The sequence below is a fragment of the Gemmatimonas sp. genome (assembly GCF_027531815.1).
Taxonomy (GTDB): Bacteria; Gemmatimonadota; Gemmatimonadetes; order Gemmatimonadales; family Gemmatimonadaceae; genus Gemmatimonas.
Map to the genome: position 1 here is coordinate 1 of NZ_JAPZSK010000004.1, position 57671 is coordinate 57671.

Below are 57671 nucleotides of genomic sequence, written 5' to 3' on the forward strand. Positions count from 1 at the left end.
TCCCCTCCTTCGCGCCTCCCTCGCCGCCCGTGACGGCGAGCCCACCCTCCCATCCCGCGGTCCGCCGCCTGCCATCCCATCTTTCGCCGCGGTCGTCACCGGCCCGCTGAACGCCTGCGGCCATTGCGCCGATCATGCGGCATCCCAACCGGACCGCATGAACCGCCGAATTCTTCCAAGCCTCATTCTGACGTTGCTGATGGCCTCCCCCCTTCGCGGGCAGGCCACGGCCGCAGCCGATTCGCTCTCGCTCACCCTCGCCGACGCGCTCGCTCGGGTGTCACAGCAGGAACCGCGGCTCGCGACCGCACGCGCGCTGCGTGAGGTGGCGCGCGCTGCCCGTGGTGAGGCGCTGAGCGAGCAGCGCAATCGCTTCCTGCCAGTCGTGTCGGCGTCGTTCGGTACGCAACGGCTGGTGCAGAACCAGTTCGTCGAGATCGCCCGCCGCGCGGGGCTTCCGCCCACGCCCGTCGATCAGCTGGATCCATTCTCGCGGGTCTTCGCGGCTCCCAATACCCGCACCGCGGCCATCACGGCGGGCGTGCGTCCGTATGACGGCGGCGTGGCGTCGGCGCGCGTGGCGGCCGCGCAAGCCGGTGCCCAGGCGAGCGCCTACGCTGAGTCGCAGGTGCGTACGGCGCTCGAGGCCGACGTCATTACCCGCTATGCCGACGTGCAGCTGAGCCGCCGCCTGCGCGAGGTGGCCGATTCGGCGTTGGCGCTGGCCGAACGCACTTTGGCCGTGACTCGGCAGGCGGTGGCACAGGGGCGCACGGCGGAGTACGAGATCTGGCGCGTGGACGCCGACGTGCAGGCAGTGCGCCCCGCGCAACTCGACGCGGATCGCCAATTGCAGGTGGCCGAGCTCGCCTTGCGTCAGCTGCTCGCGCTGCCCGCGCACCTCCCCCTGCGTCTCGACTCGCCTGCCGAGCCGTGGTCGGCCGACCGCGATGCGGTCACCACCGACCCCACGAGCCCTACGTCGGTCCCAGGTGCATCCAGCGCCCGACTCGCCCTGCGCGAATTCGACGCGCGCGAACAGCAGGCGGCTGCGCAACACCGCGCCGCGTGGCGCGCCCTGTTGCCGACGCTCGACGTGACCCTGAGCCATCAGCGACTGGCTTATCCGCTGCGCAACAGCGAATGGGGCGGACCCTTCTATCAGAACACCGTGCTGGGGGTGTCGTTCACCTTGCCGCTCGATCTCACCGGCGGCTCCGTCGCCCGTATCGAAGCGGCGGCGGCCAATCACCGCCTCGCACAGGCCCAGCGGCGGGACGCCGAGCGTGTGCACGCACTCGAGCAGACCGAGCTGCAGGCACAGCTCGCGGCGAGTCGCGTGGCGTGGCAGGCGGCTGTCGCCGGTAGCGTGAGTGCGGAAAAGGCGCTGCGCGTGGCGCAGCTCCGGCACGAAGTGGGCCGCGCCTCGTTGCTCGAACTGCAGGATGCGCGCGTCGCGTGGCAGCGCGCCATGGCCACCCGGGCGCAAGCCGCACGCGATCGCACGGTCATCGAAGCGCGCGTCGCGCGTCTCGATCGCCTGCCGCTCGCTCCGATTCAACCCTGAGAGGATCATCCATGATCACGAGAAATGGTGCCACTCGCGCCACATGCCGTCTCGCGCTTCCGTTGCTCCTCGTGCCGTTGAGCGGGTGCCGCAATGCGCCACCGACCACCGCGCAGGGAGCGCGTACCGCCGTGGTGATCGACAGCGCCGTCAGCGCCGTCGCACCCTCCGATACCACGCCCATACCGGATACACAGTCTGGCGTCGCCGAACGCGCTGGCGATCCCGCCTCGGCGGCAACGATCAGCGGCACGCTCGAACCGCAGGCGCGCGCACTGCTGCGTGCCGAATTGCCGGGCGTGATTCGTACCCTGGCGGTGAAGGTCGGCGAACGCGTGGGGATGGGGCAGGTGCTGGCCACCCTCGATGTGCCGGCGGTGCGTTCGGCCATGGCCGCCGCTGAGGCGCAGGCGGTCGCGCAGGAGGCCGCGCTCCGTCAGGTCCAGCGCGAGCGTGATCGCGTGGCGCAGCTGCTGGCGGTAGGTGGGGTGAGTCTGGCCGAGATGGAAGACTGGGACAGCCGTGTGCAAGCGGCGGATGCGTCGTTGCAGGCCGCGCGGGCGCAACGCGCGACGGCGGCGGCCGACGTGGCGCGCCTTACGGTGCGCGCACCGTTCGACGGGATCGTGGAGCGACGCACGGCCACGGCAGGGTCCATGGTGCAGGTGGGGGACGAACTCGTGAGCATCATCGACCCGCGCACGCTCGAACTCGACGCCGGCGTAGCGATCGCTCAGGCGCATTGGGCCCGTCCGGGGCATCGGGTGTCGCTGCGCGTTGCCGGTTACCCCGAGGCGACGGTCGTAGCGCGCATCGTTCGGGTGGCCCCATCGCTCGATCCGGTGACGCGACAGCTGCGCATCACCATTCACGTGCCCAACGACAGCCGCCGCTTTCCGGCAGGTGCGTGGGCCGAGGGGACGCTGTGGACCGACGAGGCTGCTGTGCCGCCGCCGTCACGCATCGCGACCGGGGGGCGCTGATCCATGTGGATTTCCGACCTCGCCATTCGTCGTCCCATTGTCGCCATCGTGTCGATGCTGGTGCTGGCACTGGCGGGCCTCGTGGCGCTGCGCAGCCTCGAGACCGACGAGTGGCCCGACGTGCAGGCGCCCATGGTGACCGTCACGGTGCCGTATCCCGGCGCTACACCGTCGCAGGTGGAGCGGGAGCTGCTGCGGCCGCTAGAGGACAAGGTGCGCAGTGTGGGTGGGCTCAAGACGCTGAAGGGCACGGCGGGTGACGGGTTCGCGCTGCTCTTCGCCGAGTTCGTGTTCAGCAAGCCTACCAGCGAAGCGGTGCAGGAGGTTCGCGACGCCGTGAGCGCCGCGCGCGGCGACTTGCCGCGCGAGGTGGAAGAGCCGGTGGTGGAGCGGTTCAGCGAAACCGACCTGCCGGTCATGAGTCTCGCCGTGGGTGGCAGCGGTGACGCGCTTACCTTGGGCGCCGATGCGCGTCGCCTGGCGCGCGAACTGCGCGCGGTGCCCGGTGTGGCGCAGGTGCGCGTGATCGGCGACGCGGTGCCCGAACTGTCGGTACAGGTGTACCCGGAGGCGTTGCGCGGTACCGGCATTTCGCTGGCGCAGCTCACGCGCACGCTCGAGGCGCAGAATGTCTCGGTGCCCATCGGCCGCGTGGAGAACGCCACACGTGAGGCCACGCTGCGCTTTCAGGGGCGTCCCGACGACGCGGCGGCCTTCGCCGATTTGCCGCTGCTGTCGAGTGGCGGGCGCGTCGTGCGGGTACGTGACGTGGCCGATGTGCGCATCGCACCGGCCGAGGCCCGCTCGATCGCCCGCGTGGACGGGCAGGCGGCCGTGACGCTCGACGTGCGCAAGCGACGTGGCGTGAGTGCCACGACCGTGGCCGAAGGGCTGCGCACGCGTCTCGCCGCTGTCGAGCGGACGCTGCCGACCGGACGCACCGTGCGTATCGTGCAGGACGCGGGGAAGCGCACCGCGCTGGCCGTGTGGGACGTGCAAAAGACGTTGCTGGAGGGCGCGGCGCTTACCGTGCTCGTCGTGTTCGTCTTCCTCAACAGCTGGCGCTCCACGGTCATCACCGGACTCGCGCTGCCGGTCTCCGTGCTGGCGAGCTTCATGGCGGTCTGGGCGTTCGGCTTCAAGCTCGAAACCATGTCGCTGCTGGGGCTGTCGCTCGCCATCGGCATTCTCATCGACGACGCCATCGTGGTGCGCGAAAACATCGTGCGGCACGTGGAGATGGGGAAGGATCACGTGACGGCGTCTCGCGAAGGCACGAAGGAGATCGGCCTCGCCGTGCTCGCGACCACGGCGGCAATCGTGGTGGTGTTCCTGCCCGTGGGTTTTATGAACGGGTTGGCGGGGCAGTACTTCAAACCGTTCGCGCTCACCATTGCGTGCGCCGTGCTCGTCTCGCTGTTCGTGAGCTTCTCGCTCGATCCCATGCTGTCGGCGTATTGGCCCGATCCGCATCGGCCCATCGCGCAGCGTTCGTGGCTCAGTCGCATGCTCCATCGCTTCAACGTGTGGTTCGACAGCCTCGCCACCCGCTATCGCGACGTGATCGCGTGGGCGCTCTCGCACCGGACACTCACGCTGGGCGTGGCGGCGGCATCGCTCGTGGGGGCCGTCCTGCTGCCGGCCACGGGGGCGGTGGGCGCCGAGTTTCTCCCCGAAGATGACCGGGGTGAAATCGGCATTCTCGTGGAGGCACCGCCGGGGGCGGCGCTGCCGTACACCACCGCGCGTGCCGAAGCGGCGGCGGCGATGGCACGCCGACTCCCTGAAGTCCGCACCGTGTACACCACCGTGGGTGCTGGCGACGGTGATGTATCGCAGGCGCAGGTGATGGTGCTGCTGGTGCCGCGTGCGGCGCGCACCCGTACTGCGCGCGAAGTGGCCACGGCGCTGCGCGGTGAGGTGGCAGCGCTTGGCGGGGGCACCTACGCCGTGATGGATCTGGGGCTCAATGGCTTCCTCAAGCCCATCCAGCTGCAGGTGCGCGGCCCCGATGCGAGGTCACTGCCACAGATCGCCGCGGAGGTAGCCGCGCGGGTGCGTCGCGTGCCGGGCGCCGTGGACGTGACGCTCTCCAGTCGACCGGGTGCGCCCGCACTGGACATCCGTCTCGATCGCGCCTTCTCGGCCACCGTGGGCACCACGCCGGCCGAGGTGGCCGGGGCGATGCAGGTCGCGTTCGCCGGCGTGGAGGCCGGGCGGTGGATCGACGGCGAGGGGGACCTGCGCAAGGTGCGCGTGCGTCTCCCCGAGTCGCAGCGCCGGCAGTCGTCCGACCTGGCCGGACTGCCGCTGCAGGTGCCCGGTCCCGATGGGGCGCTGCAGGCGGTGGCGTTCGCGCAGGTCGCGACGGCTACCGCGACGACGGCGCCCACGCGCATCGAGCATGACAACGGTGCGGCGTCGGTCACCGTGACGGCGAACGTGCTGGGCCGTCCGTTGGGCGACGTGTCGGCCGGCATCGACCGTGAGCTGGCGGGCATGACGATGCCGGCGGGTGTCACGGTGGCCTACGCCGGCGATGTGGAAGACCAGCAGGAAGTCTTCGGCAACATCCTCCTGGCGCTGCTGGTGGCGGTGGTGGGGATGTACTTCGTGCTGGTGCTGCAGTTCAATTCGTGGATCGAGCCGCTCGCGATTCTCGTGTCGCTCCCGCTGTCGGCGGTGGGGGTGGTGGGGGCGTTGTGGATGGCCGGCATGACCATCAACATCATGTCGCTGATCGGGGTGATCCTGCTGTCGGGCGTCGTGGCCAAGAACGCCATTCTGCTGCTGGACTATGCCAAGCAACTGCGAGAGGGAGGCCAAACGATGCGGGATGCGCTGGTGGAGTCGGGGGCAACGCGCCTGCGGCCCATCGTGATGACCACGGTGGCGCTGGTGGCGGGCATGGTGCCGGTGGCCATCGGCAGTGGCGAGGGGGCCATGTTCCGCGCGCCATTGGGCATGGCGGTCATCGGTGGCACCATCACCAGCACGTTCCTCACGCTGCTCGTCATTCCGGTGGTGTACGCCCTGCTCGACGGCGCGCGCGCGCGGGTCCGTGGGTGGCACCGGGTGCCAACGTCGCCCGCCGACACGCGCGGGCGGACCGTGTCTCCCGCGCACGAACGGCTCGCGTGAACGGCGTGACCAGGCGGTCGTCGTCGGCGGCGGTGAGCGGCGCGAACACGCGCGCGCCCGGGCAGAGCGTGCTCGCGCGCATCTCCCGCGGCGAACTGCTGTCGCTGCTGGGGGTGGGCGTATTTGGAGAACTGCTCACCGTGGCATGGATTGCCACCGTCCTTGGCGTGGAGTCGGGGCGGGCCACCTGGGTGCACGCGATCGGGCTGGCGGCGGTGGATCTCGTGGCGCTGCTGTGGGTACCCGTGCCGCTCTTCGCATGGTACGATCGCTTTCCGCTGGAGGGCGGTCGGCGGCCTTGGAACCTGCTCGTGCGCGTCGTTGGGGCGTTGGTGATCCTGCCGGTCAGCTCGTGGACGTCGGCCGTGGCGGCCCGCTGGGCCGGTGACGCCTTCGGCATGGCGCCGACCGCGATCGAGGCCATGCTGCCCGGCTATCCCGAGCAGCTCTTCTGGGCCTCGTGCACGATCATCGGCGCCTCATTGGCGTACCTGGTGCTGCGTCGGTTGCACAACGCGCGCGACGTGGAGCAGCGCAACGCCGAGCTGCAGCGGCTGGCGCTCGAGGCGCAGCTGTCGGCGCTGGCGGCCGAGTTGCGGCCGCACTTCCTGTTCAATGCGCTGAACAATCTGGCCGAGCTGGTGCATCAGGATCCGACGCGCGCCGAGACCATGCTGCTGCACCTGTCGTCGTTGCTGCAGGCCACACTGGCCGCTGGTCGGCAGCGCACGGTATCGCTGGCGGAGGAGCTGCAGCACATGGACGACTACCTCGCCCTGCAGCAGATGCGTTTCGATGATCGGCTGCAGGTGATGCGGTCGGTGGATGCGTCGGCGCTCGCCGCGCGTGTGCCGCCCATGCTGCTGCAGCCGCTGGTGGAGAACGCGGTGGTGCATGGCATCGAAGGGCGGGTGGGGGCGTCGCTGCTGCAGGTCACGGTGCGCGCGCACCCCGGCGCATTGGAAGTGCAGGTGGATGACGACGGCCCGGGCCCTGCCGGATCTCCGCATCGCGGCACCGGCACGGGGCTGCGGAACGTGCGTGAGCGGCTGGCGGCGCTGTACGGTGAGGCGGCGGAGGCGGTCCTCAGTGAGCGGCCGGGTGGCGGCGCCCGCGTGCTGCTGCGGCTGCCGCTGGAGGTGGCATGACAACTTCCGCATTGGCACCGTTACGCACGATGGTGGTGGACGACGAATCGCTCGCGCGGCAGCGGCTCAAGCGCCTGTTGTTGCAGGACGCACGGGTCCACGTGGTGGGGGAAGCGGCCGACGTGCCCACGGCGCGCGCGCTGGTGCCGCAGCTCACACCGTCGCTGCTCTTCCTCGACGTGAGTATGCCGGGGGAAGACGGGTTTGCGCTGCTGCAGGATCTGCCACCGGAGCAGCGTCCCTTCGTGGTGTTCGTCACGGCCCATGCCGACGCGGCGGTGCGCGCCTTCGATGCGCGCGCCACCGACTTTCTGGTCAAGCCCGTGCGGGCCGAGCGGCTGGCGGAGTCGGTGACACGGGCGCTCGAAGCCGTGGCGGCGCGCACGCCGGCACAATCGGTATTCGACGAGGAGGTTCGCGCGGAGCTGGCGCGTCTCGTGCGCGGGCTGGCCGGCGGCAGCATAGGGGGCGGCCTCGAGGCGACCGCCCCGCTGGCGCACTTCGCCGTGACCGTGGGGCGTCGCACGCGCTTCGTGAAGCTGGAGGAGATCGACTGGTTCGAAGCGGATGGCAACTACGTGCGGCTGCACGTGGGGCGCGAGCAGCATCTCGTGCGCATGACCATGCAGAAGCTCGAAAAGAGCCTGGACGCGCGGCGCTTCGTGCGTGTGCACCGGTCGTTCGTGGTACCGCTGGACCGCGTGCGCGAACTGGTGCAGCTGGGGTCGGGGGAGTACGAGCTGCGCCTGACCACCGAGGCCACCTTGCCGGTCATGCGCACGTACCGGGACCGGCTGCCGCTAGGGTAGGCGGGGGGGGAGGGGAGACGCGGTGGAGGGGAGGCGCGGGGAAAACAGTTGAGCAGTTGAGCAGTTGGGGTCAGAGCTGTGCTCTGACCCCAGCTCTGACCCCAGCTCTGACCCCAGCTCTGACCCCAGCTCTGACCCCAGCTCTGACCCCAGCTCTGACCCCAGCTCTGACCCCAGCTCTGACCCCAGGTCACAGGTCAGTTGCGACGCGCCACCCCGGGCTTGCTCGCCGGCTCCGACGCGGCCACGGTGAACAGATCCTTCTGCGTTGTGCCCTTGCGCATGATCTCCATGGCGCGGCGCAGCTGGTTGTCGTCCTTTAAGTTGCGGCGGCGCACGAGCGTGTCACCGAAGGCAATCTTCGCCACGCGATCCTCGAGGAACCGGTCGATGTCGTTGGCGCCGGCGTCCCACACGGCCTTGTCGATCTTCACCGTGTCGGCCTGCAGGCGACGGTACACCTCCTCACGCCACGCCGGGTCCACCGCGAAGTCGGGCTTCACCTTCCCCTTCTGCAGCTCCGCCACCGCCGCCGCGTGCGCCTGGTACTTGGCGTAGTGCGGCAGCAGCGCGCGCCGCAGCGCCTGCTCGGCGGTGCTCAGCGTGTCCGGCTGCACGATGATGTCCGGCGTGATGGCGCCACCGCCGTACACCGTGCGTCCCGCCGCGCTCTTGAACACCGGGCGCGCCTTGCGCACCGAGTCGGTCTCCATGCTGTCGGGGAGCACCTCAAGGAACTGGCCGTCGGCGTTGAGCTTGCGCTCCTTCTGAATGCTGCGGCCACTCGGCGTGTACCACTTGCCCGTGGTGATCTTGAGCGCGTAGCCGCCGTCGAGGTTGTAGACGCTCTGCACGAGCCCCTTGCCGAAGCTGGTCGTGCCCAGCACGAGGGCGCGGTCGTAGTCCTGCAGCGCGCCGGCGACGATCTCCGAGGCCGACGCCGAGCCGCCGTCGACCAGCACCGTGAGCGGCACGTCGGGAGCGAGCGGGTCCTGCTGCGACACGAACTTCTGGAACTCGCCGCGGCCGCGCACCGAGAGCAGCTCCTTGCCACGCGGCAGGAAGAGGTTGGACATGCTGAACGCTTCCTCGAGGATACCCCCGGGGTTGCCGCGCAGGTCGATGATGAACCCCTTCGCGCCGCGCTTGCTGAGCGCCATGACCGCGTTGGCGATGTCCTCGGTGGTCTGCTCGGAGAAGCGCTCCAGCGGGATGTAGCCGGTGCGCTCGTCGATCATCATGCTGTAGCGCACCGCGGGCACGTGGATCTCGGCACGCTTGAAGCTCAGCTTGACCGGCTGCGCCACGCCCACGCGCAGGAACTGCACGGTGACCGGCGTGCCGATGGGCCCCAGCAGCTTGTTCTGCACCTGCTGCGTGTTGAAGCCGCGCGCGCTGGTGGTGTCCACCACGGCAATCTTGTCCCCTTCCAGCACGCCGCCCTGCTCGGCCGGCGAGCCCGGGAAGACTTTGTTCACCGTGACGTAGTCGCCCACCTTCACGATCTCCATGCCGATGCCGGCATAGCGACCGTTGGTGTTGCGCGAGAACTCCTCGAGCTGCTTGGGGGTGAAGAGCTCGGTATAGGGATCCTTGAGCTCGTTCACGAGACCCCGGGCAGCCTTCTCATACAGCTGCTGGGCGTCGAGCGTGTCCACGTAGCGCAGGGCCACGAAGGTCAGCACCTGGTCGAGGAGCTGGGCACCGCCTCGCGTGGAGCGCGCCTGCAGGGCGAAGCCCGAGGCGAGCAGGGGAACGAGCACGATGCTGGCCAGTGCGGCCTTGCGGGTACGGGTCATGCGGGTCTCGCGAAAAGGGGACCAGAAAAGGTACTGCAAGACATACGCGCCAGGACCCCGGGCGTTCCGCGGGAGATCGGGGATCGGACGGTCGGACCCTCCGGACCGTCCGATAGTCCGACCGTCCGATGTCGGATTGGATGCCGGAGGTCGGAATCCGGATCCGGGTCGGAAATCGGAGGTCGGAGGTGCGGGGGCTACCCTACACCAGCGGGGCCCCGCGCGCCCGGGAAAGCCACTTCCGACCTCGGACCTCCGACAACAGTCGGGACTCCGACCTCCCGCATGTAATCCGACCTCCGACATCCGGACCGTCCGATAGTCCGACCGTCCGATGTCCCGATGTCGGATTGGATGCCGGAGGTCGGAATCCGGATCCGGGTCGGAAATCGGAAGTCGGAGGTGCGGGGGCCAGTGCACCGCGGTCGGGGTTGGGGCCGGCGGCTGCCCTCCACGGTCTGTCGCCCCCACCGTCGGCGGGGGCCTCACGCACCCGGGAAAACCACCTCCGACCTCGGACCTCCGACAGCAGTCCCGACTCCGATATCGGGCATTCAATCCGACCTCGGACCTCCGACATCCGGACAGTCCGACCGTCCGACCATCCGACCAACCGGACACGACGCCCCAGCCTATCCCTCTTCCCGCGGCCGCGATCCCAACACGTAGTCCACGTGCCACTGCCGGTCGTACTGCCGAATGGCGATGTCGCGCACCAGCCCGGCCGACAGCAGCATCTCGTGCGCCGGCTGCAGCACCCGCTGGAGGTGGCTGGGGTAGCGCTGGGTCAGGGGCATCTGCTCGGCCAGCCGCTCCAGCGAGACGCGCCACGAGAGGCGGCCGTCGGCGCGGGCCACCTCGAGAATGCGGTACAGCCGGCGCGCCACCGGGCTCGACAGCGCATGGTACCGGCTGGCCGACAGGGTCACCACGTGCCGGGCGGCGAGGTTGGCGCGCAGGGTGGCCGAGAGCGTGACGCGGGCGTCGCCGGGCTCGCCGGCGGCCAGGTTGCCGAACAGGTGCAGCTGCTCGCGGTCGGCCACCCGCCGCCGCTGCACGCTCACGGTGCTGAGCACGGTGAAGCTGAGGTCGGCCGTGCCCGACGGCGCCGACCAGTAGGCGCCCTCGGTGCTCTCGAGGGTGGTACGCTCGAGGCGGGTGAGCGCGGCGCGCAGCTGTTCGTAGGTCCGCCCGTCGGCGCGGCGCCCCATGCTGCGCAGGAAGGCGTGCAGCGTGAAGGTGATGGCGCCATCAGCTGGCGATCCCCCCTCGTGGTAGCGGTGCAGCAGCTCCACGTACACGTCCTGATCGAAGGTGCCGGGGAGCCGGTCGCCGGGGGCGGGGATGACACGCCACCGCCCGCCATTCTCGGTGGTGAACGAGACGGGCGCATCGTCGGCACTGTCGCTGAGCCGGAAGAGGGGGAGTTCCTCGAGCGACCGATCGAGAACCACCCCCCGCACGGCCGGACGCCTGCGGGCGGCGAGAGTCATCGCGCACAACTTGGCGGACCAGAGGGCGTTTGCGCCAGCCACCCCCCGGGCCGCGCCTCCACACGGTCGCGCCGGGGCGCCCTTCCCGGGATTCGGCTCCGCTCGCACATTCGGCGCCATGAAAAAGGAGCTCTGGCTGCGCCTTCGCGCCTACCACTTCACGAATCTCGTCCCCCCCGACCTCTGGAACCATGTCGCGAAGGTGTTCGGCGGCGGGGACGCGTCCACGCGCGCCTTTGCCAGCAAGATCGCGCGCAAGCATGCGTGGTCCACGCGCTTCGCCATGCGCGCCATCGAGGAGTACCGCAAGTTCGTGTTTCTTGGCGTGACGGGCGACACGGTCGTGACCCCCTCGAAGGTGATCGACACCGTGTGGCACGAGCACGTGCTGTTCACCAAGGCGTATCGCGAATTCTGCCGCGATGTCCTGCAGCGCGAGTTCGATCATCACCCCGAACTCGTGCCCTCCGACGCGCAGACGGCGGTGTACGCCCAGCAGTACGACGCCACGCTGGCGCGCTACGAGGTGGAGTTTCGTGTGCCCCCGCCGGCGGAGTTTTGGGGGACGCCGAAGTTCCCGCGTGAGAAGGACGCCGCGCGTGAGCCCCACCCCACCCACGTTGCCGACGGCGGGGACGTGCCCCTCTATCTCCATTTCGACGGACACGGGGACACCCCAGGCTACCACGACATGCCCGAGTTCTCTGGCGGCGGATTCAGCGGCGGCGGTGGCGGCGACAGCTGGGGGAGCGACGGCAGCGGTGGCGACGGCGGCGGATCGGGGTGCTCGTCAGGGTGCGGCGGGGACTGACGACAGCGCGTGCTCGCGTGGAGTGAGCGGCGCGGGATGCGCGGTCAGAGCCGGAGTTCATTTGGAGATGGTGACAGTTGAGCTGGCTCGGAGCGTCGTCCTCAACTCTCACGGCGAGAACCCTCATGCTCACCGCCATCCAGGCTCAACTCTCATCCGCTCCGCCTCAACTCTCCCATCTCAAATCTGTTCCGGCTCGAGCACCTTTTCCGTCGCGCGCCCGTTCACGCGGTCCACGTAGTAGCACTTCGCGCCCGCGCGCGCCGACACGACGCGCTTGAGTGTCGTCTCCTCGAAGTACAGCCCCGCGTCGTTGTCGCAGGCGTAGCCCGGCTTCATCTCGCCGTTGCCGATGAGCTTCTGGTAGAGCGGCCGGCGCCCGGGTTCGGCGTCGTAGTGCGGCGAGTGGCTGCCGGGGAGAAAGCCCAGGCACTTCACGATGGAGAGCACCTTGGGGCGCGAGTCGGTGGTGCCCTCGTCGAACCAGCAGAGCGAGCCCGCGCTGGCGCCGCCCAGTACGATGCCGCGGTCCCACGCCTGACGCAGGATCACGTCGATCCCTTGCGCCTTCCAGATGGCCTGCTGATTGAGCGTGTTGCCGCCGCTCACCACGATGCCGTCGGCGCTCAGCAGGACTTCATCCCAGTCCTGCAGCTGTGAGGTGCTGGCAATGAAGCTGCGCTGCACGAACGGTTCCACGTTGAGCGGCGCGCAGCTCTGGTAGAAGCTGATGATCCCCTGCTCGCTGTCGGCGCTGGCAGTGGGCAGATACAGGATGCGCGGCCGCGCCTTGCCGCTGAGCTGCGCCATGAGGCCGATGAACTTCGTGCGGAAGCCGCCGCCGGCGATGAGGATTTTGCGCGTGGCGCGTGCGGAGCTGTCGGTCATGGCGCCGGTCGAGTCGGACATGGGGGCCGTGGAGGGGAGGGCGTGGAGCGTGTGCGGCAGGGCCGCCGCGGCGGCGAGGGTGGAGCCGGTGGCAACGAAATCGCGTCGATTCATCACGGGTCCTCGGGAGGGGAGTCGGGGTCCATCTCGTCACCATCGGCGGCTTGATCGGCGTACAGCGACTCGGCCAGCAGGTGCCACTGCCGAACCGTGCGCGCCTGCCAGACCGGGTCGTGCCGCTGCGCCTCGAGTCCGGCGTCACCGCCGGCGTTGGCGCGCAACTGCTCCACGAACGGCTTGGCATCGCTGGGGATGAGCGTGTCCTCGTGCAGGCCGCTGAACACGTGCACACCGCCGTCTTCCAGCACGTAGGCGCAAATGTACTCCGCGGGCGCGATGGCGTGCGTGAGATCGGGCTCATGCACGAACAGGGTGCGTCCCGTCAACTGGTCGGTGAGGGTGGCGCCCACCCCCGCCTCGACCGTCTCCACCTCCCAGATGCCCAGCGTCATGGCCAACCCGGCCGTCACGAGGGAACGCTCATCGTCGGGGCGGCGGGCGCCGGCGTCGTCGAGCCAGGCGGCGGCGATCGGACGGCCGAGCGTGGGGGGCACGTACGAGAACATCGCCCACCCGGTGTAGATGTCGGCCTCGAGGTCACTCGGCTCTTCCTCGGGGCTCAGCCCCCAGGCGTCGAGCGCGGCGTCGGTCCATTCGGGGCCCAGCTTCTTGGTGGCCCAGTCGAGCACATCCTGCCCCACCCGCTTCTGCCGCTGCAGCAGCAGCTCGGCACGCTGCCACTCCGCGCGCGACGCGGTGGGGAGCGCGGCCACCTCCGGGGGCATGGCGGCGCCGTGGCACTTCTTGAACTTCTTGCCGGAGCCGCAGGGGCAGGGGTCGTTACGCATGGGGGGAGGCGCGGAGTAAAGGGAGGCGCGGGGGAAAAGCCTGTCGGGGAGCACGGAGTCACGGGGGGCACGGAGAACTGCCACGAACCATACACGGGCAAGCCCCGGGCAACGTGCTGAATTAGCACCTCGACGGTTGCCAGTGCTCCGTGTCTCCGCGCCTCCGTGCCTCCCCCGAGCGGTTCGACCCGCCTCGACGCTCCCAACGATCAGTCGGCGAGGTACCCGCAGAAGCTCGCCGCGTCCACATTGCCGCCGCACACCACCACGCCCACCTGCTTGCCCGCGAGTCGGTCGCGCAGCGGCCCCAGCACGGCAGCGAGTGATGCCGCACCGGCGGGTTCGGTGACCAGCTTGGCGCTGCGGTAGAGCAGCCGCATGGCATCGCGGATCTGCTCGTCGCTCACCAGCACCACGTCGTCCACATACGCCTGGTTGAGCGCAAACGAGTACGGTTCACAGCGCGGGGCGCCGAGTGAGTCGGCGATGGTGCGCACCTTGTCGATGGATTGCGGGGCGCCGGCGGCGAAGCTGCGGTGCATGGTGTCGGCCCCCTCCGGTTCCACCACGTACACCTTGGTATCCGGCGCGAGGAGTTTCACCGCACACGCCACGCCACCCGTGAGGCCACCACCGCCAGCGGCCACCACTACGGCATCGAGCTCTATGCCGTTGGCGCGGGTTTGCTCGATGAATTCCATCCCCACCGTGGCCGTACCGAGCGCGGTGAGCGGCCCTTCGTAGGGGTGCACGAAGGTGCGCCCTTCGTCGCGTTCGATCGCGCGCGCGGTTTCGAACGCCTCGTGCACGTTGTCCACCAGCACCACCTCGGCGCCCAGCTCCTCGCACAACATGATGCGGTACGGGTTGGCCGTGCGCGGCATCACCACCTTGGCGGTGCTGTGCAGTTGGCGCGCGCTGTAGGCCAGCGAGATGGCGTGATTGCCCGCCGACACCCCCGTGACGCCACGCGCGAGCTGCTCGGGGGTGAGGCTCATCATGACGGTGAGTGCGCCGCGCGGCTTGAAGCTCCCCGTGCGCTGGAACAGCTCCTCCTTGAGCCACACGTCGGTGCCCGGCGCCAGGCGGGCCTGCAGCGGGTCGTCGCGCCACCGACGCACGCAGGTGGTTTCGACGCGGTCACCCAACCGGTGACGGGCGGCGCGGATGGCGGGGAGGGTGGGGAATGCGTGCATGGAGGGGAGAGTGGAGGTGCCTGCTCCGCAAGCTACAACGGCGTCGTGCCTTCGCTGAGGATGCGGACATACTCGACGTAACTGAACAGGCGATCGCGCTTCCGGCCGGTGAGTTCGGTGACGATGCCGAGCCCGCGCAACTGCTCGAGCATGCGGTTCACGGTTGGCATGCTCACCCCGCTCCGCGCTGCCAGGGTGGGGGCGCTCGCGATGGGGCGTTCGCGGAGCGCATCGAACACGCGCAGCAGGGAGTTGGCCGTGCGTCCGCCCGAGGCGACACGCTCTCGGTCCTGGGCAAACAGACACACGAGTCGTTGTGCGGTGTCGACGGCGGCGCCGGCTGTTTCGCGTACGCCGTCGGCAAAGAACCCGATCCATGCTTCCCAGTCCCCCGTTTCCCGCACGGCGGTGAGATGCGCGTAGTACTCCGCCCGGTGCTCCTTGAAGTACAAGGAGAGGTACAGCATGGGATCCTTCAGCACCCCCTCGGCACAGAGCATGAGCGTGATGAGCAGACGCCCCACACGCCCGTTGCCGTCGAGGAACGGGTGGATGGTTTCGAACTGCACGTGCACCAGTGCCGCCTTGAGTACCGGCGACGTGCGCACCGGGTCGTCGTGGATGAACCGTTCCAGCGCGGTCATGCACGGCGCGATCTCGTGCGGAGGCGGCGGAACGAAGGCCGCATTTCCTGGCCGTGTGCCGCCTATCCAGTTCTGCGATCGCCGGAATTCCCCGGGCAGCTTGTCGGCACCGCGCCCGCTGTTGAGCAGATGACCGTGGATCCCCCGGAGCAGGCGGCCAGAAATCGGAAATCCGCGGCGAACCTCCTCCATGCCCCACTCCAGCGCCGCGACGTAGTTCGACACCTCGGTGACGTCATCGAGCGGCACCCCCGGGGACTCATCCGCTTCGAAGGTCAGCAGGTCCGAAAGCGATGACTGCGTCCCCTCGATCTGCGAGGAGAGGACCGCCTCTTTGCGGACATACGTATAGAGGAAGAGCTTGGTATCTGGAAGCAGAATCGTGACACTATCAAGCCTTCCTAAGGCCAATAGCGCGTCATCAAGCCTATTTCTGAGCTCATCATCGATGTGCAGCGGTGGCTCCGGTGGGAGCGGCGCCGGGACAAAGGCCCGAACCGGTTCTCCGGACGCCGTTTCCGTCCGCCAGCTGCCAGTTGCTCCCCGCCGCATCCGAGTCCTCCGCTAATTAAACTTTCGACGATTGCTTAATTAACGGAGAACGGTAATTGCGAACTGTAATCAGCGCAATCCGCTAATTAAGAAAACGACAGATATTTAATTAGCAGCTCTCCGTGCCCTCCGCCATTCCCCGCGCCTCCTCTCCTCCGCGCCTCCTGCTCGCCGCTAGGCGAGCACCAGCACCTGCCCCGACACGTTCCGCGCCAACGGGCTCGCCAGAAACGCCACCACATCCGCCACGCTCTCCCGCTCCACGTAGTCGGCCTTCTCTCCCATGTCGGCCACGTTGGTGGCGGTACGTATGGCCGTGGGCGCCACGGCATTCGCGCGCACCCCATGCGCCTTTTCGTCCAGCGCCACGGTGCGCATGAGACTCAGCACCCCGCTCTTGGCCGCGGCGTAGGCCGCCATCCCCTTGGGGCTGCCGCCCGGCGTGGCGGCCACACTGCCGAAGTACACGAAGCTCCCCTTGGCCGCGCGTACACTGGGCAGAAAAGCGCGCGTGGTGGCGAACGCCGTCTCGAGGTTGATGGTGAACTGCTTCGCCCACCCCTCGGGGTCGCTTTCGTCGAGTGCGCCCGTCATGCCGAAGCCGCCGGCCACGCACACCACGGCGTGCACGCGGCCCACGTGCGTGTCCTTGTGCGCCCACGACACCTCGGCCGCCACGCGCTGTGCGTCACCCGCATCGGCCAGGTTGGCGGTATGCGAGCTCACGTGCGCCGCGCCGAGTGACGTGAGCGTGGCGGTGCGCTGCGGGTCCTGCTCGTTGAGGTCGATGAGTGCCAGCGAGGCGCCGCGCTGCGCGAAGCCGCGCGCGACGGCTTCGCCGACCTGCCCCTCACGGCCCACTCCGGTGATGACGATGAGCTGATCGCGGAAGCTGAGGTCGGTGGACATGAGGCGTGAGACGTGAGAGGGGAGGGAAACGCGTGAACACGGAGCGCACCGAGGGGGGTGAGGGCACAGAGAACTGCACATGCCACAATGGAAACTACGCTGTTCTCCAGGCCCTCACCCTCCTCGGCGATCTCCGTATGAGCGCGTTCCGCCCCCGCTCCGGGCCGCCTCAGTGCGGATGATAGAAGCGCGGATCCTCCTCGCCGTGCGCGCTTGCCGCGCCGATACTCCCCAGCTGCATCACGATGCGCTTGAGCTTCGCGGCGTCGTACAGGCGGCCACCGCGCATCACGGTCTCGAGCTTCGACAGGTCGCTCAGTCGCTCCAGCGGATTGCCGTTCACCAGCAGCACGTCGGCCACCTTCCCCTCGGCCACACTACCGTAATCGCGCGCGTCGTTCATCACCCGCGCCGATTCGATGGTGGCCATCTGCAGAATCTTCGCGCGCGGAATGCCCGCCGCCTCGAACATCTGCAGTTCACGCGGATAGGTGGCGCTGCGGGCTTCGTCGGTGCCGGGCACCATCTGAATGCCCAGGTCGTGCATGCGCCGAATGAGCGTCACGTACGCGGAATCACTCTTGAGTCGCGCGGCGTTGTCGGTGATGCCCATGTTGCCGATCCAGATGCTGAAGGTACCGTCTACCACGGTGTTCTTCGCCTTGAGCATTTCCAGCAGCTTCGTCATGGGCGCGCCGTTCACGTCGAAGGTGGGCGACACCGCGAACGCCACGCTGCTGTAGGCGCGCATCTGCGGCACGTACAGCGAATCCTGGAAGAAGTTGGAGAAGAAGAACGCGCCGTGCTGGATCTCGTCGTAGCCGAGGGCGATGGCGGCTTCCATGCTCATGCCGCGTGGGATGTGCCCGCTGAGTCGCATGCCGCGCTTCTTCGCTTCGCTGGCGATGGTGGGGAGCAAGTCGGGGTGCACCACGTTGTACACCTTGATCTGCTTGTAGCCCAGCGAGTCGTAACGGGCCACCCATTCGCGCGCCTGCGCTTCGGTGCTCACGAGTGACCCCGACGGGCCACGCCACTTGAGCGGCCCCTCCATGAAACCGGCGAGAATGTAGCGCGGCGCGGCGAGTGCGCCCTTCTTTTCGCTGTCACGCAGCATGACCGCGAGATCGGGGTCGCTGGCCAGGTCGCGCGCGGTGGTGAGCCCCTGACTCAGCTGCGCCACGCCGAACGGGGCGGCGAAGAGATGCGCGTGCATCTCCCACATGCCCGGCATGATGGTCTTACCGGTGGCATCGATGACGGTGGCGCCATCGGGCGTGGCCACGCTTGCCGCGGGCCCCACGCTGATAATGCGATCGTTGCGCGTGACCACGGTGGTGTTGGGGACCATCACGCCCTTGTCGGCGTCGAACAGATTGCCGTTGCGGAACACCACCGTGCCCTTGTGCGGTGTGGTGACCTTGTCGGCCAGTCTCCTTGCCTCGGCCATGCGCCACCGCAGTTCGATGGTGCGCATGGCGGGCATGAACGGCACGGCGCGCGGCTGCACCGTCATGAACCACTGCACTTCGGTGGCGAACAGCTGGCCGCGTTCGTCGAGCCAGGTGCCGGTGGGGAGGGCGCTGCTGTCGGTGGTGACCATCACCAGGCGCACGCGTTGGGTGGCGCCGTTGGCGCGCAGCAGCGTATCGGCCACGATGTTCGCGCGCATGGTGCTATTGCCGTTCACCCTGGCCGAGCGGGTGGGGCGGGCGATGAGCGCGCGTGCCAGCGCCGCCTGCTCCCACGGCGTGCCACCGCGCAGGCGCACGAATTCGGTGGCGGTGCGCGCGATGGTGCGCGTCATGCCGAGCGATGTGAAGCGCAGCGAGTCACCGGTGAGCGCGATGGACTCGTTCACCGGCCCCGTGCTGCCATCGGCGAGGACGGGGCGCGCCTCGGCACTCACCGGGAGCCCGTTGGTGCCCATGGCGTAGCGCGCTTCGGTGCGGGTGCCGCGCTGGCGGTCGGTGTACACCCAGCGGGCGGTGGCCGAGTCCCCGCGGCTGGTGACCACGAGCTCCCCGGCATCGGTGCCGTGGTTGAGGACGAGCCAGCGTTGCGTGGCGGGTTGGGCGTGAGCAGACGCGGCGAAGATGGCCAGCGCGGCTAAAGTGTTCGAAGAGTGCGCGGCAGAGCGGAGGGGACGATTCATTGGGTAATCGGGCGCGGGGGAGGGAAGGCGCGGGTACCCGGAGATTCTACCGCTCAGCCCGTGGGCCCGTAGGTATGCGCCGGATATCCGTCAGTTCATGGAAACAGGGAGCACGCAACGATGATGGGTGTACCCCCACATCACTCCGTGCCTCTCACCACCCTCGGTGATCTCTGTGCGCACGCGTTCCCTCACGTCCCCAACAAACCCATGTCCGCTCGTCGCGCAGCCTTATCCCTCGCCCTCGCTGCCGCCGCGCTCAGCAGCAGCGGCTGTTTCCTCGTAGCGGCTGGTGCCGGCGCCGGGGCTGCCGCGGCCTACGACAAGCGCGGCGCCAACGCGCAGCTGGCTGGCACGGTGAACGCCAACTTCGACAAGGCCGTGGCCGCGTTCGGGGCGAACAGCGTGAGCGAGACCGGTCGAGGCACCGAGAAGCGCGGCGACGTGCGCATTCTGAACGGCATGAAGGGGGAGCTCGAGGTCACCGTGCGACTCGAGCGGGTGAGCGAGAGCGTGACGTCTGTGGAAGTGATCGCCAAGAAGAACGTGGTAGAGTACGACCGCTCGTTCGCGAAGCAGGTGTTGGACGCGGTCGCGAAGTAATCGCTATCTTCAATGTGTCGCCCACCAGCAGCCTTGGTTGCTGGCCCGAAGGCCACCCAGAGAAACTCTGCGGTGGCTTTCGCTTTTCGGTGCGTGCACTACGCGTCGAACCCCGGTATCTCGAAGGCCGGACGCACCGCCTCGCAGTCGGCCGAATTGCCGCCGTGCGAGAGAATGGCACTCTCCCACGTCGCGGCCACGACAGCCCGCATGTCATCGATAACGTATTCGGCTTCCTCGGCACTCAACCCGAATCGCACAGAGCCCGAGATCAAGTTCGCCTTCGTTGCGCGTCGCCCCGCCGACAGGCCGCACGTCATCGCAAGATCCCGCTCGTGGGCATGGAGCGGCGTGGGCGTGATGTCGTACGCCGGCGACAAGCGCCACTCGGCAGCATGGGCAATTAGCGCGTGGTTGCGCGGATGATCGTCGTTGTTGGTCACGAGAGCGTTGAGTACCATGCGCCGGAACAGCTCGGCGCGATCAAGCACGGCGCGACTGGACCATCGTTGCAGCTCATCGCTGAAGAGCAGATACGACCATCGTTGCTTGTCGAGTGACTCTTCGGCATCGAGTACCGTGAGGGCACTGACCATTCGCGCACGGCTGTATGTCGACGCGCCGCTTTCCAGCGGCTCGCGGTCGAAACGCTTGAGCAGCAGTACCGGCGCAGAACCGACCTTCTCCACGCGGTACGGCGGAACGCGAATGTTGCATCGCTGCGCCAGTGAAAGCATGGCCGCTTCGACCGCGGCATTGTTCCAACGATCTCTACGGGAGGGAAACTTGGCCAGCCAGATCCCTTCGCGGTCCGACACCACATTCTTGGGTCGCGCACCGCCCATGGACGTACCCGCTTCCATCAATTCCCGGAGGCGCTGTACGGAGTCGGGAATAGGTGTACCGGGTGCCAGATCCTCCAATTCCTTCGCCGCGTTGAGGAGTGCCTCGAGCTGCAGGGTCGTATTGAACGGCCGCTTTGGTGGTGGCGGTACCGTTCCCAAGCCAAAGGACAGCGCCCCGGCGCGATCTTCCGGGGAATTCAGCAGATACTCGATTTCGCCGACATCGAGCTTCCCCAGCGCGTGTTCGATCACTCGTCGGCCCCACGCATCGGGACCGGCATCGCGAATGGCCCCGAACACACCCGCCATCTTCACGGTTTCGTACGTGTTCGCCGAAAGCGGCAGATTGATGGGGTCGATGGGTACGGCTCTCGGATCCTCCCGATAGCGCTGGCCATATACGAAACGTCCCACGACATCACCGAATCCGTTCTGCTCGCGCACGAAGCGACCGCAAGTCACCACCTCTGCCGACTGCGGCCGGTGGAGGTATACGTAGCACTCTTCGGTGTCGGCCATACGCGATTAGAAATCGTCGTCGAGTGGTTTGCGGCTGATGCGCGGCTGCGCGACCCCGCGGCGAAGGGCGGCGCGTTCACGGATCTGTCCTTCGTGGTCGAACTCCAGTGCTGCGACGGGCAGTAGCCCATCCTCTAGGCCGAGCGCCCACAGGACCGCGATATAGGCACCCATGCTCGTCCCCACGTTGCCGGCCTCAACTGCACGAAGCGTAGGGATAGTGATTCCCGCCTTCTGTGCTACGTCGGCCAGCCGAAGGCGCCGACGCTTGCGGGCGAGTGCGATGTTGCGTCCCAGCGTTGTGGCGACGTCAACAACCCGCGCTGGTGCCCGATTGGCGCTTCTGATGGTGGTAACGGCCATGGATTCACCTCAACTATCGGAGAAAGAATACTTTCAGTAAATACGACAAAAAGCAAGAATAGTTTCTTTATGGAAGTCAATCTCGCTACACAAAACGACTAGACGAAAGTGCCGATACAGCCATAAAGCGTTGAAAAACAGAAGCTTACACGCGAAAGTCTGTAACGCCACGCGCGGCCGCTGGTAATAATATTATTACCAGCGGCCGCGCGTGGCGTCGAACAACGACATGAATAGCCAATTCGAGAACATCCAGGCACGTATCTGGAAGCTGCTTCAGCGAACTCCGGCGATGCCATTGCTAGGAATTCAATACCGGCTCTGCGAAGTCGGTACGAATCGAATTGGGCACCTACATATGTCTCTGGCGATCGAGCGCCTTCTCGCCGATGGGGCAATGGTAGAGCCTCTGGCAGGCGTTTTCGTGAATTCGCTAGAAATTGCTCAGCGGCTGGGTGGTGACATCGCGGAAGTGAGCCGTGTGTGGATTAATCGTCAGCCAAGAGAGCACGAGAGCGCCGTCACCATCGTCGCGAAGCAAATTTGTGAGCAGCTCGACGGATTCGGCATCACCAATGGTGGTGAGCGCCAAATCGGACAGGTTGGCTCGAATGAACGACTCTTGGCCGTGCGTTCGCGCTATGTCGACGTGAACGCACCTCGACTTTCAGCCACGCTCTGGATCAGTTGGACGGAACAGGCAATCTGTCCCTCGCAGTCATCGTTCTGGGCGTTCCTCGAGGAATGCAGCAACCGCGGTCGCGTACCAATGATTGTCGCTCGAGCAGTTTCGAAGCTTGCCTTTCCGGTATTGAAGGCAATGAGCGCCAGAGCGGTGCAATACTACTTCGTGCCCACTCCACTGGAAGGCGAAGATCTCCTGGACCTGCAGGAGGCAGCTGGTCGTTTCGGCCTCCCAGCGGTTCGTCCAGCATACGAGTGGGGTGAATTGCCAGTCGTCGATGCATTGCGCACGCAGCTCGACGCCCTGTCCATTGCGGAGCCACCAGTAGAGCGGGTGCGGCAAGCGCTGCATGCCGCGGTGACGCGAGGGTTCTCCAAACACCAAGTGAGGCCGACCATGCTCCGGAGATGGGCCAACGACATCGACCGACAACTGGGGATCAAGCTGCCGCGCCAGTGGAGGTACGCACTGCGCGCGTAGTATTGATCTTCACGGGTGCGAAGGCGTTGCCGCCGCCGCGCACTGCGAAATTGTGCGACTGGGGCAAGACGTTTGAAGGCGTCGGACCTCGGCTGTGAACATAGCGGCGACATGAAAAAAGGACGCCGAATACTCTAAACGGGGGTTACGAGGCCAGAGTACCGGCATGATGCTTTGAAGTATCCGGCACTCAACCGTATACTGTGCCGAGCACTCTACACTGGCAAATTCTGCGAAAATGTTCGTGCCCTGAACTCCTAAATCATGGCCAAGCTTTCTGAGCGCGACGTCTGCACGAAGCTCATCACCCCGGCGCTCGCCGCAGCGGGCTGGGACATCCAGACGCAGGTTCGGGAGGAGGTCTCGTTCACCAAGGGGCGCATCATCGTGCGCGGGAAGCTGGTGACCCGCGGCAAGGCCAAGCGCGCCGACTACCTCCTGTATCACAAGCATCTGCCCATTGCGCTGATCGAAGCCAAGGACGAGACGCACTCGGTTGGCGATGGAATGCAGCAGGCGCTCGAGTACGCGGCCGCCCTGGACGTGCCGTACGTGTTCAGCTCGAACGGGTCAGGGTTCCAGTTCCACGATCGCACGGGGCAGGCCACTCCCATTGAGCAGACGCTCGCCCTGAATGCGTTCCCGGCGCCCGCTGACCTTTGGGTGAGATATCAGTCGTGGAAGGGGCTCGCTCCGGCGCAGGTCGACGTGGTGCTTCAGGACTACTTCGATGACGGCGCCGGCAAGGAGCCCCGGTACTACCAGCGCAACGCCATCAATGCCGCCACCGAAGCCATCGCACGGGGGCAGAACCGCATCCTGCTGGTCATGGCCACCGGCACGGGGAAGACGTACACCGCCTTCCAGATAATCTGGCGATTGTGGAAGTCGGAGCAGAAGAAACGCATCCTGTTCCTGGCCGATCGCAATGTGCTGATTGACCAGACCATGGTGAACGACTTCCGCCCCTTCGGACCCGCCATGGCCAAGCTCAGCACGTCGAGCAAGACGATCGAGCGTGCAGACGGGTCGTTGGTGGACCTTCCATTGGCGATCGATAAGAAGCGGCGCATCGACCCAGCATATGAGATCTATCTGGGTCTGTATCAGGCAATTACTGGCCCCGAGGATCGTCAGAAGCTGTTCCGGGAGTTCTCGCCGGACTTCTTCGATCTCATCGTCATCGACGAGTGTCACCGCGGCAGCGCTGCCGAGGACTCGGCGTGGCGCGAAATCCTCGAGTACTTCGGGAATGCCACGCAGATCGGCCTCACCGCCACACCCAAGGAGACATCGTATGTCTCCAACATCCACTACTTCGGCGCCCCGGTATACACCTACTCCTTGAAGCAGGGGATCAGCGACGGCTTCCTCGCACCGTATAAGGTGATCAAGGTCCATTTCGATGTGGACGTGGAAGGCTACCGCCCGAAGCCGGGGGAGACGGATAAGCACGGCTACGAGATCGACGATCGGCTGTACAACGAGAAGGACTTCGACCGCACCCTCGTCATTGATGACCGGACGCAGCGGGTGGCGCGCTGGATCTCAGAGTACCTAAAGCAGAGCGGGGATCGCTTCCAGAAGACCATCGTGTTCTGCGTGGACAGGGAGCACGCCGCCCGCATGCGGCAGGCGCTGGTGAACGAGAACGCCGATCTGGTGCAGCAGAACCCGCGCTACGTCATGCGCATCACCGGTGATGATCCCGAAGGGACGGCCCAGCTGGGCAACTTCATCGACCCGGAGAGTCGCTACCCTGTGATCGTGACTACGTCGCGGCTCCTCTCCACCGGGGTGGATGCCCAGACGTGCCGCCTGATAGTGCTCGACCGCGAAGTGGGCTCCATGACGGAGTTCAAGCAGATCGTGGGGCGCGGCACCCGCGTGCACGAGGACACGCAGAAATACTACTTCACGCTCGTGGATTTCCGGAAGGCGACCAATCACTTCGCTGACCCGGATTTCGATGGGGAACCGGTACAGATCTACAAGCCCGAGCCGGATGATCCCCCGGTACCTCCCGATGACGGCGATTCTCCGGGCGTCGACGACGACGGGAATCAGCTCCCGATCGAGCCTGGGGAAGACGAAATCACGCTGATCGATAACAATCCCGTATATCCCCCTCCGCCCGGGGGCGGCAGCGGCCCGAAAAAGTTCTACGTGAAAGAGCGGCCAGTCACGGTGCTGCTGGAGCGCGTTGAGTACCTCGACGATGCCGGCAAGCTGGTCACGGAGTCTCTGCGCGACTACAGCCGAAAGGCAATCCGCCGGCACTTCGCGAGCTTGGACGACTTCCTGCGCCGGTGGCGCAGCGCCGAGCGAAAGGACAGCGTGATCGCGGAACTTGCGGAGGAGGGGCTGCTTCTGGCCCCCCTCCAAGAAGAGGTGGGGAAGGATCTCGACCCCTTCGACCTCATCTGCCACATCGCCTACGACCAGCCGCCGCTCAGCCGCCGCGACCGGGCGAACAATGTGCGGAAGCGCAACGTGTTCGCGAAGTACGGGGCGCAGGCGCGGGTGGTGCTCGAGGCGCTGCTCGAGAAGTATCGCGACGAAGGGGTGGTGTCGGACTTGGACAACGTGAGGGTGCTGGAGATCCCGCCGTTCAACGCCATGGGGACCCCACTACAGCTGATCAAGCAGTTCGGTGGTAAGGCCGGCTTCGAGCAAGCCGTGCGTGAAGTTCAGAACGCGCTCTACGCGCCCCTCGATGAGTCAGCCTGAGCAATGAGAGCCATTGGCACATCACAGCTCTTCAGCTACTTCGATGCTTCGGCAGAACCACGTGAGGCGAAGTACACCGAGATTCGCAAAGGTGTCGGCCATCCAGTTAAGTCGTTCATGGATCTCGCGAAGAAGGTGGCGGAGCTTCAGTACCGGAATCCTGAACTCGAATTGCTCTTTCGTGGCCAGAACAGCGACCATCAGAATCTTCAGAAGAACTCAACGCTCAAGCCGACCATTCTCCGTAGCGCAAAGGGAAGCCGCCAGCCTCCCGCGCGGGCGCTGCTTCACGAACGCTTCGAAAGGTTAGCTCAGGCGGAACAACAGCTCGTTGCTCTCTTTGAGGCGAAGGATTTACTCCCGAAGACCCAACTTCGAAGGCAGCGGATTCTTCGGTGGGCGATTCTCCAGCACTACGAGGTGTGTGCCACTCCGCTGTTGGATGTATCTCGGTCACTCAGAATCGCGGCTTCGTTCGCCACTGTTGGTGCCGAGAATGAAGCGTACATCTACGTGTTGGGTGTCCCCAATCTGAGCGGCGTCCTGACCGTCAGTATCGATTCCGGGATCCAGACCATCAAACTAGCTGGCATTTGTCCCCCCGCGGCGCTCCGGCCTCATATCCAAGAGGGCTACCTCATGGCCGAGTTCCCGGAAATGGGGGCCTTCGACCAGAAACTCGAATATGAGCATTATGAAACGGATTTCGGGCGACGTCTTGTTGCCAAGTTCCGCTTCAACCCGAAGACATTCTGGGCGGACAGAAGCTTTCCTCGTGTACCCCAGCGCGCTTTGTATCCAGATGCGCACGACAGCCTCGCCAAGCTACTGAAGTCGATCAGACTCCCTTCTCCCAAAGCGCCGCGATAATGTCAGCACGCAGCACCGTAAAGGCGATTCAGGACCTCATGCGCAAGGACAGCGGCGTCGATGGCGACGCGCAGCGTCTGTCGCAACTCTGCTGGATGTTCTTTTTAAAGATCATCGACGATCAGGACCAGCAGTTGGAAGTCATGCAGGACGGGTATCGCTCTCCCATTCCCAGACGGCTCCAGTGGCGCACGTGGGCGGCAGACCCCGAGGGGATCACGGGGGACGCGCTCATGGCGTTCGTGAACGACGACCTCTTTCCCACGCTCAAGGAACTGCCCGCCCGCGCCCTCTCAGCCAACCGGGCGCGGGTGGTGCGCGGGGTGTTCGAGGACGCGTACAACTACATGAAGAGCGGCCATCTGATGCGCCAGGTGGTGAACAAGATAAATACGGTCGACTTCAACGACCTTGCCGAGCGCAAGCACTTCGGCGAGGTGTACGAGCAGCTACTCAACGACCTGCAGAACGCCGGGAACGCGGGCGAGTACTACACCCCGCGTGCGGTGACGTCGTTCATGGTGGATCGCATCGACCCCAAGCCAGGCGAGGTACTCTTTGACCCTGCCTGCGGTACTGGTGGCTTTCTTACCTGTGCCATCCGGCACATGCGCGACCGGTACGTGAAGACAGTGAAGCAGGAACAGGCGCTGCAGGGCGGGCTGCGCGCGGTGGAGAAGAAGCCGCTGCCGCACATGCTCTGCGTGACCAACATGCTGCTTCATGGCATCGAGGACCCCGGGTTTGTGCGGCACGACAACACGCTTGCGCGCCCGTATATCAGCTGGGAGCAGAAGGACCGGGTAGATATCATCCTCGCCAATCCGCCGTTCGGCGGAAAGGAAGAGGATGGAATCGATAGCAACTTCCCAGCGCACTATCGCACCAAGGAAACGGCAGACCTGTTCCTGGCCCTGTTCATCCGCCTGCTCAAGCCCGGCGGGCGGGCGGCCGTGGTGCTGCCCGACGGGTCACTGTTCGGCGAAGGGGTGAAGACGCGGCTCAAGGAGGCGCTGCTGGCGGAGTGCAACCTGCACACCATCGTGCGGCTCCCCAACAGCGTGTTCAAGCCATACGCCAGCATCGGGACCAACTTGCTCTTCTTCGAAAAGGGTGGCCCCACGAAAGACATCTGGTTCTACGAGCACCGCGTACCAAGGGAGCAGAAGGCGTACTCCATGACGAAGCCCATTCGCCAGGAGCACTTCGCCGGCTGCGTGGAGTGGTGGGGCGGCGCCGAGCGTGATGGGCGCGTGGTGACCGAGCAGGCGTGGAAGGTGACCGCCGACGAGGTGAAGGCGCGCGGGTACAACCTCGATATCAAGAATTCGCACACGGTGGCGGATGATCACGGGGATCCGGTGCGGCTGCTGGCGGAGCTCGAGGCGGCGGAGGCGGAGACGGCGCGGTTGCGGGAGCAGCTTAAGGCGATGCTGGCGGAGGCGCTGCTGTGATGAATAGTGCGGAACTCCTTGCGCTCTTCGAACAGCTGACAGAAGCACCAGATGCCATTCAGCAGTTGCGCCAGTGGATCATCAGCCTCGCCATGCATGGTGGGCTAGTCCCGCAGGACCCTAGCGATGAAACGGCGTCGCGCCTCATGGAGATGATTGCGGAGAGCAAGGCGCTCATAGCAAACCGCAGGTCGTCGAAGAAAATCGTTGGAGATGACCAAACTTCGATAAAGCCCCCATTTGCGCTGCCCGCCAGTTGGTGCTGGACGACCCTAGATGCAGTCTCATCGTATATCCAACGAGGGAAGTCGCCGAAATACAGTACTGACGATGGAGCACTGGTCATCTCTCAACGCTGCGTCCAGTGGGATTGCCTTGACCTATCTGTTGCGAAGCGGATTACGTTTGAGTCGCTGCGCGCCTATGAGGCCGAGCGCTTTCTTCGTGAAGGCGACATTCTCTGGAATTCGACCGGAACGGGAACGATCGGCCGACTCATTCGACTACGCGAAGTCCCTCCTGGATTGGTCTGTGACAGTCACGTGACTGTTGTTCGCACTCTGATCGTTGACCCAGACTTTATTGGTCTGTGGCTACGCTCCGACTACGTTTACGGCGTGATCGAAGAGAAAGCGTCAGGTTCGACAAACCAAGTGGAGCTGACGGCCAGAATGGCGCAGGGGCAGCTGCTTCCACTGCCACCGCTAGCCGAACAGCACCGCATCGTCGCGAAGGTCGACGAGCTGATGGCGCTGTGCGACCGGCTTGAAGCCGCGCGCAAGGAACGCGAAGCCGCGCGCGACCGGCTGGCTACGGTGAGCTTGGGACGGCTTAACACGCCGGATCCGGAGTCGTTCGTCGCAGACGCGCGCTTCGCCATCAAGGTTGTGCCGATACTGACCGCGCGCGCGGCTCAGATCAGGCAGCTTCGCCAGACAATCCTAAACCTTGCGGTCCGCGGACGATTGGTACCGCAGAAGCCCATTCATGCTTCAAGCAAGTACCGGTCTGGCGAGTCAGTTCTGGAGCGTGAACGTAGCGAACATCAGAAGGCAGAAGTCGCGCCGTTTCATATACCCGCGGGCTGGTCATGGGTTCAGCTGCGAGCGATTGTTGCACGGGCGGACTCCGGCTGGAGTCCCAAGACAACGGAGATTCCGAGAACGGGTGATAGGTGGGGAGTACTCCGCGTCAGTGCAGTTTCATGGGGTAAGTTTCGGGGGGAGGAGAATAAGGAGCTTCTTCCCGGGGTGGAGCCCCGCTTGCAAGCGCAGGTACGGCGAGGCGACTTCCTGATATCTCGCGCGAATACGGCGGAGCTTGTGGCAAGGGCCGTGGTTGTCGAGGAGGATCCGACCAATCTGATGTTGAGCGACAAGATTGTTCGGCTGCAGCTCAACAATTCGGTAAATCGTCAATTCATCTGTATGGTCAACAACTCGGCTGACTATGCGCGCGCGCACTATGCCAATCTGGCAACTGGCGTCAGTCCTTCGATGAAGAATGTGTCGCGAGACGTTATCCTCGATCTACCTATCCCACTTCCACCACTGGAAGAGCAGTGTCGCATCGTTGAGGCGGTTCGCAGCACGATGGCTTGCTGCGACCAGCTTGAGCACGCCATAACGGCGCGCGACACCGTTCGAAGTCGCCTCTTGGAAGGAGTGCTCTACCGAGCATTGAGCTCATCGGAAATGGAATCGCCCAATGCTGCCACAGCGGGTCACAGACAACAGCTAGAGTGCTAGAACTGTCTGTGCTTCTCGTGGCTTAGTAATGACAAGCCCATCCACGAGATCGGAGCCGCTCAGTGAGAGTAGCTGATCGTCAAAAGAGTGGAGTGCGTCACAGCGGAGAAGAAGTGCAGTTGCAATAAAATTGCAGTCCGGAGTCTTCAGTCGACGTCCTGCTGCACGGGCCTCCAAGCGCAGGCGCCGCACCCGTTCTACAACTGCCGGCCCCGGATAAGACATGGTAAACCCTGGGCGTTGTGTTAAGGAGTCGAACAGCTGTGGGATCTGAGGGGATGAACTGTCGCCGATAACCTCGCTGACCGCCGTTCCGCAGGTGACTAATGAAATCTGTCCGCGATCGAAAGCGTCGACTACTTCGAGCAATGCGTCAAAATCAATACCTCGCCATCGCTCGTCCTGGAGCATGGCAATGAACACGCCCGAGTCCCAGCAGTACTTAATCCTCGGCATCTCTAAGGCGTTGCAGGTACTCGACTGCTTCCATACCCCCTGTAAGGTCTGGCACAGAACCAACAAAGCTCCGCAAAGTGCGCTGCGCCGAGGACTCAGGAGGGACTTCAATTCGTTCCACATCAACGCGAAGCGGATAGGGGCTACTGTCGGTGAACGTAAGTAGACCATGCACACGACAGTACTGCCGCAAGGCGAGCCGCGCCTCATCAAGGTAAGTCCGATCGAAGCGACAAGTGATGCGTGGACCTTCGCTAGGATACAGATAGAAAAGCGGCTCTCGATGAACATTGATCACGTCGACAAAACCGGACACTGTCCCCGATAGATTGGTTTCAGGAGATAGGGCTAAGTCGAATCGTTCTGCAGAAGTGGTCGACGAGACACTCAACAAAACATCGTCTACCGTTATCGTCGCTTGCCTGACTCGCCCACGCGCAACCGGCGCCATCATTTCGCCAATCTCCTCAAGTACTGCACGGTCCAGTCGACTATTGCGTGTGCTGCGGTCCCTGTAGACGGCTACTGCCTCGGCAAACTGCGAGAACATGAGACCTACATCGATGTTGGACGGCGCCGACGTCTCTAGGACGACAGTCGCGCTCCCGAGCTCAAGATCAACAATTCGGAAGCTCGTTTGGGTTCGCGCGGATGGAGCTGCACCGGTCTGCCCACGCTCAAGTCTACGAAAGACCCCAAGCGCGTGCTGCAGGAACTCGACGAAGTCTTGGGCCTGTACGAGACCCTCCTCTTCGAGAAGTCCTTCGAGGTGCAGTGTAAGCTTTCGAGAACGCGACATATCGCAAGTATGCAATGAGGATCTGGGCCAGTCTAGAGCCGTGTACTAGTACTCGAGCGTAGGTCAGGCATAGAAATGTTAGCTCGTAGGAACAACTAGCCGTGATATCGGCGCAATAAGCGTCTCTACGGCGGCAAGCTCTTCTCGGCTCGATTCAACCGGGCGACTGCTTGACGTTGTGAGCAAGAGCTCGGGTTGAGAAATCGGTCCAAGAGCCTCAATCACGTCGACGATCGGAAAGTCTCGTCGTTCAACGAGCAGGCGTGCAACCATTCGCTGAGACGTAGATGGCAATGATGCCTCCTTGGGCATAAGCGCATCTGCCGCGATGAACTGCTGAACAATGACCCATGCCGAGTAAAAAACCTCCATGAATGACGCGTCGTAGGGAAGCGGGCAAACAACGAGGTTCTTCGACTCATCGATTGTGATTCTGTCGCTCCTCCCTGCTTTCGATGGGACAATGCCGACACGAATTCCGCGAGCGCCTTCGAGTTGAGTGGCATTAATCTTCACTGAGGTACCGATCCAACGATCGGTATCCTTCATTCCCAAGAACAGATCGGCTTTCCATGCACCGCTGATACTTGCAGGCAAGTACGGGCGCGTGGTCGGCCGACGGAACGCAGCAGCGAGCAGGTTGATGTACCGGCGAAGCTTTACCGGTTGAGCCTGAGCTCCTGTCAATAGTCTTGAGTCGTCGGTAAGCAGGCCCTTCGCGGTATCAATCAGCCGAAGTGCTCCGTTTTTTTCCGCGCCGAACAATATCGAAGCTGTCTCCGTTCCCTTGACCCGACAGTGTTTCTTCAATCCGTCATTGATTTTTTCGACAACGCTCGGCTCACCGCGTTTGACTGCGTCGTGAACAGCGTACTCGAAGCAGATTCCAATGTCGCCGTCCCCAGCGCGATATAGCCGAGGTAGCATCTTTAGTTTGACCGTCTCGAATCCCCCCGCTTCCGCCACGACGTCATGCCTCAGAGCATACAGCAGCCCCTGCAATATCGGGCGGATCACAGCGATGAGCGCGGATACTTCATCAGCAACCGGGTTAATCTGGCTTTCCGATCGGATTGAGATTTCACTCATATAAGGAGGTTCCTGTTGAAGTAATCCTGTTGATTTCGTTGTAGCGTCCGCAACCTGAAGGGATTAGTAGCAGGACTTGCGGCGATTGAGCAACTGAACGCGTCAATAGAGCACTCAGCCGTTCGCCAATCGAGATGCGCGAACAAAGCAAGGGCTTTACCAATGCGCCTACCGGCGAAAGCGTCGAACGTTTAGCGAATACGGTTGGCCTGCAGCTGGATCGATAATCATGCTGAATGTGGTTCTTGTACCGTCTTGTGAATCGTCGTGAGATACAACGATCGCCGCTCCCTCGTAGCGATAGAACTCTGGAGCAAGGTTCTGTACTACCACTACGCATTCTACTTCGACTGTTAACCGAGCGATTTGGAGGAGTTCGCCGCCTCGGTGCACCAAGTACCTGTCGCGGGCCTCGAAGTCGAGAGCAACCACCCAGGGATGGTCATCCAGTTCGACCCATATCCGGGGTTCATTAGCGAGCCATTCTCCAAGTCGCCGCCGAGCGTGCGCGGCGTATAGAGCTTTGGCGTCGGCAAGTACAGAAGATATCACTCTGCCGCTAGCGTCAGCTATGGCCGCGTTGGTGAGATCTTCTACGTCAGAGGGCCTGGAAGCATTCACGAGCTCTAGTTGAACTCTTCGAGGCTGCGGATGCAGTTCGACAACTGTCGTACGCCAGCCGTGCATGATTCTCGGCCAGTCGGCCTCTTGTGCCTCGCTTAGCGATGTGAGGGTCACTCTTCCGCCCACAGCTCTCTGGATAGCTCCCTTGGTAAACCCGCTCCGGCTGACAGCGATGACTCTATCGATCGGGAGAACGGCATATTTCCCAACGATCTCGTTTATCCACTCCTTGGTCGCCGGTCGCTTGTGGTCTCTGCATTCGATAGCAATCCTGAGTTTGCGGGGGCCAACGGCAGCCTCGAGAAGTACGTCTATTTCGACATGAGCCCCACCATCAACGGGCGCAACCATAGCGGATTCTCGGACTTCAACACCAAAGCCTGATAGGCTCTGTTCGATAAACAGAACCAATCTCTGAAAATCGTTGGATCGGCGCGGCAATTTGTCTCCAACATGCCCGTGTTTGTCAGACGGCAAATAGTTAACGTCTGTGAATTGATGTTCAATAATGCACCTAGCGCCACAGCTGTGTTAGCTCAGAATCTGCGCCTCAACTTTGGAGCTCCTCAACCGGAATCGGTACATCCTCGCGAGAACTATGTTTGGTCTTGGCAATCTGTCACGGGCTTCGATGAAAACTCTTGCCCCCACTACCCGGCCAGTTCAATCGGACCTCTTGGGGAATCCTAGGACAAGTGCTGCCAGATTCTCGAAACGGTAGAGTTTTCTCCTCTGGACTGTCACGAGACGCGCGCATGTGCCGCAGGTCGCGGCTTTCATGCCTGAGGCGCATGTTTCTGGCACAGTCCCCTCAACCCGGTACCATGCGACTGCGCCAGCTTACCGCTACCCTCGGGCTAGTCCCCGCTCTCCTCATCGCCCAACGCCCCACCCCCAAACCCGCAGCCGCACCGGCTCTCCTCCTCGACACCGCCTTCGTAAAGGTCCCGTCCTGGCGGTTCGTGGGGCCCGACGGCAACCGCGTCATCGCGGTGGCCGGCGTGCCGGGGGAGTACAAGACTTACTACGCCGGCGCGGCAAGTGGTGGGCTGTTCAAGAGCACCAACGGCGGCATCCGCTGGGTGCCGGTCACCGACTCGCTGCGCGTGAGCAGTGTGAGTGCCATTGCGGTGGCGCCGAGTGACCCCAATGTGGTGTGGTTCGGCACGGGGGAAACGTTCCTGCGCAGCAATGTGTCCATTGGCGACGGCATCTACCGCAGCACCGACGGTGGCGGGCACTGGCAGCGCATGGGGCTCGAGAACACGGGGCGCATTGGGCGGGTGGTCATTCATCCCACCAACCCCGATGTGGTGTACGCCGCGGCGCAGGGGCACGGCTACGGGCCGCAGCCCGACCGCGGGCTCTGGCGCACCACCAACGGTGGCAAGGAGTGGAAGAAGGTGCTGTTTGTGAACGACAGCACGGGCATCATCGATGTGGCCATGGACCCCACCAACCCGCGGGTGCTCTTCGCGGCCAGCTGGCAGCAGTACATCGTACCCTGGGACAAGAACAGCGGCGGCGCCGGCAGCGGCATCTTCATGTCACGCGATGGCGGCGACACGTGGACTCGGCTCGACGGCGGCCCCAACGGCCAGGGGTGGGGGCGCGGCCTGCCACGCACCGGCACCATGGGCAAGATTGGCCTGGGAGTAGCGCGCAGCGACCCGCAGCGGGTGTACGCGCTCATCGAGATGAAGGAGCCGGCCTTCTACCGCAGCGACGACGGCGGCCGCAGCTGGCGCGCAGTCAACCGCGATCACGACCTGCTGGAGCGCCCGCAGTACTACACCCGGTTTGGGGTGAACCCGGCCAACGCGGACAACGTGTTCTTCGTGGGCGTGCGCTTCGTGGGCACCATGGACGGTGGCCTCACCAAGATGCCGCAGCCGCCGCGCGCCGGCGGCGACCTGCACGATATCTGGTGGGATGTGGCCGACCCCGATCGCTACGTGGTGGGTGACGACGGCGGCGTGGGCATCACCATTGACGGTGGCAAGAGCTTCACGCGCATCGCGCTCCCCAACGCGCAGATGTACCACGTGGCCACCGACACCAAGGTCCCGTACAACCTGTATGGCAACCGGCAGGACGGCTACTCGTACGGCGGCCCCAGCAACTCGCGCGGCTCGCGCAGTATTGGCGTGTGGAGCGCGGTGGGCGGCTGCGAAAGCGGGTGGGCCATTCCCGACACCATCGATGGGCGCACGGTGTGGAGCGGCTGCTACGACGCGGGGCTCGAACGCTTCGACCTGCAAACCAAAATGGCGCGCGCCGTGGAGCCGTGGCCCGAAGCCGGCTACGGTGTGGCACCCAAGGACCTCAAGTACCGCTTCCAGTGGACCTTCCCCATCCACATCTCCCCGCACGACAACAACACGGTGTACGTGGGCTCGCAGTACGTGCACCGCACCACCAACGGCGGTCAGAGCTGGTCGCTCATCTCCCCCGATCTTTCCACCAACGACAGCACCAAGCAGCAGAGCAGTGGCGGGTTCGTGATCGACAATCTGTTCGTGGAGAACGTGACGGTGCTGTTCGCCATCGCCGAGTCGCCGCTGGAGAAAGGGGTGATCTGGGCGGGCACCATGGACGGGCTGCTGCACATCACGCGCGACGGTGGCAAGACGTGGAGCAACCTCACCGCCAACCTGCCGGGGCTCCCCAAGTGGAGCACCATCTCGGCCATCGAACCCAGCAAGTACGACGCCGGCACGGCATACATTGCCGTGGACGCGCATCTCATCAACGATCGCGACCCGTACATCTACAAGACCACCGATTACGGCAAGACCTTCACGCGGCTCGACGCCACCATTCCGCGCAGCGTGTTCAGCTACGTGCACGTGGTGCGTGAGGATCCGGTGCGGAAGGGGCTGCTGTACGCCGGCACCGAGAACGCGCTGTACGTGTCGCTCAACGACGGCAGGCAGTGGGTGGAGTTCAACCACTCGCCCGCCGGCGGGCTGCCGCACGCTCCGGTGAGCTGGCTGCAAATTCAGGGGCACTTCCACGACCTGGTGGTGAGCACGTACGGGCGCGGCTTCTACATTGCCGACGACATTTCGTATCTGCGCACCATGGCCGATTCGCTGCTCACGCGCCCCGCCACGCTGCTGCCCATGCGCGCGGCGTATCGCTTCAGAAAGGTGGCCACGCCGCTGGCGGCGACCAACTCGCTGGTGGCGGGCACCGACCCGCCGTTGGCGGCCACCATCAACTACACCATTGGCGGGTTGGCCAAGGATTCCCTGCCGCGCGACAGTGTGCGCTTCCTGGTATACGACGCCGGTGGTGCGCTCATTCGCAAGTTCGCCGGGGCGCCGGCCAGGCGCGGGCTCAACCGCGCCCTCTGGGACCTGCGACACGAGGGGCCGCGCAAGGCCAAGCTGCGCACGGCGCCTCCGGGCAACACGTTCCTGCGCGTGACCGACTCGCGCCCGCTGGTGCCGTGGGACCTGGACCTGGTGGGCGGGCAGGTGGGGCCGCTGGTGGCGCCGGGCACGTACACCGTGGCCATGGTGTGGAAGAGCGACACGCTGCGCCAAAAGGTGGAGGTGCGCCGTGACCCCAACAGCGAGGGCACTAACGCCGACATTGCCGCGCAGGTGGCGCTGGCGCTGCGCATTCGCGACGCCATGAACGAAACGGTGGCACTGATCGACGAAAGCGAGTGGCAGCGCCGCGGCTTCGAGCAGATGCGCACCACGCTGCGCGAGAAGATTCGCGACGCGAAGGAGTACGGCGCCAGCCCGGGCCCGGCGCTCAGGGTGCCCGACGCCGAGGCCTTCCTGAAGGAGATCGACGCGGTGGAGAAGCGGGTGATCGCGATAGAAGGGAAGCTGTACGACATCACGCTCACCGGCGCACGTGAAGACGCGTTCCGTACGCCCAACCAGCTGTACGAGAAGCTGGCGAGTGTGGGCAGTGACGTGAGTGCGTCGAGCGCCGACTTCAGGCCCACCGATCAGCAGGGGGAGGTGTACGGCATGCTGCGTACGCAGCTCGACGGGCTCAAGGTGCAGTTCAAGGACTTCGTAGCCGGCGACCTCGCGGCGTTCGCGCAGAAGGCGGCGAAGCTGGGGCTGGCGATGCCGGTGATGTTCTAGCCTTCGTCACGGGTCGCTCAAAAAGCAATGCGTCCGCAGCCGGTTCGGGTGGCTGCGGACGCATTGCTTTTGGGTAGCAAGCGTTACGCGACGCGGAGAGGCTGGATGTTCGCGATCTCGCGCTTGAGATCGCGGGCGGCATCCCAGAGATCGACATTGCGCTGCAGGTTCAGCCAGAACTCCGGCGTGTTCCCGAAGAGCTTGCCGAGCCGCAGGGCCATTTCCGGGCTGACGGCGCGCCGCTCGCGAAGCAGTTCGTTCATGGACTGCCGCGACACGCCAGCGGCTTCCGCGAACGCCGAAACCGTGAGGTCGTACTCCGGTAGGAACTCCTCGCGGAGGATCTCACCCGGGTGAATTGGACGGCGCTCCAGCGGGCGGGTGTTGGGGACGCTCATCGGACCGTACAGGCTAGTGGTAGTCGCAGAACTCGACGTCGTACGCATCGCCGTCGAGAGAGCGGAAGCAGATGCGCCATTGATCGTTGACCGCGATGGCATGTTGGCCTTCGCGGTCTCCTTTGAGCGCATGGAGCCGATTCCCAGGCGGTACACGCAAGTCGGTAACCTGACGCGCGGCATGAATGGCGTCGAGCTTCCGGAGAGCCCGCCGCGCTACGTCGGCGGGCACTTTCTTGGCCGTACCTGTTCGAGACAACTCCTCCGTTTGCCCGTCGGCAAAGCTCTTGATCACTTGAAAATGTAACGCGTCACGTGACAATTGTCAATTGCGGGCGGATCGCAAGGTGAACGACGGCTCCAAGATCCCCAGGGCAGAGATCGTGCTCAGGGAGGTCGTGCTCGAGCACGACGCTTTCGAGTTCAAGTAGCATCAGAGCGCCCTTACGATGACTGGATCCACGACCTCGGCAAACCCGACCCCCGCAAAGTCACGCACGTTCCGTGTGTAGAACCGCGTCACCCCATTCGCGCGCAGCGTGAGCGCCAGTACAGCATCGAAGGTGCGGCGCGCGGGAAAATCGTTGAGTGACCACTGTGCATGCAGGCGCGGCATTTGCCCCGGCGACCAGGCGCACTGCTGCCACCCGCTCTTGTCACGGTACCACGCTACCGTGTTGGCCGCGGTTGCCGCATCGAGCGGACGCTGCAGCACATTCGGATGCCGCAGCAGGCGATACAGCTCGAACCACAGCTGCTCGGCGACGACCCAATCGCTGGGCGTATCGAGCGCCTCGGCAATCAGGGCCCGGCACGGTTCGTGTTCGGCACAGTCCCGATTGATGGCGTAGAGCAGGACGTGGGTATCAAAGCTCTGCACGGTCCTCCCACGCGCGCTCGCGCAGCGTGGCCGCGTCCGTTTGGATGTCGCCGAGCCCGTACACCGGGGGTGCCTCCCGCACCTGCCGCGGGGCCGGGGCATTGGCGGCGAGCCAGGCATCCACGGCCGCCCGCACCAGCTCGCTCACCGGGCGGTCCATGACCTTGGCCGCCTGGCGGAGCCGGGCCAGCTGCGGCTCGGGAAAGAGGATTTGCATTTTTTCCATGTATCCAGTATATACATGTATCCATGCGCCATCAAGCTGCCATGAACAACGACACCAACCTCTCCCGCCGCGAAGTGATCGCCCGGGGTGCCCTGGGCGCCCTGCCGCTGCTCGGCATACCGCAGCTGGCCCACGCGCAGCCGGCCCACGCGCAGCCGGCACAACCCCCGCGCGCCGTGCGACCGCCCCGCACGCGCGATTACATCATTGACGCCTCAGCGGCGCTTGTATGGCGGGATAATGTGCCGACGCTGATCGGCGAATGCTCGGTGCGGGTGCGCGGCAACGACATCGTAGACGTGCGCGAAGGGCGCCTGCCGGCAGGGAACACGCCCCGCATCAACGCCACGGGTCAGCTGCTGCTGCCGGGGTTCATCTCGGGGCACACACACGCGGCCAGTGGCAGCCCCACCCGCGGGCTCATCGAGGAGGGGCGGTCGTATCAGCGTCCCATCGAGCTGTTGGAGGCGCTCCCCGACGACCTGCTCGACGACATCACGGCGTACAACGTGGCCGAACTGCTGCGCTCGGGGTGCACCACGCACGTGGAGATGAGTCTCAGCCTCAAGCAGGCGCAAAGCTACGTGCGGGTGGCGCGGCGCTGGCACGTGCGCGGCTATCCGGGGGGCATGGTGCCGGGCACGGCGCGGCTCTTCCCTATCTGGCGGCGCAGCAACGACGCGGTGCTCACCGCGAGTGTGCCCGACACGCTCGCCGAAATCGACGCCAACCGGCGCTTCGCGCGTGCGGTGAACGGCGCCGAGGAGGGGCTGATACGGCCCATGATGACCCCGCACGCGGCCGACACGCACACGCCAGAGACCATGCGCGCCATGATCGACGGGGCACGCGCGCTGGGGAACGGCATGCACACGCATCTGGCGCAGGGGGCGGGGGAGGTGCGCACGGTGCAGCGGCTGTACGGGCAGTCGCCGGCGCAGTGGCTGGAGTCACTCGGCGCTTTCGACATGCCCTTCTTCGGCGCGCACATGACCGGCGCCACGGCCGCCGACTGGGAGGTGCTGAAGCGCCACGGGGGTGTGTACGCGCATTGCCCCAGTGGTGGTGGCGCGGGCAACTCGAGCGGCACGCAGCCGTACCCCGAGGCGCTGGCCGCGGGGGTGCGCGTGAACGTGGGAATCGACACGCACAGCAACGACTATCTGGAGAACCTCAAGCTGGCGATCATTTGCGGTCGCGCACGGGCGCGGCTGCTGAACGGCATGCCGGGGCGCACGGGGGCGCCGCTTTCCATGCCCAGTATGCGCGACGCGGTGCACGGCGCCACACACGTGGCGGCCGACGCGCTGCGTCGCCCCGACCTGGGGCGCATTGCCGTGGGTGCCAAGGCCGACCTGTGCACGGTAGATGTGAGCGGGCTGCTGGTGGGCAGTGGTGCCGTGGGCCCCGAGCCGCTCAGCAACCTGCTGTACGCGAGCGGTGCGAACGTGCGGCACGTGATCACGCAGGGGTACGTGCAGCTGTGGGGCGGGCAGCTGGTGGTGGACGACCAGACGCAGGTGCAGCAGCGCGGCGCCAAGGCGGTGCAGCAGATCTGGGCGCAGCTGCGGGCGGAGGGGTGGTTCGGGCGGTGAGGCGCTATCTCGGGCGGGGAAAACCGCTCAGCGCAGCAGTCGAGCGCCCTCAAGCGTCGCGAGACGCTTGTCGAACGTGAGCAGCTCGCAGTCTTCGGTATTCGCATCGGCAAGAATGAGCCGATCCATGACGCCGGGGTGTTGAGTGGTATGCGCCGCGATCAGCGCTTCGCGAACACCACCGACCGCGGCGACGCGATCACTGGTCAGCAGGGCGAGCAGTGACTCGACGGCCAACTCATGCGGCACGTGGTAATGATGGCGTAGCGCGAAGTAGCTCTCGCCCACGACGAGCGCCGATATGTGCACCGCATGCGGCTGCCGCTCCAATGCCTGCTTGGCCGACTCCGCTTGCTCGATCGGCTCACCGGTCAGCAGCCGCAACACGACCGAGGTGTCGACGGCGTATGTCACTCGCCGACATACTCCGCGCGGCTACTCGCAATGCTTTCGCGAACCGCCTCCATGGAGTGGTCCGTTACGGGTGCGGCGAACGCGCGGAGCTGGCCGAACCAGGCGGGGCGCCATTCGCCGCTTGGCGTGACTTCGGTCTGCCTGGTTTGTGCGGAGTCCCCATCGAGCACGTATCGAACGCCTTCCGCCACCAGCTCGCGGACGGTTCGGCCACGACGGGCAGCCTCGACCTTGAGACGCCGGTAGAGCAGGTCGTCAAATTCGATAGTGGCTTTCATGTTTGCAATATATATGGTTATACGGTTTTGAGGAAACGGTTGCCGTGCACGCGGCCGTCATGCACCGCCACGGTGTTCGCGGCCTGTTGTCAGACCCTCGTGCTACACTGTGGTTGGGTGAGGTGAACACTCAACCAGGAGGGCCATGAGGTATCGCTCCGTAGATCGATCGGGTTTCACGCCCAACTTCGATGGGCGAATGGGTGACGAAGTATTCGACATTGGCTGGGCCGAGGGCGTGCTGCAGGAAGAGCGGCCGTTTCGTATGGAATGTTGGGGGTTTGCGGGCAGCACCGGCGTCACGGTGTTCATGGCGAGCGAGGAGCTCGAGCATGCCGACGCCGCGCAGGTCCATGCGCTGCTCGAAGCGAGCGGGGTGATCACCACCCTCGAGCCGCAACAGCTGTCGGTGCTGCACTTCGTTGATGCCGCGGGTACGCCGTGTCTCTCCATCAGCTACATCGTCGCCAATGAAGACGATGAGTACTTCGTGGAGGCGCACCCGCTGCTCACGAGCTACCGCCCCGGCAACGGTGAGGGCACTGGCGACGGCGTTCGCTGAAACCGCTGATCAGTGCCGGTGGCGAAGGCTCAGGCGCTAACGAACCGTTCTACCGCCGCATCAATGAGTGCGAATACCTTGCCGTCGTCGTCGCCGTTCATACGCCCCAGCAGCTGCTCACGCCATTCGGCGGGGATCCACGCCGTGCCGTGTGCCGCGCCCATGGCGCCGCCCACGATGCTGGCAATGGTGTCGTTGTCACGCGTGTCGTTCACCGCCGCCAGCAGCGCCTCGCGCGGCTCGTGCCCGTGCTGCGCCACGATGTGCAGTACGCAGGGCACCGTTTCCAGCAGGAAGGCGCCGCTGAACCAGCGCTGCCCCGCCTCGCGCACCGGCGTGCGCTTGTGCACCGCCGCGCGCACCTCGCTGTCCAGCAGTTCGCTCAATTGGCCGCGCCACTGCTGCAGGGGCCCGGTGGTGACGCGCGTATCGTACTGCTGCCCGTCGTCCATGAGGCGCAGCACTTCGGTGTAGGTCTCCAGCCACTCGGCACCCGTCTCGGGCACATCGCCGTTGAGCAGCCGCCAGAGCAGCGCCACCCAGGCCACGTTCACGGCAATGGCCAGCGGTTCGTTGTGCGTGACCGCCGTGGCGAGGGCCGTGTCGGTCCAGAGCGCGGTGCCCCCCGCACGCAGATGCGGCAGCAGCATGGGGGAAATGCGCATGAGCGCGCCGTTGCCCGCGCTGTACTGCGTGGCTTCGTACCACGGCGCGCCGGTGCGCAGCGCCTGACAGAACTGCAGCGTGGCCTTGCCGATGCCGAAGATGCGGTCATTGGCAATGCGGAAGGCGAGTTCGTCAGCATTCAGCGCCCCGTCGTGCAGCAGCTGCTCCAGCGCCCGGAAGGTGAGCTGCGTGTCGTCGCTGGGCGTGCCGGCCGGCTGTCCGTTGGCGTAGCGGCTGGGCAAGTACCCCGTGATGCGCCCGTGCTGCGCTTCCCGCTCGTGCGGCAGCATGCTTTCGGTGCGGTTGCCGAGTGCGTCGCCAATGGCGACCCCCAGCAGCATGCCGCGCACGCGATCGGCGAGGTCAGGCACCTCGGCCACGTCGATGGGTGCCACGGGGGGGAGCACCGCGAGGCGGGGCTGGTCGAGCTTGGGGTACCACGTCATGACGGTTTTCGTTGTAATGGCGAGTGCTTCAACAGCAGGCGGCGGGCAGGAGCAACCACAGGATTGAGATGGCCAGCCCCAACCCGGAACCGGTAACTGATGCGTGGTGAGTTCCCGCTTCGCGTGATGAGTGTATGGAACTCAGGCCAGCAGCTCCTCGATGCTCTCCGCCGTGGCCTCGAGCACGTTCTCCAGCCCTTCCATGGTGTGGTCGCCCATGTGGCCAATGCGGAAGGTGCTGCCCTTGAGCTTGCCGTAGCCGCCGCCAATCACGAAGCCGCGCTTGGCCACGCCCTTCACGATGGCGTCGGGGCTGAGCGAGGCAGGGACACTCACGGCGGTCACGGTGTGGCTGCGCGCCTCGTCGGGCGCATACACGCAGAAGGCTTCGCCCACGCGCTGCCGCAGTTCGTGCACCCAGCTGTGGGTGTGTTCGGCCATTTGTGTGTGCCGGTCCCAGCGCCGCTCGATGGTTTCCTTCACGATGCGCTCCCCCTGCACGGCGGTGGCGTAGAGCAGGCTGAGCGCGGGGGTGTTGGGGGTCTGGTTCTTGTGGATGTACTGCTCGAACTCCACGAGATCGAAGTACAGCCCCCGCCCCTCGGCCTGACCGGCCGTGGCCAGGAAGCGCTCGCTGGCCACACCAAAGGCGAGCCCCGGCGGCAGCGCGAGCGCCTTCTGCGACCCGGTGAGCACGAAGTCCAGCTCCCACGCGTCGGTTTCCACCGGCACACCAGCCAGCCCGGTCACGCTGTCCACCAGCACCGCGCAATCGTAGCGGTGCGCCAGCTGCGTGAGTGCCTGAATGTCGGTGAGGGTGCCGGTGCTGGTTTCGCTGTGCACCACGGTGAGCGCGGCGTAGGGCTTGGCCTTGAGCGCGGCCTCGACGACGTCGAGCGGCACGGGGCGGTGCCAGTCGCCGCCGATGACGGTGGCGTCGCGCCCGCAGCTGTGCGCGATGTTGGCGAAGCGCTCACTGAAGGCCCCGTTCACCAGACACAGAATGGCGCCGGGGCGCGCGCAGCGAATGGCGGCCTCCATGAGCCCCGTGGCGCTGCTGCTGCTCACGTACACCGGCCGCTGCGTGCGGAAGATGGGCTTGAGCCCGGCCTGCACGCGCGCGAACAGCTCCTCGAATTTCGCACCGCGATGCGGCAGCATGGGGCCGGTCATGGCCGCCAGCACTTCGGGGCGCACCTCGGTGGGGCCGGGGAGGAAGAAGGTGCCAAACGGTGTCATGGGACCGGGAGACTGCGTCATGGGAACGGCGTCATGTGGTGACCATCGTCATGGTTACGGCGAGAGCGGCAACTGCGGGTTGCAGCGGGAGCCTACGCGAACAACAGCTCCCGCAAGGCGTCGAAGCTTGGCGCTTCGGCGTCGGCGACGGCAACGACCTGCTCGCGACGGGCCACGCGGGTGTAGGCGAAGAAGCTATCGACCACGCCGCGCACGGCGGCGTCGGTGCTGCCGTCGCCCACCATGGCCACGGGGGTGCGCAGCTGCAGGCGCTGCACGGTGAGCGGCTTGCCCTGCTGCGTGGCCAGTGGCTGCTCGCCGTCGAGCACACTGAAGGTGCCGTCGGTGTCCTGCGCGACGCTGACGGCGTGCACCCGATCGGCCGCCACCCCCAGCTGCAGCGCCAGGGGAATGATGCTGGTTCGCAGCCCGCCGCTCAGCAGATGCACGTGCACGCGCGCGGCGTGCAGCTCGAAGATGAGCTCACGCGCGCCGGGTTCGATGGCGTGCTGATACGCATTGGCCAGCTGCAGCAGCTCGGCGGCGGTGGGGCGAATGCGCTCAAGCCGCCGCGTATACACGGCCTCGATGGGCATCTCGCCGGCCATGGCCCGCGCCGTGAGCTCTTCGCTCTCGCGGGCAATGTCGGGGCCGCGCAACGCGGCGAGCCAGTCGATGCCCTCGATGGCGGCCAGCGTGGAGTCGACGTCGAAAACTACCGTCTTGAATTTGGGAGGCACGGCGTAGGGAGACGGGGAGGCACGGAGACGCGGAGGTGACTACGCGAACACGTTGCCGGGGGCGAGCAGGCCATGCGGGTCGAACTCGCGTTTCACGGCCCGCATGAGGCGCTGCTGGGCATCGCTCATCTGCAGCGGCAGCCACCGGCTCTTGAGTTTGCCAATGCCATGCTCGGCGGCCACGGTGCCGCCCATGGCAATCACGGCCTTGAGGGTGGCATACACCACCTGCTCGATGCGCCGCAGTTCATCGGCGTCCTGCGCCACGAAGTTCTGGTGCGGATGGCCATTGCCGGCGTGCCCGTAGGCAATGCCCAGCGGAATGCCCGCCTCCACGGCGTAGCCGCGCGCGAGGTGCAGCGCTTCGGCCAGCCGCGGGTAGGGCACGGCCCAGTCGGTGCTCACCTTGCGCCCACCAAACGGGCGCCGCGCGGCGCCACGCTCGTTCATGGTGGCGGGCACCGCGTGCCGCATGCGACGCGCCTCCAGCTGACTGGCGGGCGAATCGTACACGCGAATGTCTTCGGCCATGGCCGCATGCGACTCGGCCAGCGCCAGCCACGCGTCGAGCGGCAACTCGTCGTGGCCGTCTTCGTGCGCGCCGGTTTCCTCCACGTACACCATGGCGCGCGCACTCGTGGCCCAACTGCTGCTGCCCTCGGCGGCGCGGGCAATGTCCATGGCGCCCTGATCGAAGTACTCGAGACAGCGCGGGTGCACGTCGGTGCTGCGGCGCGCGCTCACCACGAACGCCAGCGCATCGGCCTCGTGCGTGAAGGGCACGATGAGCCCCAGCACCTGCTGCGGCAGCGGCTGCAGCGCGAACTCGGCCTCCACCACCACGCCCAGCGTACCCTCGCTCCCCACGAACCACTCCACGGGATCGTGGGCAATGGGGTAGCCCACGGTGTTCTTCTCCAGCTGCGGGCGACGCAGTTCGAGCGTTTCGCCGCTGGCCAGCAGCACGGTGAGCGCGCGCACGTGCGGGCCGGTGGCGCCGTAGCGCAGGCTGCGCGCCCCGCTGGCGTTGCAGGCAATGGCGCCGCCCACCGTGCACTCTTCCTCACTGGTGGGATCAGGAGTGAACAGCAGCCCCTTGGCTTCGGCGGCGCGCCGCACATCGGCCACAATCGCGCCCGCGCCCACGCGCACGGTGCGCTGGTCAGTGTCGATCTCGCCAATGTGACTCAGATTGCGGAGCGACAGCAGGATGCCCCGGTCGGTGATGCTGGCGCCCGTGGTGCTGCTCTGCCACCCGGCGGGAGTGACGCAGGTGCGGGTGCTCGTGGCGTCCCGGAGAATCTCCGCCAGCTCCTCGATGGACGACGGGCGCGCGACGGACTCCGGAATCATTTCGAGACCGGAGGCATCGCGGGCATGCGCGAAGCGGACGTCGTGGTCGAGGGAGAGGTGAGACACTGAGAGACGAGACGTGAGACGTGAGGGGAAACGGCGTTATGGATGAACGGCGTTATGGGTCATGGTTACTGCGAAAGTGAAACGGCGGGAGCGTGAGTGCGAGTGAGCGCAGGGGAACGACGCTGCGCTGGTTCCCGTAACTGCGTGGGGTAGTCACTCCGCGGCTCCTCTCCTCCGCGGCTCCTCTCCTCAGCGGCTCGTTCATTCGTTGCGGAAGTGGACGACGCTCGCTGTCACTACATCGGGGAGATCCAACAGCGCCTTGCGGGTCTCTTCGCTCACTTCGCCGTCGACGCTCACGGCGGCGAGGGCGTCACCGCCCTGCGCGAGGCGCGCCTGGTGATACTCGGCGATGTTCACGTGCTGCTCACCCAGCAACGTGCCCACGCGGCCGATGACACCGGGCACGTCGTGGTTGGTGAGAATGAGCAGCGTCTGCCGCGGGTTCACGTCGATATGAAAGCTGCCGATTTGCGTGAGGCGCGGCGTGCCCCCGTCGGGCGCGGTGCCGGTCACGGCGAGCTGCTGCATGCCGCCGGCGAGCGCCACCTCGATGGTGCGCGCGCCCAGTTCGTGGCTTTCCCCCACGCTCAGTTCGAGGCCGCGCGTTTCGGCGAGGGAGCGCGCGTTGATGAGGTTGAGGCGATCGGTTTCGATGACCCCTTCCAGCACGCCAGCGGCGGCCGCGGCGAGCAGTGCCCCCGTACCGTGCGCGAGGTCGGGGCTCACGCGCAGCGCCACGCGCCGCACGGCGCGCATTCCCTGGTCGGCGAGCACGGCGCGGGCCACGGCGGCGGCGCGACGCACCACCAGCATGGCGGGCTGCAGGTCGCCCCACTCGCCGGCGCCACCGGCCACGTTGATGCTCTTGGAGAGATCGTTGCGCAGCAGGGCATCGCGCACGGCCAGGCACACGTCGCGCGACACGTTGCGCTGCGCCTCCACGGTGTTGGCGCCGAGGTGCGGGAGCAGAATGAGGTTGGGGGCGCTGCGCAGCGGCGAATCGGCGGCGAGCGGTTCGGCCTCGTACACGTCGAGCACCGCGCCGCGCAGCTGATCGCCCTGCAGCGCCGCCAGCAGCGCCGCTTCGTCGATGATGCCGCCGCGCGCCATGTTCACCACCACACTGCGGTTGGGGAGGCGCGCGAGTTCCCGCCTGCCGATCATGCCGCGCGTTTCGTCGGTGAGCGGCACGTGCAGCGTGAGCACGTTGGTTTCGGCGAGCAGCGCATCGAGGCTGGGCGCGCGACGCACGCGCAGGGCGGTGAAGCGCTCGTCGGCGATGTAGGGATCGTACGCCACCACGCTCATGCCGAAGGCGTGCGCGCGCGTGGCCACTTCGCTGCCGATGCGGCCCAGCCCCACGATGCCGAGCGTCTTGCCCTTGAGCTCGCGGCCGAGGAAGCTGTTGCGATCCCAGCGACCGTTCTCCATGACCTGCTGCGCGCGCGGCAGCTGCCGTAGCAGGCCAATGGTGGCGCCGAAGAACAGCTCGGCCACCGCCACGGTGTTGCCGGCGGGCGCATTGATGACGGCAATGCCCAGCGAGGTGGCCACGTCGATGGCCACGTTGTCCACGCCCACCCCGGCGCGACCAATGACCTTGAGCTTGGTGCCGGCCTTCAGCAGCTCGGCGCTGATGCGCGTGGCACTGCGCCCCACGATGGCGTCGTAGTCGGGAATGCGGGCGAGCAGCTCGTCCTTGGGAAGCGTGGGCACTTCGTCCACCTGCAGCAGCGGCTCGGCGGCGAGCAGTGCGAGGCCTTCCTGATCGACATCATCGGTGACGAGAACGCGGAACATGGCTCGGGGCTGAAGGACGAAGCGCTGGGGCGACGAAAGGTACTGCGACGGAGCGCGTGAATGCCGGATGATCGGATATCCGGATGTTCGGATGTCGGATTATCGGATGTTCGGACGACAGATGTCGGATGAATGCCGGAGTTCGGAGTTGGGATACGGCGTTCGGAAATCGGAGGTCGGATGGGACAAACACTCAGACCTCGGACCTCCGACAACCGTCCGGCTTCGGACCTCCGGCATGCATCCGACTTCCGATTTCCGGCGGTCCGATCTCCGGCAGTCCGATTAGTCGGATCAGTCCGGAACCCCGGCGCTGGTCAGAGTCCCAGCTGTCTCCGCAGCGCGTCGCGCAGGGCGACCACGGTATCATCGGAGGCGGCCGGCGAGTCGTCACGCACGTGCAGCTCCATGCCGTCGGCAATGCTGATGCGTCGCCAACTGGCCACCGGGTTGGTGTTCTTGCGCACCGGATCGAGTTGCAGCGACAGGGCGGGCGCGAGCGACGCGGCTACGCGCCGTTCGAGCGCATCGCCGGTGGTCTCCTTCATTTCCGCCTTGATGGCGTCGAGCGTCTGTCCTTCGCGCTGACGGATCTTGATGGCCAGCAGCTGCAGCAGATGCCGGTAGCCATAGGTGGCGGCGGTGCCGGCCCCTTCCGGCCGGTCGAGCAGCCCGTTGGCCACGTAGAAGCGCACCGCACGCGCACTGGGCGTGGCGCGTGCCGAGGCGTTGGTGGGCTTCACGCCGGCGCTGTCAACGAGCGCCGCCGCGTGGGCCGCGAGTCCGCGCGCGTTCCACGGAGCGTGGCGCGCGTGAGCGCGCAGGAGGGGGACGGGAGACTCGGCCATGAGAGAAGCAAATATACTTGCCTTTGTCATGGCAGGGAGCGCTGCTGTCCCGCGGTGCCATACCGCGGTGCCATACCGCGCTGCACCACCGCGTTGCTACACCGCGGCGACGGTGCGGTGGGCGAAGTCCTTGAGCACCGCGTTGAAGGCGTGGGGCACTTCTTCGTGTGGCAGATCCCCGGCCTCGAAGGGCACGAGTTCGGCCAGCGGCACGCGGCGCATGACCTGCGCGGCCTCGGCGTACGGGGTCTGGCTGGCTTTTGTGCCCCAGGCAATGAGCAGCGGACATTCCACCTGCGCGATACGCTCACGGATGTCCCAGTTGAGCTGCATGCCCACGAAGGCGGCCGGGGCGAAGCGTGCGTTGGGTTGGTTGGCGCTCAGCCAGTAGAGCTGTTCCGCGTCGCGATCGAGGCCGAAGGCGTAGATGTCCTTGAGGAAGAAGCGGATGCTGGGGCGCGAGACGAGCGCCTTGAAGAGGGCGGCGCCCACGACGGGGGTGCGGAAGGTGCCCTGAATGGCGCCGAAGGGCATGCCGCCCTGGTTGTAGAGGCGCGACACGCCACCGGGGCCAATGGCCACGACGCCGCGCACGAGCCTCGGGTGGTCGGCGGCGATGGCGATGGCGTACGTGGCACCGAGCGAGCTGCCCACGAGCAGTGCCGGCTCGCCGACCACGTCGACCAGGAAGTCGTGGATGAGCTGCAGGTAGAGCTGCGCGGTGTAGCGCAGCGGTGGCCGGTCGGAGGCGCCGAAGCCGAGCAGGTCGAGGGCGTAGCTGGTGTGCTCGTCGAGCACCGGGACCGTGTGTCGCCACTCGGCGTTCCACGCGGCGGCGTGGATGGAGTGGATGAAGACGACGGGGTCGCCATGGCCGTGCACCACGTACGCGACGCGGTGGCCGCGCCAGTCGTAAAAGCGGCGCTCGCCTCCCAGCGGATTGGGGAGCGGCGAGGTGGCGGAGGCACGCATTTCCTGTGGCATGTGACGCTCGTGGTTGGTCGACATGCCCCCTCCTGAACGCACGAATCGCGCTGACCGTGTGCCGACTCGCCTGGCCGCCCGTGTGACACTCCCCAGTATCACCCACCACCCACCGGAACGACCAGACGATTGTGTCGGCACGATCGCGCGACCGTGCCCGCCCCAGGAGGGCGGTATTCGAGTTGTACGGCTGCGGGAGCTCCGCGGCCCGGACTCAGGCGTGCGCTGTGTTACTCCTTGAGACTGGTCGCGAACGCGGTGCGCACTCCGACGGATGACGCGTGGTTCGCAATGGTGGCGAGATCCACGGGTTTTTCCAGGAAGTGCAGCGCGCCGAGACGGAACGAGGCCTGACGATTGGAGTCGTCGGGGTACGCAGTCAGGACGAGCACCATCGCATCGGGGGAGAGCATGCCGGCGAGGGCCATGACCTGCAGCCCGCCGTCCCGCTTTCCGCCCAGGCGGAGGTCCGTCACGATCAGATCGAAGCGCTGCATGCGCAGCTTCTCGAGTGCCTCAGGAAGAAGTTCAGCCGACGTGACCGTGTTCCCTTCCACTTCGAACAGCTCGACGAGGATATCGCGGATACTCTGTTCATCCTCGACGACGAGCACGGCCTTCGTTGCAGCTTCGGTCTTCATGCCGATGTGCTAGTGCGATAAGCGGGCCGCAGTGCGGCATGCATGCTCAAGTCGTTCTTGTGCTTGCTGTTGTGTCATTTCGCAATCACAAAGATGATGTCCGTGGCGTGCCCGGAAATCGGTCGGAGTGATGGTGGCGACTGGAAATCGGGCGCTCGAATTCCGGCGGGGGCTTCCTCGTCGGAGACACGGAGGTAGGAGGCGCGGAGGTAGGGAGGCACGGGGGTAAAGGAAGAAAGGCACCACCGCCTCCACCATTATTGCCTCCCCTCCTCCGCGCCTCCTGTTCCCTACTCCAGCCCGTAGCGCTTGAGCTTTTCGAGCAGCGTGGAGCGGGCGATGCCCAGCGCCTTGGCGGCGGCGGAGCGGTTGCCGCTGGTGGCGTCGAGGGCGATGCGGATGGCGTCGCGCTCGGTCTGCTCGAGGGGGCGGACGCCGAGTGACGCCGGGGCGGATGGGGTCGAGGCGCCGTCGCCGGGGAGCCCGAGATGGATGGCGTCGATGGGGGCGGAGCCGGCGAGGATGGCAGCGCGCCAGAGGGTGTTCTTGAGCTCGCGGATGTTCCCCGGCCAGCGGTAGGCGCGCAGGGCATCCTGGGCGGCGCGGGTGAGCGAGTGTCCCTTGGCGAGGAAGATCTGCGAGAGCGCGAGCACCTCGTCGGGGTTGGAGCGCAGCGGCGGCAGGGTGAGGGTGAGCACCTGCAGCCGGTAATAGAGGTCGGCGCGGAAGCGGCGGTCGGCCACCGCTTCGGCGAGCGGCTGGTGGGTGGCGGCAATGATGCGCGCGTCGGAGCGCAGCATCGTGGTGCCGCCCAGCCGGCGGAAGGTGCGCTCCTCGAGCACCTTGAGCAGGCGGGGCTGGACCTCCTGCCCCATTTCGGCGATCTCGTCGAGAAACACGGTGCCGTCGCCGGCCACTTCCAGCAGCCCGCGCTTGGCCTGCCGCGCGTCGGTAAAGGCCCCGCGTTCGTGCCCGAACAGTTCAGACTCGAAGAACGTCGTGGAGAGGGAGGCGCAGTTGATCTCCACGAAGGGCGATTGGTTCCGCGCCGAACGTTCGTGGATCTGTCGCGCCACAAACCCCTTGCCGGTCCCCGTTTCCCCCTGCAGCAGGACCGGGGCGTCGGCGTTCTGTGCCGCCAGCACGATGAGCTGCTCGAGGGTGGGGGCGAGCGACGCCTTGGCCGGCTCGTCGGCGCGGCTCTGCGCTCGCAGCACCGCCACCTCCTGCTTGAGGCGCCCGCGACGGGCGGCCCGCTCGACGGCCCCGGCCAGCGCCTCGAGATCCATGGGCTTTTCCAGCAGGTCGGCGGCGCCGTGCTGCATGGCCTTCACGGCGGTGGCCACATCGGCGTGCCCCGTGAGCATGATGACCGCCAGCTCGGGGTCGTCGGCCAGCAGCGCGTCGAGCGCCACGATGCCGTGCGCATCGGGGAGGCGCAGGTCGAGCAGCACCACGTCGGGGGCGTGCTCCGCCGCGAGCTGGCGCCCCGCGGACGCCGTGGCGGCGCCCCGCACGGTGTGGCCGAAGGTCTCGAAGAATTCGACGAGGGTCCCCCGCACGGTCTCGTCGTCGTCGACTACGAGAATGGAGAGCATGAGGGGGAGGGGTGAGGAAAGGGTAACGGCGACTCAACAGCCGACGGGAGACGGCAGGAACTGCAGCACGCAGACGGGAGGAATATGGAACGCGGCGCGCGGCGCTGCGCGCCACCGCCGATTTCCCAACCACACAGGAGATCGGGCGCGGCCGCTTCGCGGCGCGCCCGTTCGTTCCGAATTCCTGCGCCCTGCGCACGGTGGTTCCTGCGGTCTGCCGTCTGCAGGTGGTCGGTCACGCGTGCTCGGCCTCACGTCCCTCGCCCAACGCGCTGCGTCTACGTCGCCGCCGTTGCCGGCAGCGTGAGCGTGAGCGTGGTGCCCTGCTCCGGCTGGCTGTCGATGTTGATGGTGCCGCCGTGTTCGTCCATGATGCGCTGGCAGAGGGCGAGGCCGATGCCGGTGCCGCCGGCCTTGGTACTGTAGAAAAACTCGAACACGTGCGGGAGCACCTCCGCCGGGATGGACGGGCCGCCATTGGTGAGGCGACACCGCCACCCGCCCACCGGGGAGACCTGGCTGGCCAGCACCAGCTCCGACCCTTCGGGGGCGGCGTCGCAGGCGTTGACGAGGATGTTGCGGAACACCTGCCCCAACTGCTCGGGGTCGAGCATGCTGCGCACCGGCAGGGCGGGACGGGTGCGGCGGATGGTGAGGCGCTGGGCGTCGAGGCGGGCGCGCTCCCCCTCCAGGATATCGTCCCACACCACTTCGGGGTCGGCCGGCTGCAGGTGCACGGCATTGGGGCGGCCAAATTCCAGCAGGCTGGTGACCATCTTGTTGAGCCGTTCCACCTCGCGCAAAATGCGCCCCACGTTCTTTTCCACCACCGGGTCCTCGCGGGCCCGGAAGCGGAGCAGCTGCGCCGCGCTGGAAATGCCGAAGAGGGGATTGCGCAGCTCGTGCGCTACGCCGGCCGCCACCTCGCCAATGGCTTCGAGGCGCCGCTTGGATTCCACGCGGCGCACCAGCCAGGCACGCTCGATCGCCACCGCTGTTTGCGCGGCGATCACGGCGAGCACGCGCTCGGTCTCCTCGATGGCGCTCTCCGATTCGAGGGGCTCGGCATACAGCGTGAGGGCTCCCAGCACCCCCTCGGCACTCACCAGCGGGGCGGTGATTTCGAGGCCGTTGGGGGTGGCCTCCCGCACCACGTTGCTGGTGGCGAGGGCGTCGAGCCAGGCGCGGGTGAGGCGCAGCTCGATCTCCTCGGGGGTGTATGCGGCATACCCCTGCCGGTGCGCGATCTCGAAGCGGCCGCTTTCGTCGTCGGCAATGGCGATGACGAAGCCGGTGCTGGGGATGGCGCGCTTGAGCTGCAGCGCCACCTGCTCGTAGACGCGGTCGAGGGCGATGGCCTCGGCAAGCGCGATGCCGGTGTTGATGAGCGCTTCGCGCGACCGGTGGCTGGGGGTGATATCGACGGTGGCGAAGACGAAGCCGGTGACCTGCTCGTCCTCGCGCAGCGCGGTGACCTGCATGAGGAACACGCGCTCCTCATCGGGGGCGCTGCAGGGGAACTCCCAGCGGACCGAGGTGACCTGCCCGTCGCTGAGCATTTCCATGGCGCGCGCGATCTGCTGCCGCGAGGCCTCGTCGTTCGCGCTGTCAAAGACGGAGCACCCGATCACCGCCGCTTCGGGCGCGATGTCGGGTGCTCCATTCTCCTCGGCAAACCGTGACCAGGCGCTGTTCGCCGCGGTGATGCGTCCTTCGAGATCGACCGACCAGATCGTGAAGGGGAGGGCGTCGAGCAGCCGTCGCGAGAACGACGGCTGCTCGTGGGTGGCACTCACCGGCCACTCACCGACGCTTCGCCCCCTTCTTGGCGGCCTTCTTGGGGGCGGCCTTCTTGGCGGCCTTGGCGGGGGCCTTGGTCGCCTTCTTGGGCGCCGCCTTCGTGGGAGCGGCCTTCTTCACGGCCGCCTTCTTGGGGGCCGCCTTCTTCACCGGCTTGGCGGCCTTCTTGGGCGCCGCCTTCTTGGGCGCCGCCTTCTTGGCGGGCTTGGCAGGCGCCTTGGCGGCCTTCTTGGGGGCGGCCTTCTTGGTGGCCTTGGCCGGTGCCGCCTTGGGTGCCGCCTTGGGTGCCGCCTTCGGTGCCGCCTTCGGTGCGGCCTTGGGAGCTGCCTTCTTGGTTGCCGGGGCCTTGGCAACGGGCGCCTTGGCGGCGGGTGCCTTGGCGGCGGGTGCCGGGGCCGGCGCCTTGGGGGCCTTGGGAGCCTTCGGGGCCTTGGCCGGCTTCTCGGCCGCGGGGGCCGGCGCTTCGGCGGCCGGTGCAGGCGCCGGTGCCGGTGCCGGTGCCGGTGCCGGCGCTTCGGGCTCCGGAGCCGGGGCGTCGACCTTGGGCGCCTTCTTCGCCTTGGGGGCGGGGCGGGGGGCGCCCGGGTTCTTGGGCGGACGGCCGGGGCCACGACGCACGATGGGGCGGCCGAAGAGGTCGTCCTCGTCGTCCTCGTCGTCGATCAGGCCGTCGTCCTCGAAGCCGTCGTCGTCGTCCTCGTCGTCGTCCTCATCGTCGTCGTCGTCGGTGCTGTCCCACAGTGAATCGCCGTCCTCCGACGGGAGGCCGTAGCCGTCATCGTCGTCATCTTCGTCGTACGACGAGCGTCCGTAGCCCCCCAGATCATCCATATCGTCGTCGATCAGATGGAGCTTCTCCAACTCGTCGCCACGCCGCATGACGCCTCCTCTTGAGCGCTGTACAGGACCGGATGGGGCGGGCGGAAAATGCCCGCGAAAATCACTTGCTCCTAGTACACATACGCGGGCGCCCAGTCAAGGCCTGGGCCGGCGAACTACGCGGGAAACGACGCGGGAAACCACGCGCGATCGACGACGCGCTGGCACGAACGCACTGGCAGGAACGCATTGGCACGAACGCGTTGGCGCCAACGCGGAGGAACGCTGGTGCCTACGCGGGCAACGACGCGTGGCAACAACGGCGGTCGGGGGGGGCTGGCTGCGCCAGCGGGGGTCGGGGGGGGGGGGCTGCGCCAGCGGGGGGCGGGGGGGGGCTGCGCCAGCGGGGGGCGGGGGCGGGGCTGGCGACGTCGCGCGGCCACCCCCGCCATGGTAGCGCGTGGTGCGACTTACTGCTTCTGTTGCGCCTCGGCCACGGCGCGGTCGATCTCGGCGCGGTGCTGCACGTACTCCTCACTCTGCGTGGCGAGCTGCGACGACAGCGCCTTGAGCAGCCGCTGGTCGAAGGCGCGGGCGGCGCTTTCGTTCTTGGTCATGCGCGCGGCGCGGGCGGCGAGCACGAGCCCCAGCAGATGATCGGCCTGCCCCTGCAGGATGGTATCGGCCTGCGCTTTGGCGATCTCGGGGTTGTTGGCCACCTCGCCAATGCGCCCGAAGTGATAGCGCTCGTCGGCGGTCGGGCTCTCGAGCATCTCATGCGACGCCAGCGCCATGGGCGAAAAGAAGGCCACCGAGTCGACGGCGCCCGCCTCGGCGTACGTCATGATGCGGCTGTACAGTCGATTGGCCCGGTCGCTGGGCGACATGTTGGCGATGTCGGGCGCCGCGCCACCTGCACTACCGGCGAAGGGGGCGCCGCCGGCCGGGGCTCCGGCGGCAGGGCCATCGATCTCGGAGGTGGGGAGCGAGTTGGCGGAGCCGTCGATGCCGGAGCCCTTGGCGGCGCCGAAGTTGCGCCCCGCCACCATGGCGATGAGCGCCAGCATCGCCACGAAGGCCACGCCCCAGGGGAGCACGGCGGCCGCGCCGGAGACCGGCGCCTGACGCGCGGCCGGGAGCCCCTGGCCCATGGGGGTACCGCAGCGATGGCAGAAGCGGGCGCCGGCCGACAGGGCGGCGCCGCAGGCGGCGCAGAACCCCGCGCCGGCGGAAGCGTTCGAAGAAGTCATGAGTCCGGAAAGCTACTACTATACGGCATGCCCACGCCAAGCCGTTCCCTCGTTCCCGGTAATCTGTCGGGCGCGACTGCCGCGGACATTCTCGAGCTCGCGGAAGCGCAGCAGGTGCGATTTCTCCGCCTGCAGTTCACCGATATTCTGGGCGTCATCAAGAATGTCGAGATTCCGAGCTCGCAGTTCAGGAAGGCGCTGCAGGGGGACATCATGTTCGACGGCTCATCCATCGCCGGTTTCGTACGGGTGGAAGAATCGGACATGCTGCTCGCCCCCGATCTGTCCACCTTCCAGATCTTCCCGTGGGGTGATCCGGCGGCGCGCGTGGGGCGGCTCATCTGCGACATCACCATGCCCGACGGCACCCCGTTTGCGGGGGATCCGCGCGGCGCGCTCAAGCGCCAGCTCGCCAAGGCGGCGGAGCAGGGGTTCGTGATGAACGCGGGGATGGAGGCGGAATTCTTCCTCTTCAAGCCCACCGCCGACGGCCGGCCCGCCACCGATACGCACGACGTGGGCGGGTACTTCGACCTCGCGCCCATGGACCTCGGCGAAGACGCGCGCCGCGCCATCGTGGATGCCCTCGAGCACATGGGGTTCGAGGTGGAGGCGTCGCACCATGAAGTGGCGCACGGGCAGCACGAGATCGATTTCCGGTACGCCGACGCGATGCGCACCGCCGACAACATCGCGACCTTCCGTTTCGTGGTGAAGCAAGTGGCGCGTCAGTTCGGACTGATCGCCAGCTTCATGCCGAAGCCGGTCTTCGGGCAGAACGGAAGCGGCATGCACACGCACCAGAGCCTCTTCCGCCAGCAGCAGAACAGCTTCTGGGACCCGTCGCGCGAGTGGGCCCTGAGCCTCACGGCGCTGCACTACATTGGCGGGTTGCTGCGGCATGCCCGCGGCATGACGGCGGTGACGAACCCGCTGGTGAACAGCTACAAGCGGCTGGTGCCGGGGTTCGAGGCGCCGGTGAATGTGGCGTGGAGCATGCGCAACCGATCGCCCATGATTCGCGTGCCGGAGCGTCGCGGCGCGGGGACGCGGCTCGAGCTGCGCACTCCCGACCCGGCAGCCAACCCGTATCTCGCGCTCACGGTGATGCTGGCGGCCGGGCTGGACGGGCTGGCCACCAACGCCGACTGGCGTGAACCGGTGAACACGAACATCTGGGAGTTGAGCTTCCGCGAGCGCCGGCGCCTGCGTATCGACGACCTGCCCACGTCGCTGGCCGAGGCGTGCGACGAGCTGGAGAAGGACGATGTGATCTGCGCCGCGCTGGGGGAGCACATCACGCAGCAGTTTCTCGCCGCGAAGCGGACGGAGTGGAACGAGTACAACCAGCGTGTGTCGGAGTGGGAGCTGGACCGGTATCTGGCGCGGTACTGAGGGGCGCGAGCGCCGGGGGCAGGGAGCAGGGGGCAGGGAGCAGGGGGCAGGGGGCAGGACACAGGGCACGGGATGGTCGGTGGGTTTCGCCATTTTCACAGCGTGGGAGTATCGATGGATCGTCGCGGATTCTTGCAGCAGGGGGCGGGTGCGGTGGCGGGCGTGGCGTTGTCGGGGCTGGTCGCGGTGCCGGCACGGGCGTTGCCCGCCATCGAGTCGGGGCCATTCGCGCCCGACGCGGTGCTCAACCAGACGTACCCCTTCACGCTGCCCCCGTTGCCGTATGCCGCCAATGCGGTGGAGCCGGCGGTGGATGCGCAGACGATGGGCATTCATCACGACCGGCATCATGCGGCGTACGTGACGAACCTCAACAACGCGCTCGCCTCCCAGAGTGCGCTGCACCAGTACACGCTGGGTGAACTGCTCATGGGGCTGCGGCGCTGGCCCGCCGCGGTGCAGACGGCCATTCGCAACAACGGCGGCGGGCACGCCAATCACGCGCTCTTCTGGAATTTGCTGGCGCCGGGCGCCGCGTCGGCCGCCGCGCCCACCGGGCGGCTGGCGGAGATGATCACGCGCGACTTCGAGTCGGTGGCGGCACTCAAGGCGGCGATGAAGACCGCGGCCGTGGGGCAGTTCGGCAGCGGCTGGGCGTGGCTGGTGAAGACGGCCACGAATCGTCTGGCGGTGCGCGGGCTCCCCAATCAGGACTCGCCGCTGCTCGAGGGGGAGCTGCCCATCGTGGGGATCGACGTGTGGGAGCACGCGTACTACCTCAGGTACCAGAACCGCCGCGCCGACTACGTGGACGCGTTGCTGGCCCGCATCAACTGGGACGTCGCCGGGGCGCAGGTGGGGTAATCGCGTTGGCGATCGGAACCAGGCTGGGCGTCACTCGTTGATCGGCATGGCTCGAATCGTCATTACCACCTGGGGTTCGTTCGGCGATGTGAACCCCTACCTGGCGCTCGGTCTCGGGCTGCGCGCACGCGGGCACGAGCCGGTGCTGTGCATGCCGCCGTACTACGAGCCGGTCATTCGCCAGGCGGGGCTGGGGTTCGCGCCGGGGGCCCCCGACGCCGACCCGGCGCTCGATCCGGAGATGGTGCGCAAGTGCCTGCATCCGTATCGCGGCGCCGAAGCGATTTTTCGCGAGGTGCTCATTCCGTCGCTGGGTGAGGCGCACGAGCGGCTCACGGCGGCGGTGCAGGGGGCCGATCTCGTGGTCACCCATCCGGGAGCCCTCGCGGCGCCCATCGTGATGGCGCAGCAGCGCCTGCCGTGGGT

50 protein-coding genes (1 of these 50 running past the window's edge) are annotated in these 57671 nt (G+C 66.2%); 18 read left to right on the forward strand and 32 right to left on the reverse strand.

Translation table 11 applies throughout. From position 1 onward, the window contains the following. Positions 1 to 199 precede the first annotated feature (199 nt). The 5 genes from O9271_RS03815 to O9271_RS03835 are packed head-to-tail and all read left to right on the forward strand — an operon-like array spanning position 200 to position 7648. Complete coding sequence (locus O9271_RS03815; RefSeq protein WP_298266287.1) at positions 200 to 1567, forward strand: TolC family protein; 1368 nt, start codon at positions 200 to 202, stop codon at positions 1565 to 1567. Between the two features lie 11 nt (positions 1568 to 1578). Then, the gene (locus tag O9271_RS03820; protein ID WP_298266288.1) at positions 1579 to 2550 is read left to right on the forward strand and encodes an efflux RND transporter periplasmic adaptor subunit; all 972 of its coding nucleotides are present in this window, start codon (positions 1579 to 1581) and stop codon (positions 2548 to 2550) included. Between the two features lie 3 nt (positions 2551 to 2553). Further along, entirely contained in the window at positions 2554 to 5691 is a 3138-nt protein-coding gene (locus O9271_RS03825; protein ID WP_298266289.1) for an efflux RND transporter permease subunit, read from the forward strand. A gap of 5 nt (positions 5692 to 5696) precedes the next feature. Beyond that, on the forward strand, positions 5697 to 6839 hold the full coding sequence (locus O9271_RS03830) for a histidine kinase (RefSeq protein ID WP_298266290.1): 1143 nt from the start codon (positions 5697 to 5699) through the stop codon (positions 6837 to 6839). After that, positions 6836 to 7648, forward strand: coding sequence for a LytTR family DNA-binding domain-containing protein (locus O9271_RS03835; protein ID WP_298266291.1), 813 nt, complete (start codon positions 6836 to 6838; stop codon positions 7646 to 7648). Before O9271_RS03830 ends, O9271_RS03835 begins: the two co-directional genes overlap by 4 nt. Before the next feature lie 197 nt (positions 7649 to 7845). Here the strand turns inward: O9271_RS03835 and O9271_RS03840 are convergent, their stop codons facing one another. Continuing rightward, positions 7846 to 9447 (reverse strand): S41 family peptidase, encoded by a 1602-nt coding sequence (locus O9271_RS03840; protein ID WP_298266292.1) that lies wholly within the window; start codon positions 9445 to 9447, stop codon positions 7846 to 7848. Between the two features lie 632 nt (positions 9448 to 10079). Further along, positions 10080 to 10940: a replication initiator protein A gene (locus O9271_RS03845; protein ID WP_298266293.1), complete on the reverse strand. Its 861-nt coding sequence runs from the start codon at positions 10938 to 10940 to the stop codon at positions 10080 to 10082. 118 nt (positions 10941 to 11058) lie between these two features. On the opposite strand from O9271_RS03845, the gene O9271_RS03850 reads away from it, so the two are divergent. Continuing rightward, entirely contained in the window at positions 11059 to 11751 is a 693-nt protein-coding gene (locus O9271_RS03850) for a hypothetical protein (RefSeq protein ID WP_298266294.1), read from the forward strand. 180 nt (positions 11752 to 11931) lie between these two features. Here O9271_RS03850 and O9271_RS03855 read toward each other — a convergent pair whose 3' ends face one another. From O9271_RS03855 to O9271_RS03880, 6 genes are all read right to left on the reverse strand, one after another. Further along, positions 11932 to 12753 (reverse strand): peptidase E, encoded by an 822-nt coding sequence (locus tag O9271_RS03855; RefSeq protein ID WP_298266295.1) that lies wholly within the window; start codon positions 12751 to 12753, stop codon positions 11932 to 11934. Continuing rightward, positions 12753 to 13547 (reverse strand): methionyl aminopeptidase, encoded by a 795-nt coding sequence (locus O9271_RS03860; RefSeq protein WP_298266296.1) that lies wholly within the window; start codon positions 13545 to 13547, stop codon positions 12753 to 12755. The genes O9271_RS03855 and O9271_RS03860 overlap by 1 nt, the downstream gene beginning before the upstream one ends. Positions 13548 to 13756: 209 nt before the next feature. Continuing rightward, positions 13757 to 14743 (reverse strand): threonine/serine dehydratase, encoded by a 987-nt coding sequence (locus O9271_RS03865; protein ID WP_298266297.1) that lies wholly within the window; start codon positions 14741 to 14743, stop codon positions 13757 to 13759. Positions 14744 to 14775: 32 nt separating this feature from the next. Further along, entirely contained in the window at positions 14776 to 15939 is a 1164-nt protein-coding gene (locus O9271_RS03870; RefSeq protein WP_298266298.1) for a Fic family protein, read from the reverse strand. A gap of 174 nt (positions 15940 to 16113) precedes the next feature. Next, complete coding sequence (locus tag O9271_RS03875; RefSeq protein WP_298266299.1) at positions 16114 to 16848, reverse strand: SDR family oxidoreductase; 735 nt, start codon at positions 16846 to 16848, stop codon at positions 16114 to 16116. A gap of 169 nt (positions 16849 to 17017) precedes the next feature. Continuing rightward, positions 17018 to 19003, reverse strand: a complete 1986-nt coding sequence (locus O9271_RS03880) for an amidohydrolase family protein (RefSeq protein WP_298266300.1) — start codon at positions 19001 to 19003, stop codon at positions 17018 to 17020. Positions 19004 to 19213: 210 nt separating this feature from the next. Between O9271_RS03880 and O9271_RS03885 the strand changes: the two genes are divergently transcribed. Next, the gene (locus tag O9271_RS03885; protein ID WP_298266301.1) at positions 19214 to 19606 is read left to right on the forward strand and encodes a DUF3568 family protein; all 393 of its coding nucleotides are present in this window, start codon (positions 19214 to 19216) and stop codon (positions 19604 to 19606) included. A 98-nt stretch (positions 19607 to 19704) separates the two neighbouring features. Here the strand turns inward: O9271_RS03885 and O9271_RS03890 are convergent, their stop codons facing one another. Further along, on the reverse strand, positions 19705 to 20970 hold the full coding sequence (locus tag O9271_RS03890; protein ID WP_298266302.1) for a HipA domain-containing protein: 1266 nt from the start codon (positions 20968 to 20970) through the stop codon (positions 19705 to 19707). 6 nt (positions 20971 to 20976) lie between these two features. Continuing rightward, positions 20977 to 21333 carry a helix-turn-helix domain-containing protein gene (locus O9271_RS03895; protein ID WP_298266303.1) on the reverse strand — a complete coding sequence of 119 codons (357 nt, stop codon included), beginning with the start codon at positions 21331 to 21333 and terminating at the stop codon, positions 20977 to 20979. Positions 21334 to 21562: 229 nt separating this feature from the next. Between O9271_RS03895 and O9271_RS03900 the strand changes: the two genes are divergently transcribed. From O9271_RS03900 to O9271_RS03920, 5 genes are all read left to right on the forward strand, one after another. Next, positions 21563 to 22498 (forward strand): hypothetical protein, encoded by a 936-nt coding sequence (locus O9271_RS03900; protein WP_298266304.1) that lies wholly within the window; start codon positions 21563 to 21565, stop codon positions 22496 to 22498. A 264-nt stretch (positions 22499 to 22762) separates the two neighbouring features. After that, the gene (locus tag O9271_RS03905) at positions 22763 to 25228 is read left to right on the forward strand and encodes a DEAD/DEAH box helicase family protein (RefSeq protein WP_298266305.1); all 2466 of its coding nucleotides are present in this window, start codon (positions 22763 to 22765) and stop codon (positions 25226 to 25228) included. A 3-nt stretch (positions 25229 to 25231) separates the two neighbouring features. After that, positions 25232 to 26098, forward strand: a complete 867-nt coding sequence (locus O9271_RS03910) for an FRG domain-containing protein (protein WP_298266306.1) — start codon at positions 25232 to 25234, stop codon at positions 26096 to 26098. After that, positions 26098 to 27552 carry an N-6 DNA methylase gene (locus O9271_RS03915; protein WP_298266307.1) on the forward strand — a complete coding sequence of 485 codons (1455 nt, stop codon included), beginning with the start codon at positions 26098 to 26100 and terminating at the stop codon, positions 27550 to 27552. The genes O9271_RS03910 and O9271_RS03915 overlap by 1 nt, the downstream gene beginning before the upstream one ends. Further along, on the forward strand, positions 27552 to 29300 hold the full coding sequence (locus O9271_RS03920) for a restriction endonuclease subunit S (protein WP_298266308.1): 1749 nt from the start codon (positions 27552 to 27554) through the stop codon (positions 29298 to 29300). The genes O9271_RS03915 and O9271_RS03920 overlap by 1 nt, the downstream gene beginning before the upstream one ends. Here O9271_RS03920 and O9271_RS03925 read toward each other — a convergent pair. The 4 genes from O9271_RS03925 to O9271_RS03940 all read right to left on the reverse strand — a co-directional run bounded on the left by O9271_RS03925 (position 29289) and on the right by O9271_RS03940 (position 32679). After that, positions 29289 to 29756, reverse strand: a complete 468-nt coding sequence (locus tag O9271_RS03925) for a PIN domain-containing protein (RefSeq protein WP_298266309.1) — start codon at positions 29754 to 29756, stop codon at positions 29289 to 29291. The genes O9271_RS03920 and O9271_RS03925 overlap by 12 nt on opposite strands. Continuing rightward, positions 29743 to 30306, reverse strand: coding sequence for a hypothetical protein (locus O9271_RS03930; protein ID WP_298266310.1), 564 nt, complete (start codon positions 30304 to 30306; stop codon positions 29743 to 29745). Before O9271_RS03930 ends, O9271_RS03925 begins: the two co-directional genes overlap by 14 nt. Before the next feature lie 327 nt (positions 30307 to 30633). Next, positions 30634 to 31644, reverse strand: coding sequence for a hypothetical protein (locus tag O9271_RS03935; RefSeq protein ID WP_298266311.1), 1011 nt, complete (start codon positions 31642 to 31644; stop codon positions 30634 to 30636). 168 nt (positions 31645 to 31812) lie between these two features. Further along, a complete protein-coding gene (locus O9271_RS03940) occupies positions 31813 to 32679 on the reverse strand; it encodes a restriction endonuclease (protein WP_298266312.1) in 867 nt (288 codons plus the stop codon). Positions 32680 to 33092: 413 nt separating this feature from the next. Between O9271_RS03940 and O9271_RS03945 the strand changes: the two genes are divergently transcribed. Further along, entirely contained in the window at positions 33093 to 36380 is a 3288-nt protein-coding gene (locus O9271_RS03945; RefSeq protein WP_298266313.1) for a hypothetical protein, read from the forward strand. Between the two features lie 83 nt (positions 36381 to 36463). On the opposite strand, the gene O9271_RS03950 is transcribed toward O9271_RS03945, so the two are convergent. The 4 genes from O9271_RS03950 to O9271_RS03965 all read right to left on the reverse strand — a co-directional run bounded on the left by O9271_RS03950 (position 36464) and on the right by O9271_RS03965 (position 37884). Further along, positions 36464 to 36778, reverse strand: a complete 315-nt coding sequence (locus O9271_RS03950; RefSeq protein WP_298266314.1) for a HigA family addiction module antitoxin — start codon at positions 36776 to 36778, stop codon at positions 36464 to 36466. A 13-nt stretch (positions 36779 to 36791) separates the two neighbouring features. Further along, entirely contained in the window at positions 36792 to 37073 is a 282-nt protein-coding gene (locus tag O9271_RS03955) for a type II toxin-antitoxin system RelE/ParE family toxin (protein ID WP_298266315.1), read from the reverse strand. 138 nt (positions 37074 to 37211) lie between these two features. After that, positions 37212 to 37658: a TA system VapC family ribonuclease toxin gene (locus O9271_RS03960; RefSeq protein ID WP_298266316.1), complete on the reverse strand. Its 447-nt coding sequence runs from the start codon at positions 37656 to 37658 to the stop codon at positions 37212 to 37214. After that, entirely contained in the window at positions 37645 to 37884 is a 240-nt protein-coding gene (locus O9271_RS03965) for a hypothetical protein (protein ID WP_298266317.1), read from the reverse strand. Before O9271_RS03965 ends, O9271_RS03960 begins: the two co-directional genes overlap by 14 nt. Positions 37885 to 37907: 23 nt before the next feature. On the opposite strand from O9271_RS03965, the gene O9271_RS03970 reads away from it, so the two are divergent. Then, positions 37908 to 39479: an amidohydrolase family protein gene (locus O9271_RS03970; protein WP_298266318.1), complete on the forward strand. Its 1572-nt coding sequence runs from the start codon at positions 37908 to 37910 to the stop codon at positions 39477 to 39479. Positions 39480 to 39506: 27 nt separating this feature from the next. On the opposite strand, the gene O9271_RS03975 is transcribed toward O9271_RS03970, so the two are convergent. Together O9271_RS03975 and O9271_RS03980 are read right to left on the reverse strand one after the other, a co-directional pair. Next, positions 39507 to 39893 carry a PIN domain-containing protein gene (locus O9271_RS03975; protein ID WP_298266319.1) on the reverse strand — a complete coding sequence of 129 codons (387 nt, stop codon included), beginning with the start codon at positions 39891 to 39893 and terminating at the stop codon, positions 39507 to 39509. Then, entirely contained in the window at positions 39890 to 40171 is a 282-nt protein-coding gene (locus O9271_RS03980; RefSeq protein ID WP_298266320.1) for a hypothetical protein, read from the reverse strand. The genes O9271_RS03975 and O9271_RS03980 overlap by 4 nt, the downstream gene beginning before the upstream one ends. A 199-nt stretch (positions 40172 to 40370) precedes the next feature. Between O9271_RS03980 and O9271_RS03985 the strand changes: the two genes are divergently transcribed. Continuing rightward, positions 40371 to 40733, forward strand: a complete 363-nt coding sequence (locus O9271_RS03985) for a hypothetical protein (RefSeq protein WP_298266321.1) — start codon at positions 40371 to 40373, stop codon at positions 40731 to 40733. Positions 40734 to 40762: 29 nt separating this feature from the next. Here O9271_RS03985 and O9271_RS03990 read toward each other — a convergent pair whose 3' ends face one another. The 12 genes from O9271_RS03990 to O9271_RS04045 all read right to left on the reverse strand — a co-directional run bounded on the left by O9271_RS03990 (position 40763) and on the right by O9271_RS04045 (position 54986). Next, the gene (locus O9271_RS03990; protein ID WP_298266322.1) at positions 40763 to 41845 is read right to left on the reverse strand and encodes an ADP-ribosylglycohydrolase family protein; all 1083 of its coding nucleotides are present in this window, start codon (positions 41843 to 41845) and stop codon (positions 40763 to 40765) included. A gap of 141 nt (positions 41846 to 41986) precedes the next feature. Continuing rightward, on the reverse strand, positions 41987 to 43105 hold the full coding sequence (locus O9271_RS03995) for an alanine--glyoxylate aminotransferase family protein (protein ID WP_298266323.1): 1119 nt from the start codon (positions 43103 to 43105) through the stop codon (positions 41987 to 41989). A 71-nt stretch (positions 43106 to 43176) separates the two neighbouring features. Further along, the gene (locus O9271_RS04000; protein ID WP_298266324.1) at positions 43177 to 43824 is read right to left on the reverse strand and encodes an HAD-IB family phosphatase; all 648 of its coding nucleotides are present in this window, start codon (positions 43822 to 43824) and stop codon (positions 43177 to 43179) included. 39 nt (positions 43825 to 43863) lie between these two features. Continuing rightward, positions 43864 to 45243, reverse strand: coding sequence for an FAD-binding oxidoreductase (locus tag O9271_RS04005; RefSeq protein ID WP_298266325.1), 1380 nt, complete (start codon positions 45241 to 45243; stop codon positions 43864 to 43866). 201 nt (positions 45244 to 45444) lie between these two features. Continuing rightward, complete coding sequence (gene serA / locus O9271_RS04010; protein WP_298266326.1) at positions 45445 to 47046, reverse strand: phosphoglycerate dehydrogenase; 1602 nt, start codon at positions 47044 to 47046, stop codon at positions 45445 to 45447. Between the two features lie 317 nt (positions 47047 to 47363). Then, positions 47364 to 47894 (reverse strand): MerR family transcriptional regulator, encoded by a 531-nt coding sequence (locus tag O9271_RS04015; protein WP_298266327.1) that lies wholly within the window; start codon positions 47892 to 47894, stop codon positions 47364 to 47366. Positions 47895 to 47990: 96 nt separating this feature from the next. Continuing rightward, positions 47991 to 48902 (reverse strand): alpha/beta fold hydrolase, encoded by a 912-nt coding sequence (locus O9271_RS04020; protein ID WP_298266328.1) that lies wholly within the window; start codon positions 48900 to 48902, stop codon positions 47991 to 47993. 206 nt (positions 48903 to 49108) lie between these two features. Next, entirely contained in the window at positions 49109 to 49519 is a 411-nt protein-coding gene (locus O9271_RS04025; protein ID WP_298266329.1) for a response regulator, read from the reverse strand. 290 nt (positions 49520 to 49809) lie between these two features. Then, a complete protein-coding gene (locus tag O9271_RS04030; protein ID WP_298266330.1) occupies positions 49810 to 51117 on the reverse strand; it encodes a sigma-54 dependent transcriptional regulator in 1308 nt (435 codons plus the stop codon). Positions 51118 to 51395: 278 nt separating this feature from the next. Further along, positions 51396 to 52913 (reverse strand): ATP-binding protein, encoded by a 1518-nt coding sequence (locus O9271_RS04035; RefSeq protein WP_298266331.1) that lies wholly within the window; start codon positions 52911 to 52913, stop codon positions 51396 to 51398. Positions 52914 to 52920: 7 nt separating this feature from the next. Beyond that, entirely contained in the window at positions 52921 to 53796 is an 876-nt protein-coding gene (locus tag O9271_RS04040) for a hypothetical protein (RefSeq protein WP_298266332.1), read from the reverse strand. Positions 53797 to 54206: 410 nt separating this feature from the next. Next, entirely contained in the window at positions 54207 to 54986 is a 780-nt protein-coding gene (locus tag O9271_RS04045) for a zinc-ribbon domain-containing protein (RefSeq protein ID WP_298266333.1), read from the reverse strand. Positions 54987 to 55013: 27 nt separating this feature from the next. Between O9271_RS04045 and O9271_RS04050 the strand changes: the two genes are divergently transcribed. The 3 genes from O9271_RS04050 to O9271_RS04060 all read left to right on the forward strand — a co-directional run. Beyond that, entirely contained in the window at positions 55014 to 56381 is a 1368-nt protein-coding gene (locus tag O9271_RS04050; RefSeq protein ID WP_298266334.1) for a glutamine synthetase family protein, read from the forward strand. 114 nt (positions 56382 to 56495) lie between these two features. Then, positions 56496 to 57245: a superoxide dismutase gene (locus tag O9271_RS04055; RefSeq protein WP_298266335.1), complete on the forward strand. Its 750-nt coding sequence runs from the start codon at positions 56496 to 56498 to the stop codon at positions 57243 to 57245. Between the two features lie 46 nt (positions 57246 to 57291). After that, positions 57292 to 57671 carry the start of a glycosyltransferase gene (locus tag O9271_RS04060; RefSeq protein WP_298266336.1) on the forward strand. The gene runs 913 nt beyond the window's last position, so 380 of the gene's 1293 nt are visible here — the first part of the coding sequence; its start codon is at positions 57292 to 57294; the stop codon falls past the right edge of the window.

What these genes read in the sequence shown, in the direction of transcription:
- O9271_RS03815 (WP_298266287.1), top strand. Translation starts at nt 200, where the DNA reads ATGGCCTCCCCCCTTCGCGGGCAGGCCACGGCCGCAGCCGATTCGCTC.
- O9271_RS03820 (WP_298266288.1), top strand. Translation starts at nt 1,579, where the DNA reads ATGATCACGAGAAATGGTGCCACTCGCGCCACATGCCGTCTCGCGCTT.
- O9271_RS03825 (WP_298266289.1), top strand. Translation starts at nt 2,554, where the DNA reads ATGTGGATTTCCGACCTCGCCATTCGTCGTCCCATTGTCGCCATCGTG.
- O9271_RS03835 (WP_298266291.1), top strand. Translation starts at nt 6,836, where the DNA reads ATGACAACTTCCGCATTGGCACCGTTACGCACGATGGTGGTGGACGAC.
- O9271_RS03840 (WP_298266292.1), bottom strand. Translation starts at nt 9,447, where the DNA reads ATGACCCGTACCCGCAAGGCCGCACTGGCCAGCATCGTGCTCGTTCCC.
- O9271_RS03845 (WP_298266293.1), bottom strand. Translation starts at nt 10,940, where the DNA reads ATGACTCTCGCCGCCCGCAGGCGTCCGGCCGTGCGGGGGGTGGTTCTC.
- O9271_RS03850 (WP_298266294.1), top strand. Translation starts at nt 11,059, where the DNA reads ATGAAAAAGGAGCTCTGGCTGCGCCTTCGCGCCTACCACTTCACGAAT.
- O9271_RS03855 (WP_298266295.1), bottom strand. Translation starts at nt 12,753, where the DNA reads ATGAATCGACGCGATTTCGTTGCCACCGGCTCCACCCTCGCCGCCGCG.
- O9271_RS03860 (WP_298266296.1), bottom strand. Translation starts at nt 13,547, where the DNA reads ATGCGTAACGACCCCTGCCCCTGCGGCTCCGGCAAGAAGTTCAAGAAG.
- O9271_RS03865 (WP_298266297.1), bottom strand. Translation starts at nt 14,743, where the DNA reads ATGCACGCATTCCCCACCCTCCCCGCCATCCGCGCCGCCCGTCACCGG.
- O9271_RS03870 (WP_298266298.1), bottom strand. Translation starts at nt 15,939, where the DNA reads ATGCGGCGGGGAGCAACTGGCAGCTGGCGGACGGAAACGGCGTCCGGA.
- O9271_RS03875 (WP_298266299.1), bottom strand. Translation starts at nt 16,848, where the DNA reads ATGTCCACCGACCTCAGCTTCCGCGATCAGCTCATCGTCATCACCGGA.
- O9271_RS03880 (WP_298266300.1), bottom strand. Translation starts at nt 19,003, where the DNA reads ATGAATCGTCCCCTCCGCTCTGCCGCGCACTCTTCGAACACTTTAGCC.
- O9271_RS03885 (WP_298266301.1), top strand. Translation starts at nt 19,214, where the DNA reads ATGTCCGCTCGTCGCGCAGCCTTATCCCTCGCCCTCGCTGCCGCCGCG.
- O9271_RS03890 (WP_298266302.1), bottom strand. Translation starts at nt 20,970, where the DNA reads ATGGCCGACACCGAAGAGTGCTACGTATACCTCCACCGGCCGCAGTCG.
- O9271_RS03895 (WP_298266303.1), bottom strand. Translation starts at nt 21,333, where the DNA reads ATGGCCGTTACCACCATCAGAAGCGCCAATCGGGCACCAGCGCGGGTT.
- O9271_RS03900 (WP_298266304.1), top strand. Translation starts at nt 21,563, where the DNA reads ATGAATAGCCAATTCGAGAACATCCAGGCACGTATCTGGAAGCTGCTT.
- O9271_RS03905 (WP_298266305.1), top strand. Translation starts at nt 22,763, where the DNA reads ATGGCCAAGCTTTCTGAGCGCGACGTCTGCACGAAGCTCATCACCCCG.
- O9271_RS03910 (WP_298266306.1), top strand. Translation starts at nt 25,232, where the DNA reads ATGAGAGCCATTGGCACATCACAGCTCTTCAGCTACTTCGATGCTTCG.
- O9271_RS03915 (WP_298266307.1), top strand. Translation starts at nt 26,098, where the DNA reads ATGTCAGCACGCAGCACCGTAAAGGCGATTCAGGACCTCATGCGCAAG.
- O9271_RS03920 (WP_298266308.1), top strand. Translation starts at nt 27,552, where the DNA reads ATGAATAGTGCGGAACTCCTTGCGCTCTTCGAACAGCTGACAGAAGCA.
- O9271_RS03925 (WP_298266309.1), bottom strand. Translation starts at nt 29,756, where the DNA reads ATGCCGAGGATTAAGTACTGCTGGGACTCGGGCGTGTTCATTGCCATG.
- O9271_RS03930 (WP_298266310.1), bottom strand. Translation starts at nt 30,306, where the DNA reads ATGTTCTCGCAGTTTGCCGAGGCAGTAGCCGTCTACAGGGACCGCAGC.
- O9271_RS03935 (WP_298266311.1), bottom strand. Translation starts at nt 31,644, where the DNA reads ATGAGTGAAATCTCAATCCGATCGGAAAGCCAGATTAACCCGGTTGCT.
- O9271_RS03945 (WP_298266313.1), top strand. Translation starts at nt 33,093, where the DNA reads ATGCGACTGCGCCAGCTTACCGCTACCCTCGGGCTAGTCCCCGCTCTC.
- O9271_RS03950 (WP_298266314.1), bottom strand. Translation starts at nt 36,778, where the DNA reads ATGAGCGTCCCCAACACCCGCCCGCTGGAGCGCCGTCCAATTCACCCG.
- O9271_RS03965 (WP_298266317.1), bottom strand. Translation starts at nt 37,884, where the DNA reads ATGGAAAAAATGCAAATCCTCTTTCCCGAGCCGCAGCTGGCCCGGCTC.
- O9271_RS03970 (WP_298266318.1), top strand. Translation starts at nt 37,908, where the DNA reads ATGCGCCATCAAGCTGCCATGAACAACGACACCAACCTCTCCCGCCGC.
- O9271_RS03980 (WP_298266320.1), bottom strand. Translation starts at nt 40,171, where the DNA reads ATGAAAGCCACTATCGAATTTGACGACCTGCTCTACCGGCGTCTCAAG.
- O9271_RS03985 (WP_298266321.1), top strand. Translation starts at nt 40,371, where the DNA reads ATGGGTGACGAAGTATTCGACATTGGCTGGGCCGAGGGCGTGCTGCAG.
- O9271_RS03990 (WP_298266322.1), bottom strand. Translation starts at nt 41,845, where the DNA reads ATGACGTGGTACCCCAAGCTCGACCAGCCCCGCCTCGCGGTGCTCCCC.
- O9271_RS03995 (WP_298266323.1), bottom strand. Translation starts at nt 43,105, where the DNA reads ATGACGCAGTCTCCCGGTCCCATGACACCGTTTGGCACCTTCTTCCTC.
- serA (WP_298266326.1), bottom strand. Translation starts at nt 47,046, where the DNA reads ATGTTCCGCGTTCTCGTCACCGATGATGTCGATCAGGAAGGCCTCGCA.
- O9271_RS04015 (WP_298266327.1), bottom strand. Translation starts at nt 47,894, where the DNA reads ATGGCCGAGTCTCCCGTCCCCCTCCTGCGCGCTCACGCGCGCCACGCT.
- O9271_RS04020 (WP_298266328.1), bottom strand. Translation starts at nt 48,902, where the DNA reads ATGTCGACCAACCACGAGCGTCACATGCCACAGGAAATGCGTGCCTCC.
- O9271_RS04025 (WP_298266329.1), bottom strand. Translation starts at nt 49,519, where the DNA reads ATGAAGACCGAAGCTGCAACGAAGGCCGTGCTCGTCGTCGAGGATGAA.
- O9271_RS04030 (WP_298266330.1), bottom strand. Translation starts at nt 51,117, where the DNA reads ATGCTCTCCATTCTCGTAGTCGACGACGACGAGACCGTGCGGGGGACC.
- O9271_RS04040 (WP_298266332.1), bottom strand. Translation starts at nt 53,796, where the DNA reads ATGCGGCGTGGCGACGAGTTGGAGAAGCTCCATCTGATCGACGACGAT.
- O9271_RS04045 (WP_298266333.1), bottom strand. Translation starts at nt 54,986, where the DNA reads ATGACTTCTTCGAACGCTTCCGCCGGCGCGGGGTTCTGCGCCGCCTGC.
- O9271_RS04050 (WP_298266334.1), top strand. Translation starts at nt 55,014, where the DNA reads ATGCCCACGCCAAGCCGTTCCCTCGTTCCCGGTAATCTGTCGGGCGCG.
- O9271_RS04055 (WP_298266335.1), top strand. Translation starts at nt 56,496, where the DNA reads ATGGATCGTCGCGGATTCTTGCAGCAGGGGGCGGGTGCGGTGGCGGGC.